Below are 57,671 nucleotides of genomic sequence, written 5' to 3'. Positions count from 1 at the left end.
GGGTTAAGCCGGAAACTTGATACTGAATAGATCGAAGGAGCATCCACAAATTCACGAAGTTTGATTTGAACTCCAACGAACAGCGGGGAGACAATAAGCGTCCCATACCCTGATAAGCTCAGGATGCTGCTGAATTTACGCCTCAAGCACCGAAGAATCATTCGATTTTATTCTGAACGACGGGAACAATTCATGGGCAATAGCCCAGAAGCAGTTTTAGGTATCGCCTTGCTTACCTCACTTGTCCGGCAAGACAGAGAAGCCTTTCTCCTCGTGGCATCAGAGCTAAATGGAGGTAACGCGCAAGCCGTTGCGATCCTGGCTCGGCTAGGTGAAACCATGATCGAAATGATCGCGGGTTTGCTCCAGGTCAGCAAAGAGGAAGCATTGACCCGCGTGGCTACGTCGATCGCGCTCAGCGACTACTAACCACCGGCTTCAAGCTGACGCAGTTGAAGAGCAACTGAACAGCTTACAGGCGGACAGCATTGTCGCCAGATCCAATTTTGAAGAGAATGATCGCTGGGAGAATCAGATGCCAAGCACCTGATGCCGGCCAGGGGTGATTCAAGACTTGGGCTGGGATCTGCTTACCGTGACATTGCGAGTCCCTGCCCTCCAGGAAGGTCCTTGCCAAGGCTTCTCGCTGATCACGTTCTAGGACTTGAACCTGCGCAGATGCTCGCTCCAGAACCTATGGAGCCCCAGCCGGGGAAACGACACGCTCTCCCACGCCTACGAAGAATTGAGCTGCCGGATGGAGCGCCAACTCTTCGCCTTCCGGAAGATTTGCGACATCCCTTCCCGTAGTTGGCCTGCGTTCAGTAGCCAAGCGCCCAGGGCCCGCTCTCTGCATCAATGTGCCGAAAGAAGCCGGATTCCTGCTTCGCAAAACCACAAAGGTCAATAATCATGATATGGTTATTGATAGATGCAATAGGGCTAAGCAGAATTTGGTTATATTACATCTTCCCTTGGATTTTTAATAAACGCCTCCTCGGAATTAACTTCCACGAGAGCGAATCGCGTCATTTGAAATATCGTCCCTGCGTCTCATGCCGGGCATTCGGTTAGAAGCTACGTTTCTATAGAACTTGTTCAACCGGAACTACATGCATCTTTGCTGATAATTCTTGCCACCCGAACTCAGAATTCGATGTTCTGGTATCACAGCCTCAACGGGCTCCAGAAAAATCTCTAGATGCGCAAAATAAATACTCCGTACCGATAAAACGGTACATGCATAAACCGTGGTCCATCCACGAATTTAGATTTAGGAATACACATGGCTACTGGCACTGTAAAATGGTTCAACGCTGAAAAGGGCTTCGGCTTCATCGAACCTTCTGACGGATCCGCTGATGTCTTCGCGCATTACAGCGCAATTCAGAGCTTCGGATTCAAGAGCCTTGAAGAGGGCCAATCAGTGGAATACAAGCTTGAGTCGGGTCCCAAGGGCCCTCAGGCAGCGGAAATCCAGGCCCGCTAAGCGCGCTAGATAAACCCCTAAAAGGGCGGAACGAGTATCCCTCATTCCGCCCTTTTTTCGCGTAGAAAGCGATATTTCGAATCCTGGCAACGAACATTTACGCAATGGATAGAAGTTGCAGGGCAGTTCACGACGAGTGAAGCCGATTACCGAATGCAGGCACCTAAGCCCTGCGGCAAGAGCCTCCTTCCGATGCACATCTCGTTTTACCAATTATTAGCCGTTTTCTGCCGAACATCTCAACGGGAGCCATGCTTGGTCCGCGGGCGGAGGTGGGCGATGAGGACTCCACTGCTCGCAAATTCAGGCTACTTGGAGATCAACTGGAACTGTCCTGGGTACTGGCGCAATTTCCGCGTGCATCATTCAAGCCGTCAGCTCGGATTCGCTTTCCCATAGCCGGCTTCCCAATTAGGCCGGGAACCTGGTCAAAAGAAATCTGCAATGGCAGACAAGCAAAATCGACAACCGCAGAGACGCCGACGAACAAGCCTGCATAGGCAGTGCGGCCAGCACCGGAAGTTTCAGCCAGCACGCAAGAGCGCCAACCCGGCAGAGACCGGACAGGCCAATACCGAAGCCCCGACTCGATCATGGCTGCACCTCCCCCTTTGAAGCTACGCCGCTGAACATGTAGGTCCGCCAGCACAGTATTCAATGGGTACGAGCAAGCTCCCTGGAACTCTGGCAATTCATACATCTCATCACTTAGAATGAAAACAAATTATCACTATACGAAAGTAGTTGCTCATGACCGCCCATTCATCACCCCTAGCCGCTGGCCAGCTCGCTCCGTCATTCTCACTGGAGGATTCCACGGGAGCCACCGTCTCGCTATCGGACTACTCCGGACAGAATGTCATCGTGTATTTCTACCCCAAGGCCGCGACTCCCGGTTGCACCACCGAGGCCTGCGATTTCCGCGACAACCTCAATTCGCTGCAGGCCTCAGGCTACTCAGTGCTGGGCATCTCCCCAGATTCCCCGGAAGAAATCGCAAAGTTCGCCTCCAATGAATCATTGAACTTCCCGTTGCTCTCGGATCCCGGCAATGAGGTGGCTATCGCCTACGGCTCCTACGGTGAAAAGACCATCGGCGAGAAGACCATCGTGGGAACCCTGCGCTCAACTGCAGTCATCAATGCCGACGGCACCGTGCGGCAGATCGAATACGGCGTGGATGCCCAGGGACACGTGGCACGCCTTCGCGACTCACTCGGAGTCTAGTAGTTCTTTCCCATGGTCCTTGCCGGACCTAATCCGGCAAGGACCAATGTCGGCCACCGTGGCAATGCCCGGGCCCTTGCAGTCGCTCCTCCGTAGTTCTCTGGCGCGGAGTCGGCAGTCGTTTCGAAGAAGATCCCGGACTCACGATGCAGCAATGGATTTCAGCAGATTCCCCCGGAGAAATCACCGCGAACCCGCACTCGCCATAAGACCTCACTGCCTCTACGACGAGCCGAAGCATCTTGCCGGCCACCCGAGAGCCGTTGCTGAGCACCCAGTTTCCCTGTCCGCCTGCATGCTATAGATGACACATGTGATTGGCGGCCGCAATAACAAACCGCCTTCTCCGGCAAGTGCTCGACGGGATCCAGTTTCCCCCACCGCCGCGGCGCGCACCCCGCGATGCATCATCAGCGCGAGCACTATTACCGAGCCATGCGCCCTCAACTGCTCAGCGATACCACCGATCTCGATCCTCAGGTACCTCCCCGAAAGCCGGGTTGCTAATCTTATGTGGACAGAATCCGGCCCGGCTGGTGCTCCAGTGATCCGCTGAATCCTACTGGCATGCTTCTCACAGCCCTCGAAATATGGTGGAATTCCCTGCCCAGGCACCCGCCTCCGGATCCGTCAAAGGACACCTGCGCGGGCGAACGGCGCAGGCAACCGGGGCCTTTGCCGAAAGGGATTTCCTGGCCCCGAGGTACTCCTCATTGCCGAAAAGATCCGCCAGGACGATGGGCGATCATCGGCAAACTCCCACTCCGGCGAATAGCATCAATTGCGAAACCGATGAGCGCACTAATCGGTCGAAGTAATCTGACTTGGCAGAAATAAAGTCACCAGCTAGTACAGCACGGACATCCCATGCAATGGATGCGAAAACTGGGAAATTCCTGAAAGCCGATTGCCGCCCCTCGCGATGGCTGCCCGGATGATTTAGATTGGAGCGACACTCTGCTTCTACTTCAGGGCGTGCTATGCCACTACGGCGGGTATCCCGCGAGGTGAGGCGGCGTGACTTATGGGGAGGCACTCGAAAGTTACGAGCAAAGTGGAGGTAGTAATAATGCCAGGGCGTATCGTCAGGTCGAAAACTGCTGAACGCGTCGCGGAACTTCTAGGATCACGAGATGGTCGCCGCCATCTCAGCCGGTACGGATGGCTCCAAGGAATGCCCGTGATCATTGCACAACCCCATGAGCCTGCGGAAGATGTCATGGCTCTGGTTTCCGTCCATGATTGCCCGGTCCTCGTGGCAATGCTGGACACGCCTAGCGAGACTTTGCGCTTCATCCATGTCTCGCCTCCCAATGCCGCCTTGGAAATTGTCGACGAGATGCCCAGGGACACCCGGACACGCACATTGTTCGATCAATCGGAATCGCGGGGAATGCTGGCATTCAGGGTGCGGTATTGGAAGCACAGCGCCATTGCCAACGCCGTTCCAGTCTTCACGCCGGAAACACAGCAGTCCATGGAAATGCCCCTTGGATAGGTCCCGGTTCCACGGCATCGCTTTCTATCCAATGCTTGAAGGCACCATCGACTAGTTCCACTGGATAGTCTCTGTGCTCTTGATTCATCAGCAATCAGCCGGGCAGTTTTCGGACTCCGCGTCCAGAGGATCAGTCCGCGGTGATGTTCTTGCCGTGTGAATCCATGGTGTACGAGGTGGAGGAATACGGCTCGTTGATGCTGAAGCGAAGGATCACCGCGCCAGTTCGCAGCATGAAGCCCTCGCTTTCGGTGTCGTAGTTCTTGCCTTGCTCTGCGAAGATTCCGATATTGTCGGTGATCTCCTTGCCGAGACCTCGGCTTTTCGATTGCACAGCGGGCCAGAGCTCGTTCCAGCTGACCTCGGAGGTCCGGAAGAAGTCGCCTTCGGATTCAGGCTGGGTTGAGGCGGGGCCGCCATTGCTGAGCTCGCCGCCCTTGGGCCGCAACTGCCCGGGAGCGGCACTGCGTGGCTCCCCTGCCGCCGCGGCCGAAGGCACCCGGGAGCCTGAGCAGGCTCGGGTCGCTGAGATCTCCGGGCTTGAGGATACCCACCTCCGGTTCGCCCTCAATCAAGATGGCCACTGGATGCAGGGAGCCTGGCACCAGGGATGCGCGCTTCTCAAAGCTCAGGATCTTCCAGAATTTCGTCCGGTAAGGTTCCCCTGTTCGAGGCTGCACGGTGATGTCCAGTTCGCACAAGGGCAAGTCATTGATCCGGGTCCCGGTGTCCTTGATGCCATCGACGCGGACCATGCCCACGCGTCCGGCTGCCACCGCGGCCGTGGCAAGCAGCGGATTCTCGGATTGCGTTCCACGCATGATGAGGGTAACGAGCCAGAAGACCATTGACAGGGATGCCACTGGAATGCCCGTGCCTATGGCCCAAGCGTCGGCGCCCGGCGCGCCGATGTAGCCTTCAGCAATACCGCCGAGGATTAAGACCATGCCAAGGAAAAAGATTTACCTGATCATGATGTGATCTTATCGCAGAATCACATACGTCTAGCTCGGATCACAGTCGGCCGCACCATAGGCCACCGCGCGCGGCCCTCCCACCGCTACTTTCCGGCGCCGGGAGCCCCAGCGGCGTTGCCGGGCAGGCCGAAGAACATCTCCCGTCGAAGCGCATCCACATGTTCCCGCGTCACGTTAATGGCCGCCAGCGGATCCCTCGCGCGGAACGCGTCTACCAGGCGCTGATGGTGCGCCCGACCCTCCTCAAGCTGCTCTTGGGGATAGGGAACAAAATACTTGAGCAGGGATTCATAGCAGAAAAGATAGGCCGGCACTTCGGGCAATCCGCTGATCTTGGCTACGAGGCGGTGGAAACTGGTATCCGGGATGTGGTGCTCATGCCAGTTCGCGGCTTTTGCGGACTGGCTGATCAGCTCCTCGAGCTCCAGGCATTGCCCCTCGCTGGCCTGGAGCGCGGCTTGCGCGGCGATGGCGCTTTCCATGAGGCTTCGCTGGTCGATAAGCCGCAGCACTGCCGGCACATCGTCGAGGTAGGCCCGCACGGCGTCATCTTTGATCTTGGGTGGATGCAGCGCAACGAAGGTCCCTCCCCCGCGCCCCCGGCGCCGTTCCAGTACTCCGTCGTCGACCAGGCTTTCCAGTCCGCGCCGCGCGGTGATGACGCTGACTTCCAGCCCGGCGGCAATCAATTCGGTGCCAGGAAGTTTTCCGCCGGGCAGAAGCAACCCATGCTCCACTGAGAGCAGGATGCGCGCCCGGACGGTTTCCACGGCTGACAAGCGGGTTACCGCTGAGGCCCCGGGTGCCGAGTGAAGCAGCCGGTCAATGTCCCGTTGCTCGGCGCGAGTGCGTCCCGGAATATTTTTCGCCGTCATGTATTGAGTCTATCGACTGTGTCACATACATTTGTATAACTGATCATATTGAACAGTTATAGATTCCCCGAAGGTAGTTCACGTTGTCCCCTTTGTTCACCGCCGGCTTAGCCCAGCGCCTCCCGCTCCCCATCGAAGATCCGCTGCCGCGCTTTGCCGCAGACGTCGCCAAGACCCTGCAGTCCCACGGCCCCCTGGAAATGCTGATCTACCCTGAAATGCATCTGCACGGCACAGAGCATCTTCCTGCCGAAGAACGCAACGCGGCACTGGAGAACGCAGCCGTTCCCCTGGACGGCGACTTTGTCGCCGCCCTTGGCGGCATCGCCGCGGAGCACCAGATTTGGCTATGCCCAGGCAGCATCGGCGAGCGCGATGCTGATGGCGGATTCCGCAATACCCAGCTGCTCTTTGCCCCCGATGGCACGCTCGTTGCCCGCTATCGCAAGATGTTCCCCTGGCGGCCCTTCGAACCGCATCAGCCGGGAACAGAATTCGTTGTGGCCAACGCGGCCGAGGCCGGCGCTGTCGGACTCTCGATTTGCTACGACGCATGGTTCCCTGAACATTCGCGCCACCTCGCATGGATGGGGGCCAATGCCATCCTGAACGTCGTGAAAACCACCAGCGAGGACCGCGAACAGGAGCTGGTCCTGGCGCGGGCCAATGCCATTGTGAACCAGGTCTACATGCTCAGCGTGAACTGCGCTGCACCGGTCGGACGCGGCCGGAGCATTGCCGTGGACCCCGAGGGCATGGTGCTGGGCGAAGCAGGCCTGGGCGAAGACACACTGGTCATCCGGGTCGACCCGGATGTGGTGCAGCGAGTCCGCACCCACGGCACCGCCGGCACCAACCGCGTCTGGTCGCAATTGCGCCCGGGCGACGCTCCAGTTGATCTTCCCCTGTACCGCGGCTCGCTGGACCCAGCGCGCTGGTCGCCGCAGCAACCCGATTCCCGCTCTTAGAAAACGACGGAGTTTTCCATGCCTTCCACCGCTACGCTCTCCCGCACCCTGAAATTGCCGTCCCTGGTGATCTTCGGGCTGGCTTACCTCACTCCACTGATCGTTCTGGGCATCTTTGGCGTCATAGCTTCTGAAACCGGCGGCGCCAGCGCCAGCGCTTATTTGCTTGCCCTGCTTGCGATGCTCTTCACCGCCAACAGCTACGGCCGGATGGCCGCGGCCTATCCGGTGGCAGGTTCCGCGTACACCTACGTGCGCAAGACCATCGATGGCAGGGTGGGTTTCCTGGTCGGCTGGGCCACCATGCTCGACTATTTGTTCCTGCCCATGGTGATCTGGCTGATTGGCGGATCCTACCTGCAAGCGCAATTCCCTGCCGTGCCGATGCCGGTGTGGATCCTGGGTTTCATCGTGCTGACGACCATTTTGAATATCATCGGCATCAAGGTGGCCGACCGGGTGAATCTGGTGTTGATGTCCTTCCAGATCCTGGTCATCGTATTCTTCGTTGCCCTTTCCATAGCCAGTGTTTCCAGCGAGCATGGAGCCGAAGCTTTGGTGAGCGCTTCTCCGTTCACTGGGATCGGAGCGAACCCTGCAGGGATCGCGGCCGGTGCTGCGATCGCCGCCTACTCCTTCCTCGGTTTTGATGCGGTCACCACCCTGACCGAAGAAACGGTGGAACCTCGCCGCACGGTGCCCAAGGCCATCATGCTGATCGCACTGATTGGCGGCGGCATCTTCGTAGTCGTGGCCTACACCGTTCAGCTGGTGCACCCGGGCGGAGTCTTTGAAAACTCCGACGCAGCCGGTTTCGAGATCGCACAGCACATCGGCGGCAGCCTCTTCGGCGCGATTTTCCTTGCCGCCCTGGTCATTGCCCAATTCACCTCGGGCATCGCGGCCCAGGCTGCCGGCAGCCGCCTGCTCTTTGCGATGGGACGCGACGGAGTGCTGCCCCGCAGCTTCTTCGGAAAACTGAACCAACGCTGGAGCACGCCGGTCTTCTCCATCCTCGCCATTGCCGCCGTAGGCCTGATCGCGATGTTCATGGATGTGGCCACCTCGACATCATTCATCAACTTCGGGGCCTTCATCGCGTTCATCATGGTCAACGTGTCGGTCATCGTGTACTGGGCCCGCCAACGCCGTGAGGGCAAGAAGCTCAATGCGCTGCTCTATGCCTTCTGCCCCGCCATCGGCGTGCTGGTCATCGCATTCCTCCTGACCCAGCTTGATGCCCGTGCCGTGGCCATCGGCTCTATCTGGCTGGTTATCGGGGCAGTCATCCTGGGATTCACCACCAGGGGATTCAAGAGCCAGCCGTCGCAGATGGCGTTGGAAGGGATTGACGGAGCCAGCTAAGCCTCACGGGGTTTGGCGATAACGCCAGTGGGCGGACCTCTCTTGGTCCGCCCATGATCCGTCCCCGAGACGCCATCGAGGTCCCGCGGGCCTGAGTGCTTCGGGGAAGGGCGCAGAGGTCCAGCAGCGAGCCGATCAGGATTCGGAGAGCCGGCGTAGCCATGCCGAGAGCATGGCGGTTTCTTCCTGCCCAAGCGCCTCGGGGTGGGCATTGGCATACTCCAGGGCCTGGTGCATCACTGAGCGCGGCGCGTTGGAGGATGCCGTGCCCGTAATGGCCGCGATGGCGCCTTCCCGCACTGCCCGCGATAATTCCCAGTCCTCATGCGCCAAGACGATCATCCGCAAGGTCACCCCGATATTCGTCACGAGAATATGCGCGGCCGCTTGCTCGGCTGGCACTACCAGGCGGCCTTGGGCCGCGGCTTTCACGGTGATACCCCGCAGAATCTGGCTGGGGCGCGATTGGGCGGCCGGCGAATACCCCGGAACCACCTTGCCGTACATCAATGTGTAGAAACCGGGATTCGCGATGCCAAACGCCACGTGGGCGTCCCACCCATCCCGAAGGTCCTGGATCGGATCCCCGCTGCTCTCATGGGCCTCTTTTTCCGCCAGATAGAGATCGAATCCGCGGTCCATGACCGCTTCAAGCAAGCCCTGCTTATTGCCGAAGAAGTGGTACAGGGTGGGCATCTTCACGCCAACCGCCGCGCAGACTGCACGCAACGAGATCTCTTCCCCCGGCCCGTCCGCGATCATCTGCGCCGCGGCGTCCAAAATGCGGGCCCGCGTATCCCCTCGACCATCCGCTGTCATACTGTTATAGTAACTCATATCATCGATACACAGCCGTGTATTGGTGCCATAGCGAGGAGGAGAATACCTTGGGCAACCACACCCTCAAAGGCAAGAATGTACTCGTGGCGGCAGGGGCCAAGAATCTCGGTGGGCTGATCAGCAGGCAAGCTGCCGAAGCCGGGGCAAATGTCGCCATCCACTACAACTCGGAATCCACCCGCGCCCAGGCCGAAGAAACCCTGGCCGCGATCCAGGCGGCAGGCTCCCAAGGTGTCATCCTCTCCGGAGACCTCACCAGCCCTGCAGCCATCGAGCGCCTGTTCGCTGACGCCAAAGAGGCACTGGGAACCATCGACGTGGCCGTCAACACGGTCGGCAAGGTACTGCGCAAGCCCATCGTGGAGACTTCGGAAGAAGAGTACGACTCGATGTTCGACGTGAACAGCAAAGCCGCCTACTTCTTTATCAAGTCCGCAGGGCTGCACCTTGCCGATGGCGGCAAGATCATCACCATCGTGACCTCCTTGCTGGCGGCATTCACCGATGGCTATTCCACCTATGCCGGAGGCAAGAGCCCGGTGGAGCACTTCACCCGGGCCGCGGCCAAGGAATTCGCGCCACGTGGCATCTCGGTGACCGCAATTGCACCTGGCCCGATGGACACCCCGTTCTTCTACGGCCAGGAAACCCCCGAGCGCGTGGAGTTCCACAAGTCGCAGGCGATGGGCGGGCAATTAACCCAGATCGAGGACATTGCTCCGATCGTGTCATTCCTCGCCACGGACGGCTGGTGGATCACCGGCCAGACGATTTTCGCCAACGGCGGCTACACCACCCGCTGAAAACAAGGAGAGCAGAATCATGGCAACACCTATGGTCCCTGAGCCAGTGGCATCGTTCTGGAAAGCTGTCAACGCTCATGATGAACAAGGATTCCTCGACGCGTTCACCCCGGAAGGATCCGTGGACGACTGGGGGCGGATTTTCACCGGTCGCGAAGAAATCAAAGCCTGGAGCGACAGGGAATTCATCGGAGCCCGCGGCAGGCTGGACATCGAGAGCGCCAATGAGCAAGATGGACAGGTCACCGTGATTGGGGACTGGAAGTCGAACTACGCCAATGGCCGCTCGAACTTCATTTTCGAGATCCAGGGAAGCAAGCTGTCCAGGATGGCTATCCGGGAAGGCTAGCTGGCCCAGGGCGAGTTCCCATTGTTCCCCGATACCTGGCCATGCGCCGCCAAACATCACCCGCCGCCCGATTTGGAAAGACGACAATCGTGAACCAAAGATCCCTGCGCCTGCTGCCGCCCATGCTGCCCCGCGACCCGAAGGAAGCCCACCGCGCCGCCAGCCCGCTGGAGCTGTTCTTCGACCTGGTCTTCGTGGTGGCCGTGTCCTTCGCCTCGGTGCAGCTGCACCACATGGCGGCGGAAAACCACCTGGGCGCCGGAGTCCTCGGCTACCTGATGGTCTTCTTCGCCATCTGGTGGTGCTGGATGAACTTCAGCTGGTTCGGCACCTCCTTCGACACCGACGACTGGCTCTACCGGATCCTCGCCTTCATCCAGATGGCCGGGGTCCTGGTGCTGGCCTCCGGGGCGGCCGCGGCCATGGAAGAGCACGACTTCACCGCGATCACCATCGGCTACGCGATCATGCGCCTGGCGCTGGTGACCCAGTGGATCCGCGTGGCGCTGGGCAACCCCCAGCTGCGGGCCACCGCCCTGCGCTATGCGGTGGGCATCACGGTGGTGCAGCTGGCCTGGTTCGCCAGGCTCCTGCTTCCGGAAACCGCGGCCTTCATCGGCTTCTTCGTGCTGGTGGCCGCGGAGATCTCGGTGCCCATCTGGGCCGAGTCCCGCCGCCGCACCCCGTCGAATCCGCACCACATCACCGAGCGCTACGGCCTGTTCACCCTGATCCTGCTGGGCGAATCGATCCTGGCCTCGGCCAATGCCGTGGTGGAAAGCCTGCACACCATCGAGAACCTCGGCGCACTGATGACCATCGCGGCCTGCGCGCTGATCACCGCCGCTGGCATGTGGTGGATCTACTTCTCCCGCGGGCACCACCACATGATCACCTCGCTGCGCTCCTCGCTGGCCTACGGATATTCGCATTACGTGATCTTCGCGGCCGCCGGCGCCTTCTCCGCGGGCGTCGAAGTGGCCATCGACCAGGCTGGCGGGCATTCCGAGCTGCCGGCCATCGCCACCGCCGGCACCCTCTCCGTGCCGGTCTCCCTCTTCGCCCTGGGCATCTGGCTGCTCATCCTCCGCCGCGACCTTTCGCCGGCCCGCAACGCGGTATTCCTGGCCGGGGTCGCGATCATCCTGGCCGGCACCTTCCTGCCATCGGTGCTGCCCGTCGCCGCCGTGGCCGCCGGCATCATCCTGTGCGTGGTATCCACCGAGCACCGCCCCGCCGACGGTGGAGTCCTGGCGGTCGGCGCGGCCCGATAGCAGTAAGGCGGCCCCGGCTGCCGGCTTGAATCCCTTGGCGCAACAGCGGCACCATGGAGCATGGACATCATCTCGGCACAGCAGCGTTCGGCGCTCATGTCGCGGATCCGGAGCAAGGACACCGCACCGGAGCTGCTGTTGCGGCGCCTGCTGCATGCGGCCGGCTACCGCTACCGGCTGCATGGCGCGCTGCCCGCAGGACTTCGCGAAACGCTGCGCCGGGAGCATCCGCAGATCCGCCTGCGCTCAGGAAAGCTGCCCGGATCGCCGGATCTGGTCTTCAGCGCAAGGCGCAAGGCCGTGTTTGTGGACGGCTGCTTCTGGCACGGGCATGATTGCCCGGTGGGACGACGACGGCCATCCTCCAATACCGGGTACTGGAATCCCAAGCTGGATCAGAATCTGGCACGCGATGCGCGCACCCGCCGCGAGCTGGCCGAGTTGGGCTGGGAAACCCTGACAGTGTGGGAATGCGAGCTGAAGTCCACCGAACAGGTGCTTGGAGTAGCCGTCCGATTCCTCGGGCCGCCCGGGGAGGCGAAGGGCGGCTGAGCAGCGCCCTCCAGTTGGCTAAACTGGCAGTCATGCCCCTTCCCGCGCCCGCCACGCCATCACGCTCCAGCATCGCGGTGCTGCTGGGGACCCAGACGCTGTTCAATATCGGCTTCTACGCCGTCGTGCCCTTCCTCGCGGTGGTCCTCGTCCAGGATTTCCTGCTGGCCTCCACGGCGGTGGGCCTGATCCTGGCCGGCGGCGCGCTGGCCGACCGCTTCGGCGCCCGCGCCATGATCCTGATCGGCTGCGCCGTGCGGGCGGCAGGTTTCCTCACCCTGGCCGCCTCGCTGTGGGGCAGCACCCCGGTGCTGTGGCTGTTCATCCTTGGCACGCTGCTCACCGGATTCGGCGGAGCGCTGTTCTCCCCGGGACTGAACATCCTGGTGGCGGCGGCGCAAAGCGCGAGGGACCGCAAAGAGGCGCGGCAGGTGCGCCGGGCCACGCTCTTTGCCTGGCTGAGCATCACCGGTGAAATCGGGGCCGTGACCGGGCCCCTGGTGGGCTCGGCCTTGTGGGGCTGGGGGTTTCCCACCGTGGCTGGCTTCGGCGCCGCGTTCTTTGCAGCCATCGGCCTGTTCCTGGCCGCCACCCTGCGCCGGCCGGCACCGGCCGGCGCCCAGGCCGGCGCCCAGACCGCTGAAGGCAAACCCCGGGGCAGCCTGCGCCAGTGCCTGGGAGATCGGCAATTCCTGGCATTCTGCGTGCTGCATGCCGCGGACCTGCTGGCCTACAACCAGCTGTATTTGGCCATCCCCCTGGAGCTTGAGCGCCAGGACCTGGCCACGCAGTGGCTGGGGCCCATTTTCGCCTGGATCTCCATCGTGACCCTGTGCCTGCAGCTTCCCGTGTCCTGGCTCGCCGCGCGCATCGGCGCGGCAGCCACGCTGCGCCTGGGCTATATCCTCAGCGCCTCGGGATTTGCGGTGCTTGCCTTCATGCCGCCCACAGCCTTCGGCGATGGCAGCTCCCCTGTGCGGATCCTCTGCGCAGTGACCCTGATGACCCTGGGACATTTGAGCGTGCATCCCACGGCGCTGGGCCTGGTGCCGAAATTTGCCGGGCAGCATCCCACCGGTTCCTACTTCGGCTTGCTCTCCAGCTGCGGCGGCCTGGCGGTGCTGCTGGGCAATCTGCTCTTCGGCTGGCTGCTGGTGCAGACCCGGGACTCGGCCACGGCCTCCTTCGCGCCGTGGCTGGTGCTGATCATCCCGCTGCTGCTGGCCTCATGGCTCGGGGCCCGGGTGGTCAAGCTGCGCCAGCACCGTGGCGCCGGGGCATGAGCTAGGACACAAAACGCAAGAAACCAGCAGAACTTCCATGGGAGGCACCAACTATCCGCTACTCAGCCGGACCTGCCGGAGCATCGGGAAGTCGCGCGGAAAATCCGGTCCTTCCAGGCCGGTTCACGGCGTCATGGATTCCAAGTCGATTAGGGTACGCTTACCAAGGCGCTATTGCATTAGATGCCAATTCATCACGTATTGCCGAAGGATTTCCATGAACCTTGGACGATTGAGCGCAACCGCAGGATTCGCGGCCATTGCCCTCGCGCTGACCGCCTGCAGCTCCAGCACCAGCACTGCCCCCCAAGCGGCGGCGGATCCAGAGGCCCGGGTTGTCGTAGCGAACTTCCGTGCCCCGATCTCCAATTGGGCCCTGGAAAGCGATGACGCCTATGTGCTCTCCATCGCCGGCTGCCTGGAAACCTTGACGAAGTATGACCAGACCGAGAAGAAGGTCGAGCCGATGCTCGCCACTTCCTGGAAGCAGACCTCGGACACCGTGTGGGAATTCGAGCTGCGCAAGGACGTCAAGTTCCAGGATGGCACCGCCTTTGATGCCAAGGCCGTGGCCGGCTCGCTGAACCACGTCCTTGAAGCCACCGCGCCAGCGCGTGCGGTGAACCCCAAAACCATCAAGAAGGTCCAGGCCCTTGACGCGGATACCGTGCGCGTGACCACCCCCGCCGCGGATCCGCTGCTGCCCTACCGCATGGCCAGCGTGAACGCCGGGGTGCTCTCGCCTGCCGCGTACACGGAGACGGGCATCGATCCGATGAACCATTGCACCGGGCCTTTCGCCCCGGTCTCGGAAAAAGCCGGGCAGTCGCTGACCCTGGACCGCAATGAGAACTACTGGGACGGCGAGGTGAAGCTGGCCGGCGGAGAAATCCGCTACATCACCGACGGCGCCACCCGTTCCACTCAGGTGCAGACCGGCGAGGCGGACATCTCCATGTCCATCCCGGCCACCAGCCTGGCAACCCTTGAAGCCGATGACAAGATCAGCGTGCTCAAGGCCGACTCCCCGCGCACCTCCACGCTGTACCTGAACAATTCGCGCGCGCCTTTCGACAACGTGGATTTGCGCAAGGCCGCCACCCTGGCCCTGGATCTTCCGGCCATGGCCGCCAGCGTCTATGAAGGCGCCGCGCAGCCGGCCACCGGGCCCTTCGCCCCCAGCGAGCCCTGGGCCAACCCGGATCTCGCCGTGCCGCAGGTGAACATCGAAGAAGCCAAGAAGCTGGTGGAGGCCTCCGGCTACAAGCAGGACAAGCCCCTGGACATCATCGCGATCACCGAGCGTGCCGAATTTGCCGGTGTCGGGGCCATCATCCAGGAGCAGTTCAAGCAGATCGGCCTGAAGGCCAACGTGGTCACCAAGTCCTACGGCGCGGTGGAGCCCGATGTGCTGGCCGGCAAGTACGACATGATCCTCAGCCAGCGCAACCGCATGATCGATATCGCAGATCCCATCGGCTTCCTGCAGGCCGACTACAGCTGCGAGGGCGGCTACAACCTGAGCGGCTACTGCAACAAGGACTATGACCAGCTGATCAGCCAGGCCCTGGTGGAAAAGGACGAAGCCAAGCGCCACGACCTCTACCGCCAGGCCGGCGACATCCTCGCCAAGGACGCGGTGAACGTCTGGCTGGTCAACGAGCAGGCCATCGACGGCGTGGGCTCGCAGATCCAGGGCTATGTCCAGGATCCGCTGACCCGCTACGTGCTGACCAAGGATCTGGCGAAGACCAAGTAACGTGTCCCCTCTAGCCACCGTGCTGCGCCGAGTCGCTGGACTCGGCGCAGCCGTTCTGCTTTCCTCCTTCGCGGTATTCCTCGTCCCCTTTGTCTCCCCCGGGGATCCGGTCCGTGCCCTGCTGCGCGCGCGGATGGACATCGGCGAGGCAGATGAGGCCACCGTGCAGGCCTACGCCGAGCAGTTCGGCCTGCACGACCCGATGCTGGTGCAGTTCGGACGGTGGCTGGGACGGTTCTTCACCGGCGACATGGGCCTGTCCCATATCAGCGGCACCCCGGTGGCAGACCAGGTGCTGCCGGCCATTGGCGTGACCCTGTCCCTGGCCGGCGGCACCCTGCTGGTGGCCATCCTCGTTTCCATCGTGCTGGGTGTCGTTTCGGCCACCCGCGCCGGCCAGTGGCCGGACAGGCTGATCACCTCGATGACCCACGCATTCATCGCCATTCCCGAATACGCCCTGGCCCCGCTGCTGGTGCTGCTCTTCGCTGTGCGCCTCTCCCTGCTGCCCTCTGCCGGCTATGATTCCCCGGCCTCCCTGGTGCTCCCGGTGTTCATCCTGTCCTTGCGCCCCATCAGCTTTTTCACCGTCGCCGTGCGCTCGGGCGTGCGCCAGGCACTGGGTTCCGAGCATGTGCTGGCGGCCCGTGCCCGCGGCCTGGGCCGCACCCAAGCGCTGATGCGCCACGTGGTGCCGCACGGTCTGCTGCCGTTGTGGACCATGGTGGGCGTCTGGTTTGCAGGGCTGCTGGGCGGCTCGGTCATCGTGGAGGTCATCTTTGCCATCCCCGGCATGGGACGGCTGATCTTCGATGCCATCATCAATGGCGATATCCCGGTGGCCCAGGGCGGCGTGGTGGTTGTGGTGACCTGTGCCGTGCTGGTCACCGGCATCATCGACCTGGTCCACAAGCTCAGTGATCCGAACGTGAGGATTGGAGTCCGTCATGGCTAGAAGCGCTACTTCAAGGATCCTGCTCTCTGCTCCAGCGTTCATTTTGCTGGCGATAGTCATCGTGACCATCGCGGCCCCATGGATTTCCCCCTATGACCCGGATGCCCAGTCCCTGGCGGACCGGCTGCAGGGGCCCAGCGCCCTGCACCTGCTGGGCACCGACGCGCTGGGCCGCGATACCCTCAGCAGGGTGCTGCACGGCGGCCAGTTCTCGCTGTCCGTCGCCTTGATCACCACGCTGTTCTCCCTGCTGGTAGGCACGGTGCTGGGCCTGATCAGCGCTTTGCGCGGCGGATGGCTGGACGAGATCTTCTTGCGCGTCAACGACTTGCTGCTGGCCTTGCCGGAAATTGTCATCGCGTTGCTGATCATTGCGGTCATGGGCCCCGGGTTCCTCACCATGGTGCTTTCGGTCGGCGTCGTCGCCTGGACTCCCACCGCCCGCCTGGTGCGCTCCATGGCCGCCCAGGCACTGTCCACCCACCATGTGGAGGCTTCCAAGCATGTCGGGGCCTCGCGCTGGTTCATCCTGCGCCACCATGTCCTGCCCTTCGTGGCCGGCCCGGTGCTGGCCCAGGCCGCGTTGCGCTTCGGCCTGCTGCTGGTGCTGCTCGGTTCCCTGTCCTACCTGGGCATCGGCGTCCAGCCGCCGCAGTCCGACTGGGGATCCATGCTCTCCGACGCCCAGCCGCACGCGATCCGCTCCCCCTGGGGATTGATCGCTCCGGGCGCCGCCATCTTCCTGGTCAGCTTCTGCGTGACCTTGCTGGGCAACCGCATCACCCACGTGCTGGGCGGCGAGGACGTGCTGGACACCGAAACCAAGGCGGAATCCCATGGCTGAAGAACTTGAATTCATCGACCTGTCCGTCGTTTCCGGGCAGAAGCCGCTGCTCTCCAAGGCCCGTGGCGCGCTGCGATCAGGGGAACTGGTGGCGGTGGTCGGGCGCTCCGGCTCCGGCAAGACCCTGCTGACCAAGGCGATCATGGGCCTGCTGCCTGAACAACTGCGCGCCGAAGGGCAGATCCTGCTCGATGGCCAGCGGCTGGACCAGCTGGACGACAAGGCCATGGACCAGGTCCGCGGCCGGCGGGTCAGCATGCTCTTCCAGCAGCCCAAGCGAGTGATGAATCCGCGGATGACCATCCGCGCGCATCTGCTCGAGGCCCTGGGCGCCCACGGCTGGGGCAAGGCCCGCCAGCACGAGGGCCAGGTGCTCTCGCTGCTGGAGGAAGTGGGGCTCTCCCCTGCCAAACCGATCGCCGGCAAGCGGCCGGACCAGCTCTCCGGCGGCATGGCCCAGCGCGCCATGCTGGCCATCGCCCTGGCCGCCGACCCGGAATTCATCCTGGCCGATGAGCCGACCTCCTCACTGGACTCGATCCTCAAGGCCGAGGTGCTGCAGCTGCTGCGCCGCAAGCAGCAAGAACGCGGGGTGGGTGTTTTGTTCATTACCCATGACATCGCCAGCATCCAGCACATCGCGGACCGAGTCGTGGTGGTCAGCGATGGGCAGATTGTGGACCAGTGCCCCACCGCGCAGATCTTCTCCCGGGACCGCCATGCCAAGACGAGGGAACTGGTTGAAGCCACCCTTCCGGCAGTGCGCGCACCACGCCCGGAGAATTCCGAATGCCTGCTTCAGGCAGTGGGGGCAAGCAAGAACTACACGCGGCGGGCCAAGGGCCCGGCGGCGCTGGAACCCACCAGCTTATCCCTGCATGCCAGCCAGGTTCTGGGCGTTGTGGGCCGTTCCGGCTCCGGCAAGAGCACCTTCGCCAGGCTCCTGGCCGGGTTGGAGCAGCCCACCTCCGGCCAGATCATCAGCAACCACGGCGATGCGCCAACCCGAGTGCAGATCATTGCCCAGGAGCCCTACTCCTCCTTTGATGCCCGGCTGGATGTGCGCACCTCCATGAGCGCCGCGGTGCACCGGCTGCCAGAAGACCAGGCTGCTGAACGCATGGCGCGGGCCATGGCCCAGGTCGGGCTGCCCGGGGAATTGCTGGACCGCCGTCCGGGCCAATGCTCCGGCGGGCAGCTTCAGCGCCTGGCCATCGCGCGGGCGCTGCTGACCGATCCGCAGGTCTTGATCTGCGATGAATCGACCTCGGCACTGGACTCGGTGGCCCAGCGCCACATCCTTGATCTGCTGCTTGAATTGCGCGACACCATCGGGTTGAGCCTTGTCGTCATTTCCCATGACATGGACGTGATCCGCTACGTCAGTGATGACGTCGCAGTGTTCTATGAAGGTGAGCTGGTGGAACACCGTCCGCTCAATGATTTCCTGGCCAATGCTGAACACCAGCACAGCAAGGACCTCATCGCTGCCCTGGATGCCACGGCGGCGACAGAGGCTATATAGCTTCTCGCAGAGTATTGATAGCCAAACCCAAGTCCTTTCAACGAGCGACTTTCCATCTACGTGGCATTTCGTGCTGGCCTCGTCGATAAGAAGGATTTCCTCGCCAAATATACCCTCTTCGGTTTGCCCGGACAGCACCACAAGCCGAATCGTCAAAGTTTTTCGCGAGCGATATAGTTTACCATCGGCACATGTTAATTTATCTGAATTGACATGCGAGTGATGTTTCATTGGCGAGTTAAACAGCATCACAATTAGCACCCGTGATTCACTTATATATCATTCAACTAGCCAAATACCCACCAGGTCAAATCAATATTGATGCAGAATGACTAGTCGCAGACTGGCATTGCAATGGTCACCCCTTCCGACATTACCCCAGAAGAAAAGTCATTAGTCAGCGTTCAATGGAAGGGTCCCTCCATAGAGAGTCTTAAATCGCACCCTATCTTACAGAATTATTTGAAAATTATTTGAAAATCACCTCCTTCTAGCTTTAAACTGATTTTCATAAACCTCAACCATGTATCACGACTAATTGATGAGAAACTAGAAAAAACTGCCAAGTAATCCAGATTTAGACGAAGCGCTATTTTCACTTCGTCGAGGATAGACCGTATCAGGAGGTCGCAGATGCTTAGAGAGCCTTCAGGGAGACAGAACCATATAATCTCAGGATGCAGAACTACCAGAGATTGTATATCTCACGAATTCCGTAGTGCACACACATGGATAGAAAAACCGCAAGTAATCCCATGAACGCTTCACATGCGAACACTGTTACCATAAAGGTTTTTCTAAATGGATCGGCAGTTCCAATCGATGGCTCGGTATTCAGAACTCTCCTAGACAATTCTGTAGCCGGAACGTACGTGGCCTACACCAAAGCTCTAGAGTCGCGCCGCATTCTTTTCTACGATCTGGTTTCCCTCGCAGAGAAAGGCGACATTCCTCTCCCTCTATTCTTTGCACCAATCGCACTCGTCGAGCATCAGGTCAAAGCTAAAACCAACAAGCTCTTGGCGGGGATCAATAGAGATACATTTTCGATTGGATCACGAGCAAAAGTCGACCTGCGAGACATCGAATTAATCGTTAAGGATTTGATCCGAAAACAACAACTAGTGCGTAAACATGATATTTCGCTAAAACGGAACGCAATCATTGGGGTGTTGCGTGACGTGGGCCCTGACGCGGAGAAAGACGCGTCGAGGCTCATGTCCGCCATCGGACTAACGCATGAGGATTTCCAAGCATGCAAAAACAGAGCTAAAGCGCTGGACCTATTGATTGATCGGCTTGAATCGAATCAAATCCTAGTTTCTCGCAGTGTGCCAAACTATATGCCTCAGAGACTAAATCACGTGAGGTTCAGCGGGCTGACCATTAGAGACAATAAAGTCCCATATATTTTTTTGGCTGGAGGCGATCATAAGGATGATCAAGAACCCACCGGACGGACAATATTCACGCTCACACTTATGACAGTGTTAATAGCACGACGAATATTCGCCCCAATGACATGGGACAGCGGCACAATAAAAACGAATCCAGGTCGTGAGTACGACATTGCAGGTGCAATGCTCATGCCCAAAAACGAAGTGAAGGCGCTTGGTCCTTTCACTCTACCTGGGTTAAAGACCGCAGCAGACCAGTTTAATGTAACACCAAGCGCTATGACAATTCGCGCCATGCGCTTAGGAATGATCACCCATGAAACGGCGAGCAATCATCTTGACGTGCTCAGGCAAGAGTTTCAGAACGAACCCAAAGGTGGCCCACGGAATAAAATACTACCCGAGAACGCAGTTCGGAAGTACAACGGACGAGAACTCACACGTCGAATGTTGCGAGCTCTGGACAACGACAGCATTTCACCAGGTGAATTCTGCCGGGCGATCTGCTTAAACAGAATCAAGCCCACGCAAATCGAAGACCTGAGGAGGGCAATCGGATGAATGACTTTGGACGGAGATACGTAGTTGATACAAATATTTTGAGCCAGATTGGAAAACGTCGCCGGTCAAGTCAGTTCTTTTTAGAGTTTTCTGTCCTGCCAGAAGCAGTCCTTCACGAGGCATCGGGGTTCCCTGACATCGATGTACTGCACAATAACATTCATCCGACAACGCCACGTTTACTCGAATTACTGATCGAAGTCATGAAAACAGTGCCGGATACTGATACAAGTCTCGTTAATCTGTATGCGAATCTTGGCAATGCCGATCCATTAGTTATTGCAACTGCTTTGGACGGCCGAGAATTCGATAGCCAGTTCCTTTTCCGTCCGGAGTGGGTAATTGTATCCGGAGATGAAGCCGTACGCAGGAAGGCATCAGAGTTCAACTTAACAGTCCTGAGTAAAAATGAATTTACAGCACTCATTGATGAAGCTGACGATGCTCGCCGAGTCCCGCTACCGGGCAATTAGCTACCCTGCGGGAAAGGCCAGTGCTGCTCGATTGAGTAGCCCTGATTTTCGTTGTCAGACCACGTTCAAGCACCAGTTCATGATGAATGCTGGCGCTTTCCAAGTCTGGTGAATTCGCAATAAGCACACAAGAATCCTCGACGTGAATTCGTTAATTCTTACCGTCTCCCCAGAAGTCGGCCCCGTTGTCACTACATGATTGCAAGATCAAAAAATACGTAACCCAAAGGCCCCTAATCGATGCTTCTCGTAGCTCGTATAAGCTGTCATAATTTTGTGCGGCCGCTCACGGAACTTATAGGTTCATGGCTATGACCGACCGTTCAAAGAAGATCCCGTCATTCATCCGCACCTCTTGCGTATTTGCCCTTGGCTCAGTCCTGTTTGTCTCGGGGTGTTCTGCTCCGTCTGAAACGACAGATGGCGGCGGGGCAACCGCCGAGAACGCTGGATCGCGCCTGTCCAGTGTCAGCGAGGCAGGAAAACTCAAGGTGTGCACCACCGGCGACTACCGCCCATTTACCTATCTGGATCCTGACTCCGGCGAATGGTCCGGCATCGATATCGACATGGCCAAGAACTTGGCGGAGTCCCTTGAAGTAGAGCCTGAGTTCATCCAGACCACATGGAAGGATTTGATGCCGGACTTCACCTCCAAGTGCGACATCGCGGTGGGCGGCGTTTCGATTTCCCTTGAGCGCTCGCAACAGGCCTACTACAGCGAAGCGACCCTGGACGAGGGTAAGACTCCCATCACCTTGTGCGAAAACGTGGAGAAGTACGACACCGTCAAGGAGATCAACCAGCCGGGGGTCCGCTCCATCACCCCCATCGGCGGAACAAACGAGAAGTTTGCTGACGCGAACTACCCCAAGGGAGAGATCATCCGTTTTGAAGACAACAACAAGATCTTTGACGAGATCATCGCGGGACGGGCCGATGTCATGACCACCGATGCCTCGGAAACCCGCTGGGTTGCCAATGAGCATCCCGAATTGTGCGCGGTGCACCCGGATAAGCCGTTCAATTTCTCGCAGAAGGCCTACCTGCTGCCGCTGGGTGATGATGAGTTCCAAGAGTACGTCAATCAGTGGCTGAACATGGCGAAGAACGATGGGACGCTCGCGGCTGCCGAGAAGCCCTGGTTCGGATAAGTTCGAAACCGCAAGAAGCTTGCCGCTTTCCCAGCAGGCAGCAGGCAGCAGGACCGAGTCCAATTTCTTGATTGGCCGTATTGGAGGCGGACCGATCCGCAACGGATCGGTCCGCCCAAGGACTCAGGCAACGGCTGGATCAGGCTATTAGCCGGATCATGATGCTTGATTGTGCTAGAGCCATGTTCGATGTTAGAGCCCCCGACTGATTTTTCACGCCTCACGGGCTACCGAATTAAAAGTGATAGCAGCAAAATTTCTTACTATCACTTTCTGAGAAAGTGATAGTAAGAAAATTCGTACTATCACTTTGGAGGAACCCGTGGCCGATTCCCCTAGTGGCTATGGAATCGAGAAGCGGATCGAAGCGGATCTCGAGTTCCACCGCACCTTTTGCCGGTGTCCGAGAATGACACCTCGCTGCATGCCTGGGAACAGTTTGAGGGCTCTATCCGCATGTCCATCATGTTCGGCGGCTACGAACGCGGGATTCGCAATATGGATGTCGCACGGCATTTCAAGCTGGTGGACACCATCGAAGCTGGCGACAGCGCCGCGGTCAGCGCAGAAATCTCCGAGCATATGCGCATTGCCACCGAGGCCCCGATGGGCTCGTAGGACTACCGCAAAATACTGCAAAGGCCAGCGGCCCCGCCCAATGCACATTGGACGAGGCCGCTGGCATCGCTATTCAGCTGGCGCTATTAGTTCTCCCAGAACGGGTAGTCAATGTAGCCCTTCGGGCCTTCGGTGTAGAAGGTGGCGAAGTCTGGTTCGTTCAGCGGCAGCTGTTCCTTCCAGCGGCGCACCAGATCCGGGTTGGCAATCGCGGGACGCCCAACAACTACGGCGTCTCCCCAGCCTTCGCCGGCCACGCGCGCGGCTTCTTCGTAGGTGGTGATTTCTGCGAAGCCGGTGTTCAGCAGCACCGGTCCGCCGAAGGTCTTGCGCAGCGACTGAACCAGCTCACCGCTTGGTTCATGGTGCAGAATGCTCAAGTTGGCCAGCCCCAGTGGGGCGATGCCTTCCAGCAGCGCGGTGTAGGTAGCCAAGACATCCGCGCGGTCGTTTTCCACGGCGCCCTGGACATTGTGCTCCGGCGAAATGCGCAGTGCGGTCTTGCCGGCGCCGATGGCGTTGGCCACCGCAGTGGCTACCTCGATGACAAAGCGCGCACGGTTTTCAGGGGAACCACCGTAATTGTCGGTGCGGGTGTTGGCCGATGGTGCCAAGAATTCATGCAGCAGGTAGCCGTTGGCGCCGTGCAATTCCACGCCGTCAAAGCCTGCGGCGATGGCGTTGTGCGAAGCGGCCACGAACTCTTCAATGATCCTCGGAAGTTCTTCGGAACCCAGGGCATGGGGAACCGGGTAGGCATGCTTGCCGGTGTAGGTGCGGGACTCGCCTTCAACGGCGATGGCGCTTGGCGCCTCCACGTACTCAGCCCCGGTGGTCTCCGGGTGGGTGACACGTCCTGCGTGCATGACCTGGGCGACGATGAGGCCGCCTTCGGCGTGCACAGCGTCGGTGACCTTCTTCCATCCGGCAACCTGCTCTTCGGTGACCAGACCCGGCTGGCGGACGAATCCCTGGCCGGCAAAGCTCGGGTAGGTTCCTTCGCTGACAATCAGGCCGAGGGATGCGCGCTGGCGGTAGTACTCGACAACGTCAGCATTGGGCACGCCGTCCTTGCCGGAGCGGGAGCGGGTCAGCGGCGCCATGACCAGGCGGTTGGACAGCTTGAGGTCGCCAAGTTCTAGTGGGGAAAACAGATCCATGGGTCGGGCTCCTAAGAATTGTAGATATCCCGTAGAACCGATTCGAGCGGAAGGGTATTCCTCAACCGACTCCCAAGTGAGCGGGATTACGCTTCCGCTTTGCCACCAACTTGAGGTTTGCCTCGTCGATGGGCGCAGCGCGGCGGCGAGTCGAGGGCAAGGCGTTTCACGTCCGCTTGGGGTGGCCGCTGGGAGTCTTCCACGGGAATCGGATCTGGCGGGTGCTCAACGTAATTCGGACATAGAATAACTAACCAAGTCAGGGTCTAGTTCTATTGCCATATTCACTGATAGTCTCTGCTCATGGATGAAGAATTACACGGGTTCATGAAATCTTTTGCCCAATTAGCGAAGCTCGCCGACCAGTTCCAGGAGCATCCCAAGGGACAGCTCTTAGCCCCGGTGCTGGCCGAGCACCTTGGCGTCCATCCCAGCGAAGTGCCGCTGGTCGTTGAGTATTTCGGTTCCCATCGCTTGGCTGACGCGAATATTGTCATGGATCAGTTGACCGGCGTTGACCCGCACTCCAGGGTCATCGGCCTGGCAGGACGTGCGCGCCACCATTTTGATCTCGGCGACCTGGTTGGTATCCAAAGCGAATTCGGAGTCCTTGGCGAACCTTCCTACACGACGTTGGCTGTCGGTCCGGGGAAGCAGCAACGTTTCCTGTCTTTCGGCATCCACTTGTTCACTACAGGGCAAACTCCCATGGCAGTCTTGCTGCGCCAGGCCAATCCGGAATACGGCAAGTCGGAAGCATCGTTGGAAGTCCTGTGCGCCGACGAGTCTCTCGCCGATTCTTTCCTCGCCGCTTTCCGCGAAAAATTGAACAGCACGAGCATCTACCGTGGCCAGGTCATTTCATTCAAGCCAAGCGAATACTCCGAGTCCAATGCCGGCATCAGTTTTCACCAGCGCGAAGAGATCGGTGATGACCAGCTGATCCTGCCTGCGGGTTTGCGTGAGCGGATTGAGGAGCAGGTGCTGGGCATCGGGACGCACCGCGAGGTTCTCATGGCCCATGGATCACACCTCAAGCGCGGAGTACTGTTGTATGGCCCGCCGGGCACTGGCAAGACCCATACAGTTCGCTACCTGGCCTCGGCCGCCAAGGAACACACGGTGATCCTGCTCAACGGCAACACCCTTTCCCTGGTTTCACAGGCCGCGTCCATGGCCCGCGCACTGCAGCCATCCATTGTGGTGCTGGAGGATTGCGATTTGATTGCCGAGGATCGCAGTTTCAGCCATGGGCCGCAGCCGCTGCTCTTCGAAGTCCTAGATTCAATGGACGGACTGGATCCCGACGCCGATGTCTCCTTTGTGCTCACGACAAACCGTGTGGAGTCCTTGGAACGGGCACTAGTACAGCGTCCGGGGCGCATCGACTTGGCGGTGCACATTCCCCGCCCGGATTTCGAAGGCCGCAAGGCGTTGCTTCGGCTGTATGGTTCGAAGCTGAAGCTGACTGGGGAAACCCTGGACACAGTAGCCCAGCTAACCGAGGGCACTACCGCTTCATTCACCCGGGAGGTGATCCGGCGTGCAATTTTGGGTGCAGCGGTTGCGGGAGTCGCCGTCACCGAACGGCACGTGCGCGTCGTGGCAGCAGAGCTCATGGATGATTCGGCGACGCTGACTCGGAACTTCCTCGGCGGAACCGAAGATCCCGGCCTGCCTGAAGAGCAGCAGGACGGGGAAAGCTATGGAACCTTCGGCTGGGCGCCGCAAACCGGCAGCCAGAGTTTCGGATTCATCACGGATGACGCATCGAATTCAGCGGGGACGCCACCGTCATCCGACGACGATTAACACCATTGCCCCTCTGATTCTGTTTCAGAAATCGCGTCCAAGAGACATAGCCGACAAATATTATGGACCTCGAAGGATCGAGGCGCGCAAAGAGCAGATGACGGCACAGGAATGCACCATCACCTGCTCCAGGATATTCACTAGATAGCGGTGTATCCGCCGTCAACCAGGTGGTAGCTGCCGGTGATGAAGGACGCGGCGTCGCCGGCCAGGAAGGCCACCAGCGCGGCGACTTCTTCCGGCTGGCCCAGGCGGTCGATGGGGTGCTTGGATACCAGGGCATCATAGGCGTCCTTCGGCATCTGCTTCAGCAGCGGGGTCTCGATGAATCCGGGAGCCACGCTGTTCACGCGCACCCCTGAGGTGGCATATTCCACGGCGGCGGTCTTGCTCAGACCAACTACCGCGTGCTTGGTGGAGACATAGGCAGAACTGCCGGCAAAGCCGACCGATCCGAGGATCGAGGCCATGTTCACGATAGAACCGCCGCCATTCTCGATCATCGCATTGGCCTGGGCGCGGGTTCCGCGGAAGACGGCGTTCAGGTTCACGGAGATGACCTTGTCCCAATCCTCATCAGTGAGCTCGCCTACCTTGGCGGCACGGCCTCCGATGCCCGCGTTGTTGACGCCGATCTTCAACGGTGCCATGGCGTTGGCTGCCTTGATGGTTTCGTCGATGACAGCCGATGAGCTGGCATCACCGGAAACGGCTACTGCTTCGCCGCCGGCGGCCTTGATGGTTTCCACCGTCGCGGCAGCGGCCTCGGCATTGAGGTCCTGGACGACGACTTTGGTTCCGTTGGCTGCCAGGAGAATGGCAATAGCCTCTCCGATTCCTGATCCTGCGCCGGTCACTACTGCCGAACGATCTGCCACATCATACTGAGCCATGATGCACTCGCTTTCTGTTTCTGGATGGTCACGGGATCTCCGTCGGCCTCATGTCTTTGACGCTACTCCGATCCATTCCATAAGTCGATGACGTGTCAATCAAACCCCTGTCTGCTTCGTCACCATTGGTCCATGCGGTGCACCCGATGGGCAACACTGTCCATGAATTTCCCATCATGGGTAGAAAGAATGACAGCTCCCCCTCGGGACAGCACGGCAGCAATGGCTTCCTTGAGCGTTGCCTCGCCTGCCTCATCCAGGGCCTCGGTCGGCTCGTCCAGCAGCAGAATCTCGGGCTCGCGGACCAGCACGGTGGCCAATGCGGTGAGCCTGCGCGCCGAGGCCGGCAACTCGTAGGGATGGGTGTGGGCGTAGGAGTCCAGTCCCAATTGCGCCAGGACTTCCGGAATACGTTGATGCAGGGAGCTCTTCTTGGGAATCCCGAAAGATACTTCCCGAAGGACCGTGCGTTCGAAAAGCTGATCCGCGGAATTCTGCAGCAGCAGCCCGGTGATCCCTGTGAGGCTCACGGTTCCAGCAACAGGCTGCAGCAAGCCGGCGATGGCTTTGAGCACCGTGGTCTTTCCCGAGCCATTCGGCCCAGCCAGTCCAAGGCATTCCCCGGAGCGGATCTGCAGGTCCAAGTCCTGGACTGCAGGACCGGAGGCTCCCGGATAGGAAAGGCCAACCGATTCCATGCTCAGCATCAAGGGCGCGCCTTCGGCCGGGTGCTGGTGCTGGGTTTCGGTTCTAATCTGATGCTGAGCTGCGTCGGGAATGCTTTGCAGGGTCCCTTGATCCAGGAGCCAGAGCGCGTCCGCCTCCTGCGCCCAGAAACGATGCGTTCGGGCGAGAATCACCAGTGCTGTTCCCTGCGCTCGCAGCAGGCTGATCAGCTCGGAAACCAGCGCGGTGGCCTGCTGGTCCAGTCCCGCTAACGGCTCATCGAGGACCAGGACTTCCGGTTCGGTGATGGCCAGGGCGGCTAGTGCGACAAGGCGCTCCTGTCCACCGGAAAGCTGATCCGGGTGGCGCTGGAGCAGATGATCCAGCCGGAGCCGTTGGGCCAGCGCGGTGACTTTCTGATGCATCTGTTCACGCGGCATCCCTGCATTTTCCAGCGAGAATGCCAGCTCTTCGGCAACGGTTCCACGGATCCCCGATAGGTAGTGTCCAGCATCCTGCGGCAGGAGTCCTACATGCTGTGACCACCGGGCTATGTCGATTCGTGGGGACGAAGAATCGGAGAACTCGACCAGCGAGCCATTCACGCTCAGGGTGCCGGCAAGCTGGTCCATCGAGTGGCGCGGAAGCAGGCCAGCGAGAATCGCACCGAGTGTCGATTTCCCGGATCCCGAGTGCCCGGAAATGACGGTCAAGGAACCGGGCTGCACCTCCAAGTGGATGTCTCGCAGAACAGGCTCTGGCGCATCAAGGTAGGAGAAGGTGTGCAAGTCCAGGCCCAGCGCCGCAGTGCCCTGAGGAATAAGTTTCCGGTCCATGGCTAATTGCCTCCCAACGCTGCAAGAAGCAGGATCAGCATGGGGCCAAGTACCGCGCAGATGGCCGCCGTCCATCGAATGACTCGCTGTACAGGCGAGTCGGGAACGGTGCGCAGTCGGGTATGGGCCCCGTAGGCCGGGAATCCGCGAGCCGAGAGATGAACTGCGCGGTCTTGGGCGTCTTGCATCGAGGCCAAGACGAGAGGGACAGCGCGAAGCCGCACACGCTGGAACCAGCCAGCCACTCCGTTGCCTGTTCCCGCTCCGCGCAAGGCCTGCGCTTCCCCGATCCGTCGTTGCTTCTCGGCCATTTGCGGCAACAAGAACAATGATGCCGCCAGCAGGTATCCCAATTGGGGCGGAACCGGTGACAAGTCAATGGCAGCCACCAGCTGATGTCTATCAATCAGCAGTCCGCAGAGCAGGCCAACCACCACGAGCACTGCTGTACGCAGGCCCAGCGACAACGCCACTTCCAGACCGTGGATGGTCACGCGCAGCGGACCCCACTGCGCAATGGCAGGAGACTGGTCCCGGGAAATCAACCCATGAATCAACAGCAAGGAAAGGAACGTTGGCAGCAGCATGGCACCACTGAGAATTGCCAACTTTTTCAGGTGCCCCGACCATCCAGCGATGAGCAGGCACAGTGCCATGACGGCGCAGCTCAACCACCATAGGCTGGCAGCAGTTGTCATGGTGATAACTGCTACCGCAATAGCCAGAATGGTGAATGGGTGAAGTTTGATGGTGCGGGGCATGGTTGTCGCTTACTCGCTGACGCGCTTTCCCAAGACCCGGTAGCGGCGGACAAAGGCGAAGCTGCCGCTCAAGCGCTTTGGCAACGCGTAGACCAGAAGGGCTGCGACCAGGAAGACCACTGCCTTATCCCCTGGATCCGAAATCAATGCCTGCTTGGTGACGGCAGAGAGCAGCGAGTCACCCATGGAGCTAAAGGCGGCAACCAATGCGCCGGTACCCACGCCCGAGGTGCCACCGTAAACAAAGGTCGCTACTGGCGAGGAAACCACGCCAACGAGAACACCGGCAACTAGACCAGCAACTGGCGCCAGGTAGATGCGACGCAGTGCACCGAAACGTGCAGCGGTTCCCGCAAGGAAACCGACAAGTGCTGCACCGGCTGCGAACGGCAATACAGTTGGTGCGAACAACGACCAAACCAAGGTGCTCAGTACACCGGTGGCAGCACCTGCACGACGTCCTGCCAGGAAGCCGACAATAACCGTTCCGATGGAGTCGATGTAGAGAGGGATCATTACCGAGCCGACAAACTGTCCAAGGATGATGTTCAGTGCCAGTGCTACTGGAATCAAGGTCAAGGTGGAGACAGGAAGATCAGGCAATACAGCCAGCAACAGAAGAACAGCGGCGGCAAGGTAGGCGGCGAAGGTACCGAGGGCAACGCCCTGTCCCAGTCCCTCGACGATTCCCATGGGCTGGGTGATGATCAAGGTCAGGTACGTTGCCACGAGGATAACGGTTCCTGCGATGGCCAAGAGCCGGCGGCGTAGAGTTTGCGACGAAGATTCGTCGGGCAAAAGAAGATTTGATGACATGATGAATCAGTCCTGGAGTACGAGATTGACTGCGCACCAAGGAGCTGGCTGGCACGCGCGAGTTACGGGTCTATGTCACCTCGACCCGATAGACGATTCTAGCCCAACCGTCTTGGCCTTCAGGAATCCTTGGATAGCTTCCGGGCCAAGACTCCCAGGCTCCTCACCAGTTCCTCAAAGCCTGCTTCTGGGTCATTGTTAGTGACCACGTGGGCATTCGCCGGTTTGCCCCACAGGCCACGGAAGTCGGCAACAGTGGTTCCGAACAACAATTGTGATTCTGTCTCGACGTCAATGGTGGCAGGACGAGTTTCGTATTCAAGGGTTCCGGCGGCAACGCCGGCGGCAAAGTAGTCATGGACGTGGGCAATATAGCCCTGGTCGTAGTGCCGGTGGAACTCGAAGTAGAACCGCAAAGCATCGGAAAGGTAGCGGACAAGCGGATTGGATGCCTTGCTCAAGGTACCTTCCGGATCGCTGGCTTGTACCAATTCGGGTGCATCGCATCCCGCTTCCTCAGCCAACTTGGTCAGGAACTCGGGCTGCATCTCGAAACGCTCGGTGGTGTCCAGCGAGCAGACGATGGGAAGCTTCTCGGATTCGAGACCCTGTTCAGCAGCTGCAGTGTAGGCGGCAAAAACTTCCTTGGTTGCATGCGGATCCACGTGGGTGTTCCACTCAGCTGTAGGCGTGGTGTTGCCTTGGTAGTAGAAGGCACCGCCCATAATGACTACTTTGCGCAGTAACCATGGAAGCTTTGGTTCGCGGCGCAACGCCAGCGCGAAGTTGGTCAGCGGTGCGGTCAAAAGGACAGTAAGTTCACCGGGGTTGGCGCGGGCCGCTTCAATCCAACAGTCCACGGCGCCAGTGTCAGCAATGGAACTGGGGCCAAGATCAGGCAAGGTCGCATAACCAACGCCTTGAGGGCCATGGGTTTCCGGTGTTGTCACTAACGGAATTTCCAGGGGCTCACAGGCGCCGTTGAGGACCGGAACATCAGACTTACCGCAAAGTTTAAGAAGTGCACGATTGTTCGCGGCGACTTGCTCGACATCAACATTGCCTGGGGTACTGGTGACTCCCTCGATCTGCACATGATCGAGGGAGCAGAGGTAGGCCAAGGCCAAGGCATCGTCGATGCCGGTGTCGCAGTCAATTAGGAGACGCACCTGACTCATCTATTTAGGCAGTCCTTGCAATTAGGCAATGGTTTTTGAACACGAAGTAGCCTTTGCTCTCTTTCAAATATGCTCCGCAACGCCGGGCCAATACATCCGAATTTGCAACGCAATTTATCGGCTGATACAGACGCTCCGAATCTAATCCGAGGTCATGCTATTCACGCTAAACTTAATGCCGATCGACTTTACTTCAAGTCAAGCACCCGACTCATCCGACAGATACACGTGCAAGTGCAGTCAGCGGTTTCAATAACAAACACAAGCTACAAGTCAGACTAATACTGGTACCATCGAAAATTGCCGGAATCGAATGCAACTCGGTGACCATCCAAGGCAATTTCAAGTTTGAACGAGTCAAGGCGCCTCAGACTATGTTGCGACCGAGTGCTTTGGCACAAACTACGCAACTCTGAACCGGAAAGATAACCTTCCAGTTGCAGCCACCCGCGCGCATAAGACGCTCGATACTCAGTAACTGGGACGTTTCGGTTGGTATCAGGTTCGCCAAACTCTCTTTTGCAAGCTCCGCATCTGTACAGGGGAATCTTCCGTTTCCGCTTTTTAATATTCGAAGCTTTGCAAAAGAAACAGCGATGAAGAGTTTTAGTCCCAGGACCAACGTCTATTGATTGAATAGTTGAGAGGCCGATGCTCTCCTTCTTGTTCCAGAGCAGGATGGTATCTCCGATTTCGAGCTGCGAGTGGTTCGGCACAGTACTGTCCCACAAGTAGTGAGTGCTGAGCTCATCCTCGTATCCATCGTTTCCGCCAAATGCTCGGTCATCCCCGACGGCCAGCAATAGCCACGCAGAGCGTTGCCCCTCTAATTCTCGAGAATTCATAAGTTTATCTTCGCGGATTTCATACCCGAAAGTCCACATCAAATAAAAATGACAGTATGCCAGTCCGTTGCATCAAAAGTAGGGCCCTCCACATGAAGACCGCAGTTTCCCTCCTGTTCACCATGCGAGGAGCATCTTCATGGTGAAACCCGTCCCAGGTGCGAGGCAAGCGCTCAATTTATCACTCTTTGTCTAAAGCTCGCCACATGTTCTCATGAGGACTCAATTATCGAGGAACGTCAGCATCTCACGAAACATGCACCTATGTGAGGAACAATGTCGCAACGTGATTTAGAGATAAAGCCACAGGCAACTTGATTTAGCGAAGCTCGAAACGTTCACCTGGCAAAACCGCAAATCAAGGTCATGAACTTCTTAAACGAGGGAATTTCAGCCACCAAAACGTGCACTACAAGCAACTCAGGACAGTGCAGGTCAATATTCAACGGTGGGTTTCAAAGAATTTCTTTGTTCTTCATGTCGGTTTCGCTGACTAAGTCGCCTATATTTTGAATCAGTGAAATCTTGATCAGCAATGAAACATGAAAAATTTCTTGAAGAAGTGTTATTGGGTGCAAGATATATCCAAAATGTCCACTCGCTCAGATAGTGTTTGTTTCAACCAATCAAACCGGTGTAACTGGTCTCTACGCACAGGGGAATGATAGTGACGAATTCAGCGACTGAAGTTAATATTGAGCTTGCCGATTACATCGAGGCTCAGCTTGAACGAGCCATCGGCGTATACCTTGAGGATGCCGACCTCCTTGAAGAGCACGCAAATCTCGAAAATTCACTTATGACAAGTGGGTATGCTTCACGTCAAGTTATTGAGCTTGTACAAAATGCGGCAGATGCCTTACTCCGGGATGGCAAAAACGGAAAGGTCGCACTGCGACTCACTAGTGACGCGCTTTACGTGGCGAATGAGGGTGCCCCGATCGATCAAAAAGGGACGCGCGCACTTACTCACGCATATTTAAGCAGCAAAACGGGCGATGAAATTGGGCGGTTCGGCCAAGGATTCAAATCAGTACTCGCAATCACTTCAAATCCACAGATTTTCAGTTCATCTGTATCCTTCGAATTCAACGCAGAACGAACGAGACAATTCCTCAGAAGGAGGCTCAGTGGCGCTACTGGGCTCCCAATCCTCCGCGCTCCTTGGCTAATGGACAGCGCGAAAGAGATATCCGGTGATCCAAACCTCAAAGAGCTCTTGTCATGGGCTACGACAGTGATAAAGCTTCCCCTACGCGAAGGCTCTGAAAACGTCGAGAAACAACTTCAAGAATTCCCGACACGCTTCCTTCTTTTTGCGAAGCACGTCGAGGTCCTAGAGATTGAGATCTACAAAGAGAACGAAGAAAATGTCCGTTATTCTCACACCTGCAAAGCGGACGTAGACCGACCCGACATTTACTCGGTTACTCAACCCGACGGAACGGCTGAAGAATGGAGACTCGCTGAAGCAACACATCGTCCATCTGAAAAAGCTAAACAGCAAATCGGCCTCGCTACAGTACGCGATGAAATACGAATAGCGTACGCTGCACCGCTTAAGATTTCTCAGTCTGGAAGATTAGGGTCCTTTTGGGCCTACTATCCGTTACAAGAAGCTACTTCGGCATCTGGAATTTTCAACGCACCATGGGCTTTGAGCGAGGATCGCACGACCTTACTCCGGACAACTTACAACGACGAAATTCTAGACGCCCTAGCTAAGATTTTTTTGGAAACAATAGTTTCGTTAAGCACTCCGGACAGCCCATCGAATCACCTGTTGTATCTCCCATCGCGCGACCTCGAGATTAAGGGATACAGCGACAGTCGACTTACAACGCTTATCCCGGCACTCGCCGCAAGTACCGCTCTGATCCCAGACCAAAACGGCATTCTTAGGAAGCCAACCGAGCTTCGTCATTTGTCCTTTTCAACTGAGTTCTTCAGCTGGCAGTCCGCAAAAAACGCTCCGGCATGGCATCAAAAGTGGCAGGAGAACCTAAAGCAGGATGTACTTGTACCGCATTACAGTACATACGGCGACTTACAGAAATTCCCTCGAGTTAGGCAGTTATTTCTGGAAAGCTATTTTTCTGAAGCGTTTGAATCTAATGGACAAATCATCCAGAGGAAATCACGCCCGGACTTTTCAATTATTCCGTCTACCCCGCTCAACCATTGGTTGGAGATGCTGGTCAACGATGAAAAAGATTATGAGGGAATGTCAGTCGCCCTTCGACTCTTGGAGCTGATTCCAGACGCTGCCTCTCAGAAAAGTGGTGGTTCAGCAAAAATCATCCCGACTAATTTGGGGCTCGCGTCACCCGCTCAAGGTAGTTCCGTATTTGTTCCAATATCAGATGACGACGAAATGGATTTGCCTGGAGTCCAGCTCGTTTTGCCGAGTTTCTTAGACTTCGAACGCGTTCCTTTGGCGCTTAGGCATTTCGGGTTTGAAACCGTTAACCCTGGGGACTTCACCAAGCATCTGTTTAATTCTCTGAGCTCCACCTCTCTTGACTCTGAGTGGTTACGCGCTTGGGATTCGTTACTAAACGTAGCTTCAACGCATTGGGTACCGCTCCTTAAAAGAGTCTTTGATGATCGACAAATCAAGGTGCTAACTCTTGCAGGGACTTGGCGTTATGCTTCTGAATGTTTCGTTTCGACAACCAACTCCCCAAATGTAAATTTTGCAGACCCTACCTCCGTCGTGGATTCGAAAATTTGCCCTCCGGACCTTGCCCGAATGGCTGGCGCGCTGTCAAACGCAGTCGCTCTATACGATGTTCAGAGTGAGCCCCTCTTTACTGCGTACCTCGATTGGGCACGCGCGGAGCTTCGACGTGCACACCCGGATCTGCCCGTAGGAGAACTTATAGAAGCAGAATTTGCTGATTCGCGGGGACCTGGTCCGATTTCGTTCTTCCAGAAATTTGCCAAAGACGGCTACGAACTGAGTGCATCCGAGTGGAGTGCCTCACTGCTCAAATTGACCAACCCTACGACTCGTCATTGGGAAATACTTGCAGGCGACAAATGTGCCCTCAAAGTACTAGCACCGCACCTTTGGGCAATAAAGCAATACGGCTACCTTCAAACATCGCTCGGGTTGTTCAAGACCAATGAGGTGCTGGGACCCAGCGCAATGTCATACGGAGCGCACTTTCCCGTTGCGATTAGCCCCTCGGCTCGCGACCTGCAATTACCTGATACACCTGAAGACTTCTCTATTGCGCATTGGATCAATTTCTTTGGATCAGTCCGTACGCAAAAGATTTCCAATACAAAGGAGCAAGGCGAATTTTCGAAGCTCGTACTTTCTGGAATGCGTTTTCTAACGGAATCTTCGGGCTCTCCGAAGAACGTACCAGCAATCTCCAGAGGAGAAGTTTCAAGCTATCGCGTAGACGAAGTTCAGCTTGTTGTCGGTGAGACGGAATTTGAACAGATCCAAGACCTCGGCGTCCCCTACTTACTCGCGGATTCGGACTCCTCTCGCGATGAGCTTTGTTCACTCACTCCTTTCAAGAATGCTTCGTCTTCAATTTCGATCAGCGTTGAACGTATCCCATCAACTGACCAAGAACTGGTAACGGATAGATTCCCTGCTCTAGCCAAATATCTTGATGATTCACAGCAACAAGTTTCTTTACAGTATTGCTCCGTTCTATCTCGCCGAATAAATTCTTTTGGAGGAGTAAAACCAGAAAACCTCAAATCAGACTACTTCGGTGGAACCGTATACCTCATTGATGGGCTCGATGAGCAAGAAACGCTCGCGCGTGTGATCGGTCAGCTCGGTATCAGTCTTTCGATAATTGAACAAGACAACATACTACGAGAAGTCGAAGACCAAAGAAATTCCCTGCTACGAGAGCAGTGTCGTATTGCTCCGAATGATGCGGCTCGTTTATCCCTACTGGCAAACAACGAGAAATTGGAAGAGCTGCTTCCGCAGGGTTTGAAGAATTCACTGCTGGAGTTTGATGTGACGATTAACGATTCAAACGTCGCGCAAGTCTACTTAGATACTTACGGTTACGGCGCGTTAAGTACATTGAGGAAACACCTTGAGTTTCGGGGGCTGAATCCGCCTACGTCTTGGGCTGGGTCTTCATCTGCAGTTCGATTTGTGCAGTCGCTTGGATTCGATCTTGCGTATGCAGGAGAGTCAACTCGCACACCCCCCGCGACAGAAATGGTGCTGGGACGGCCTGGCCTCCATAAGCTGCATGATTATCAAGAAGCTGCATTCTTGGAAATACGCGAAGTGCTAACATCTCCTCATGATTTTGCGGACAAGGGTATGGTCGAGCTTCCCACGGGTGCCGGCAAAACGCGTGTAGCTGTAGAATCTGTTGTTCGCCTCTTTTTGTCCAATGAACTCACAGGGCCAGTTTTGTGGATTGCAGAATCTGACGAGCTCTGCAGCCAAGCTGCTGAAACTTGGTCCGAAGTCTGGCGTGAATTTGCAGATTCCAGATCTCTGACCATTGCCAGATTCTGGGGTCCTCGACAAGTCGAGCGACCTTCGACAGAACTATCAGTAGTTATTGCAACTGACGCAAAATTGAGGCAAAATCTTCCGCTGAGATCATCAGATAGATCAGACACTTTTGAATACAGTTGGTTAGAAGAGGCCACAGCACTTATCGTCGACGAAGGCCACCGCGCTACATCACCGACGTACACCGAAATCTTCAAGTTCTTTGGTACGAATAGGCCACAGGGAAAAGCTAAACGTCCTCTACTGGGCTTGTCAGCTACTCCGTTCAAAGGACGATCCGCCGACTTGACTAAGAACCTCGCATCTAGATTCGGAAAAAACCTAATTACCACCTTGGGTGACGATCCAATCAAGGAGCTGCAGCAGCGCGGAGTTCTCGCGCATGTCGAACACGAATTTTTGGAAGGCACAACCATCGACCTTTCTGGAATTGACATTCACAGACCGGACAGCAACCTAATGAACAGCTCCGCCATGGATCTAGTCCGAGAAAAAGTCAGCTCAGACAGCGCGCGAACCAAACGTCTGATAGAGCATATTTTGTCTCGTCCTCGTGACGAATCTATTTTGGTGTTCACGTCTTCAGTGCTTAACGCGCAAGTCGTTGCTGCGTTGCTAAAGAACCAAGGAACTAGTGCAGCCGCTATTAGCGGCGAGACCAAGACGAACCTAAGACGTGCGCTCGTCCAACAGTTCAAGGCTGGAGAAATTCAAGTCCTAGTTAACTGCGATGTTCTGCTTCAGGGATTCGATGCTCCAAAAGTCAGAACACTTTATGTAGCTAGGCCTACGTTCAATCCGAATCGTTATGTCCAGATGGTCGGGCGAGGGCTCCGTGGCCCGGAAAATGGCGGAACAGAAAGATGCTTGATCGTTGATCTACAAGATGAGCTTCTAGGAACAACTTATGAATTGGCCTATAGAGGTTTTACCACGCATTGGAAAGGTGAATAATGAAAGTGTTTCCCGACGTTCGCTATCTAGAAAGCACCAGCAACGCTGAAGTGCGAATTGGGCACCTGCTCAATGCCATACAATCCGAAGAAGAGGATTTCGCTTATCATTCTTTTGCGTTGAACAAACATGAATACAAAAAAATGGGGGAAATTGACTTCGTTATCGCATTCAAAGGTTCTGTAATAATTCTTGAAGTTAAAGGCGGAAGACTGCGGCGAGAAAATGGTATGTGGGCATTCACTAATCGTCACGAAGAAACGAACTACAAGAGCGAAGGTCCATGGGAGCAGGCGCGCAGTGCCATGTTCTCGTTCAAGAGTAAGTTTGACAAACTTATCCCTTCTAACCACATCAGCTACACCTACATGGTAGCTACCCCGGATGCGGATCTCTCCGCGGACCTTGAGCATGAAACTTGGCAGTGGCTCGGCCCTCAAGACATGAGCCCTTCAGCGATTCAAAAGAAACTCGAAGTCGCCTCGAAGCAGGCCCGTCGAAAGCCCCAGTCCAGCAAATTCGATGTGGCGCCTTATTGGAAGCCAGATCATGCCTCGATTTCAAAACTACGTAATTTGTTGACAAAGAAGATCGACGGAAGAGTTCCGTTGAACAACTACATTGTTGGGCTGGAACACGAGCGGCTAGTGCTGACAGAAAAACAGACGCGTACAATCCAAAAGCTAACAGTCGCGCCCCGGGTCAGCATCTCAGGTGGAGCCGGGACCGGGAAAACCGTTATAGCAGCCGAATGTGCGCGAAGAGAAGCGTCTAAAGGTGCTGAGGTCGCTTTCGTTTGCCAATCATTAGGTGTTCGCGAAAAAATTAGCGAAATACTTCAAGACACTAGCGTCAAGGTACTCGACCTAGACTCGCTCAATGAAATAAACACGAAATTCGATGTGCTGATTATTGATGAAGGTCAAGACTTAATTAACGATAGCGCGCTGGGGATCCTCGACAACGCGCTTCGCCAAGGCTTCATAGATGGAAAGTGGCTCCTTTTCCTTGATGAGAACAACCAGATACTAAACGAAAGAGATTTCGATCCTGAGATTTACCAGGATTACGTTAAGGCAAATTCGATTCCATGGCCCCTGGACGAGAACCTAAGAAATACAAAGTCAACCGTTACTTTTGTGCACAGCCACCTCGCAGCTGACATAGGTGATCCTTCCGTTATAATTCACGGCCCATCATCTCGAATTCGAGTTGTAAAGAATAATCTTTTGGACGTCATAAAATCTGAATTAAATGAAGAGATTCATCGTTTAGTAACTACTGAAAATATCTCTTTAGAGGACATTTGGGTTATTACCTGCAAGGATACGTCAACCCAGTCTGTGCTTAGAGATGCCCTATCCGCATCCAAGGACTCATTTAATAGCCAAAGTGGGCGGGTCCGTTTCACAACGGCCCATGAAGTTAAGGGGCTAGAAACTCCGGTCGCTCTCATAATTGATGTTGAAAATCTTGGCGTCGAAGAGATGCCCAAAGTTTATGTGGGATTTACACGCGCGAGTTTGTATATGTGCGCCTACGTTAGTCCGGCGGCGAAAGCTGAAATGGAAACGAATCTAAGAAATACCTACGCTATTAACAAAGGTGTAAATTGAAAATGACAACTACAGAAGTCGTTGATTTTCTTCGCCGTTCATATATGGGCCCACTTAACGGCGAGTCAGAGTGCAGTACCCGTCGCCCCGACAAAACCTATCTAGTTGGGACCTTATACCCAACGAGTTCTGCCGAGGAGACTGAAAACCACGACGGAGAAGATACCGCGGTCGAAGTTGCGATTGACGAGTGGGAGGACCCAATTGTAGAACTTTCGAATGCTTGGTCCCCTTCAACTGCTGCTATGTCCTTCATACATACTGGTACTTCAATCGCATGCTCAGTCAAATTCGGAACTTATTCCGAAAACAAAATCAAAGGCGAAACGACAACTTGGCAGCGCTCCCAGTGGGTTTTTAGGGATATATATCTTTCTCCATCAGCGCCCACATGGAATGACCAGCTAAGTTCTATATACGATGTGCAGCTAACCTCGAAGTGGCGAAAAGTAGGAAGCGATTCGTGGCTGGTTACTGTTGCTTTCAGAAACATGAAAGCAATTGAAAATGCTCCACAAGTGACGGTTTCAGCCGAAGATTGTATCTATCAAGTAGGTGTCAACGCCGCAAGCTTCGATGGCGCAGTCCTTCCATACCGGTCAACCAGCGATTTGAATCAAAACGACGAAGAGATTGAGCTAGCTCTTCGTTTCAAGGACGCTCGAACTTACGCCGTTGGACACGGAATTTCTGTGGCCTGGACAATCGAGAACGAATCAGTCCAGGTCTGCTTGGACCCACTGCCTGACCATGTTGTACCTTCAATTAGCGCTAGAGAGGGAACAGGCGAACAAGCATTTTTCCTATCTTTTTTGTCGGAGATTGATAAAAACTCTAGTGAAGTTTGTGATTCGCTAACAACCTTCGTGAATGACTACAGCCGCTGGTCGAAAGATGAGCGTACGAAGTATCAATCTGAAGATGTCGAGTGGGTCGCTGCTGGAGACCGAATAGTCGCTCGTCAGGAGCACGTGATCCGGCGGATGCATGAATCTATCGCTGCTTTACAAACACCTGAAAATGAACAACTTCGGCGATCCTTCGCTTTAGGAATGACGGCAATGCGTGAACAGATGCTTCAAAGCACGTTCAACGCCAATGGCACTCCGGAGAGAGTCCGCACGGAAGAATTCGATCTTGCGAATGAACCTAAGTGGCGTCCTTTCCAGCTTGGCTTCATTCTTACTTCACTGCTCAGTTCTCTTGACGCACGCCATTCCGATCGGTCTACAGTCGACCTGATATGGTTCCCAACCGGCGGAGGCAAAACAGAGGCATATCTAGGTTTGGCAGCGATTGTGATGTGGTGGCGAAGGTTCGAGCACGGCGCCAGAGGGGCAGGAACTGCTGTGCTCACTCGCTACACGCTACGATTATTGGCAGCGCAGCAATTTCAGCGCACTGCCGCGTTAATCTGCGCGATGGAAAAAATTCGACTCGAGGACTCACGCTCCGGAAATGTTTCAGCATTTAGCATTGGACTGTGGGTCGGAAATTCTACAACCACGTCGACGTCAAAATTGGCCCTGGAACAGCTCGATGAATTGTACAAGGTAAGTATTCCTGAGAACCCTTTTCAGATAACACAATGTCCTTGGTGCGCCACTCGTCTTCTCCCCGAGCAAAAGTCATCAGATCATAGCAAATACGGGGCCAAAGCCGTGGCCGGCAAGCTCGTGCTTCACTGCATTTCTTCAGATTGCCCTTTCAGCAATCGTCTCCCTGTCGAAGTTGTGGATGAACAAATCTATGAGAATCCGCCAACTATTGTCCTTGGCACTGTCGACAAATTTGCGCGTATCACGTTCGTAGCCGAGAGCGGCCGCCTATTCGGTGGCAGTTCAGGTTATATTCCACCTTCACTCGTTATCCAGGACGAGCTTCATCTTTTGTCTGGCCCTCTCGGCACCACCGTAGGAATTTTCGAAACTGCGGTTTTGCAGATATTGAGGTTAAACGGCGGTGTGCCCAAGATCGTTGCCTCAACCGCGACTATCAAAGAAGCTGAACACCAAGTCAAGGCTCTCTACGGATCGAAAGTCGAGATTTTCCCCCCTAGCGGAGTATCTCAAGATGATAGCTATTTCGCTTCAATCGATAGATCCAAACCAGGACGACGCTACATTGGCTTAATGCCGCAGTCGTTCACGCAAAGTACGTCAATGGTGCAAACCATGAGCGCGTTGCTGGAAGTTCCTGAGAGAGTAGAAGGCATCAACCAAGATGATTATTGGACGGTTGTTGCCTATCACAACAGCCTTCGTGAGCTAGGCCGAACAGTAACAATTGTTCAGGATGACATCAAGTCTCGTATGGCCGTGAGAAGTTCGACCATCAATCCTACGCGTCAACTAAGGGACACCGTTGAGCTGACCGGACAGGTCCCTGCTTTCGAACTTACGCAAGCGCTTGACCGATTGAGCATTCCCGCCCCAAATGCACACGCGGTAGATGTCGTGGTGAGCACGAGCATGCTCTCCGTGGGAATCGATGTACCCCGTCTGGCCCTGATGCTCATGAATGGGCAGCCAAAATCGACGTCTGAATATATTCAAGCTACAAGCCGAGTCGGTCGTGGCTCGGTACCCGGAGTTATCGTCACGCTCTATCGCCAATCTCGCCCTAGAGACCGCTCGTATTACGAACAGTTCCATGCCTATCATGGCGCGCTCTACAAATATGTAGAACCAACCAGCGTAACACCATGGTCAATTTCTTCCCGTCGTAGAACCTTAGCAAGCGTGCTCATAGCGATGTATCGGCACTTATCAGGATTTGCATCCAACTCTGGAGCCGCATCGTTCGCGCCTGAACAGGCCATCGTGTCAAGGATTACCTCAGTAATTTCTGAACAAGTGCAGAAGTCCGATCCCCGGGAACGAGAGAGCGTAGAGGCAGAATTGCGTTTATTACTCAATCAATGGGAACAACGGCTCGCCGATAATCCTGACCTCAAATACGAAGGACACGGTAAAGAAGCTTCGCTCACGAAGCACCCATTAGCCTTCGGCGAAGGTTGGTCCGTAATCAATTCGATGCGAAACGTCGATAGCGGGACTGCCGTTATCGTGGCTGGCGAAAGGTCAGAAAAAAATGTCTAGTAACAAAAACACACGCCAAATTCGCCACAGTGAAACCGTCTATCCATATGGCCCTGGAGCAATTGTGGATATCCTCGGCGAGTCATTCGTTGCGCCCGACATTACTCATTGGGAAAAGAAATATCTAAAGCAAATGACATGCCCGCGTTTGGAGCGAGAGCTCAGCGTACCAACATTGAAGACTGCCCCTTCTGGCGCTTCATTTGACGATGCGGTCAAGACACCATTGACTTTTAGCCGCTTTCCGAAGTGGCGCTTTTGCCAAAATTGCGGGCTGATGTCTAACAAAATGCAGGTCAAGAACGGCATCACTTACAACCGGTGCCGGACCTGTGACGGAAAAATGGTTCCCATGCGCTACGTCGCTGCCTGCAGCAAAGGAAGCCACCTTCAAGATGTACCTTGGCGTGCTTGGGTCCACAAGAAGGGAAATTCAAATGAGCAGAGACTATGTCAGGACTCTGATAACTTGATTTTTTCCACTAAGGAAGGCGTCGATGAATCGTTGGGAGCGGTGTTTGTTACCTGTCGTTCTTGCAAAGCAAACCGTAGCCTGATGGAGCTTAACGCTGAGAAATCTCTACATAGAGATGGCTTCAAATGCTACGGTTCGCAGCCCTGGGAAGGATTCAGAAAGAGCTCAGCCTGCCCCGAGGAATTACATGCTGTGCAGCGCGGCTCCACAAGCCTTTACCGCCCCGAGATCGTTTCGGCCATTGATATCCCCGAAGTAAGTTCCCCCACGTTAGATCTGCTTGACAAAGTACGTGAACATCCAACATTCACACCATTGAAAGCGCTCATTGAATCTGAAACGGCTGAAGTGCTAGCAAGAATGATCGCGGATGAGCTTTCGAGCAATGGGTACCCGATTGATGTTGCCCGCGTGCTCTCGATCGCCAGGGATCCATCCGGTGCAGCGGAAACTCTTCAAGTAATGACTAACCTGCTCAGCGGAGAATGGTCTGCATTTGAAAAATCGCTTAGCTCGAATCCGGGGGAACAAATAGCCGATTTTAACGTCGAGAACGTTCCTTTTTCTCAAGGTCAAGCAATTCCATTAGCACTCTCTCAAAGGGTAAGCGCTGTCGGTGCGGCTCGTCGGCTTCGAGAAGTGCGAGTCGTTCGGGGTTTCACTCGGTTCAAACCGGAAGCAAAAATGCTACGCGTCGATTTGAATAAGGAAAGCCAGTTGAACTGGTATCCCGCTGTCGAGCAATTTGGAGAAGGTGTCTTCATTCGTTTTGATGAAGAGTCTGTTCGGGCATGGGAACAACAGCAAGGCGTTGCGGTCCGCGTCAAGATGATTGCGAACCGACTTCTAGACACTTATCGAGCTCAAGATGCTTCTAAGATTTCTGCCCGATGGATAATGCTGCATTCCTTGGCCCATCTCTTGATCCGTAGTTTTGAATCACAAAGTGGATATCCGGCAGCTTCAATCAGGGAGAGAATCTACGCAATTCCAGAAGGGATCGATCCACAGTGTGGAATTCTTATCTACACGAGTGCAGGTGATCGCGAAGGAACTCTAGGCGGATTGGTGCGGCTTGCCGAGCCGGAATATCTGTCAAAGATTTTGCTTAAGGCCATCGAGTCTTCCGATACCTGCTCCAACGATCCCGTTTGTGGTGAGTCGGTCGGACAGGGTCTCTTCGGCCTAAACCTGTGTGGCTGCCACGGTTGTCTTTTGACAGCCGAAACATCCTGCGAAAATGGTAATGTCTATCTTGATCGACGTTTACTAACGAATCTTGATACTCCTGATGCCTCGTTCACCGGATTCTTTGACGATGTTCTCTCTGAAGCACGTAGTTTATTCTAGCTTTAAAAACTTTGACCATAACAGCGTCGCTGTTCCTGCCCCCTATGGTGCGAGCAGCGACGCGCTGTCAAAAAACTTGATTATTGCCGCCATGGACGATTCTTCAACTGATTGACGGCATCACGAGTTGAGTTCAAAATGCCCAGCTCCTGAATAGCGCTTAAGGTTACATCTACTTGTGCAATCATGTATCGCAGTTCTGCCAACGCTGCTTGAAATCGCGGACAAATGTAGTCCCGAAATCGCATCATTCTCAGTCAATAGGTTTCTATTCTTTGATTTGCCAGAACACGAGGACCAAACCGTCCTATCCAACACGTGTTGTACCCTAGTTGTCATGGTCAGTTGGAGCATATCGAGGCACCCGGAATGGGACCAAATGTACCTTGCAGGTCTAACGGTTAGTGAAATCTCAACTCTGTACTGTCGTTCTGCAGCAACGGTCCATTATCATGTCAGGCGTCGTGAATATTACGAGCCAGGTTTTCAAACCAAGCACGAAGCGGCATTGGATGAGCGACGAAGGAACGAACTTTCGGCCACTTGGATCCAACGATTGGAAGCTCTCACTGACTTTCATACTGCGAACGGCCGTTTCCCAAGGACAACGGGTACCCGCGCTGAGCGGTCATTACACATTTGGTTAACTGAGCAACGTTCGCTATTTAAATCGGGGCTCTTATCCCCCAGCAAGATTTTTTTATTAGAAACAATCTCTGGTTGGGAAAAAGTTCCACGTCAGATTGAACTGGACGATCAATGGAAATCTAGACTGGCAGCTGTTAGCAAGTACGTTTCCGAGAACGGTTGTATCCCACGATATCGCACCTCTACTACGTTCTATGAAAAGTCTTTAGGGGTTTGGCTCCATAACCAGCACCAGCGTCGTGCGGAGGGGAAGCTCGAAGAATGGCGGCTCAACGCATTAGACCAAGAACTACCCAATTGGCACAGCCGCTCATAATATACGCTTAAATCGCCAAAGCATACTTCCTCTTAGACTTGCTTTCTACGTCACTGTTGCATCTGAAACCACTCGAAAATTATTGCGTATTTCGTAAAGAAAAACACCAGAATGTAGCAAATATGAGGCCTTGCGTGATTTTTCATTTTCATTGGCACAGGAGGAGATTTGTGGCTAACATTTATCGCATCAATGTAAAAGCGATAATACGACATCAATCTTTCCAGTTCTCTACCATTAGAAGACTTGCTTGCAAAAGACACTTGCTCGATAGTGACGTCTACTATAGGTCGACTTTCTCGAACTTCTTATACAAATCACCCGCGTTTACAAGAGATGACCTAAATTGGTATCGAGTGTGAGGCTTCCACTTTTTTCCCTCGGTCAGTTTAGTATTCAAACCTGGGTCTAAGACGACCGAGCCGTTAGCGATAGCGCCGAGGAAATAAAGGAACGATGTTCCTTCACCGACATGGACTTTAGTTCCATAGCTGTATTCACGCGGCCTACCGTTGGAGGCAATGCACGGAACAAAGACAGCCTTAGCATGTTTGGTTTGCCAGTGGGTAAGTAGCTTGGCAAACGACCAGCGGCCAAGGACGAGGTCCTGCTGTGGGTCACGGAAATAGAGGTAGCCATCCTCAACGATTGTTTTGGAGGGAGCGTCGAACCCCACTAAACCGAATTCTAGTCCCGTCTTCGGATGAATTTGTCCGGCTTTGTGGATCCCGGAGAGATCCCAACGCGTACCAGTTGGATCCAGCTTCCCATACGTTTGCGTCAACCAGCTCGTGCCCTTGTCCTTAGCCTCCCCGCCATCCGGGTTAGGGGTAAGCAAGGTAATCCTCGAACTCAAATGAGCGTTGAGATGGCTAACGCGATGCGCTTTGATCTCCCAGTCTAGGTAGTCAGGCTGAGCCAACCCGTTGGCTGTTATCCCAAGCTCACTTTCTAAGGTCACGCCATGACAGTTAGGTGCGTCGCAGGCTAGGCGAGATCCATCCCGTTGCAGCCTATAAGCTTCGATCCACTGCTTGTCATGGATTTTACGTAGCTCTCGGAAGAGGACCTCGCGAGTGCTCGCTTCGTCCTCCCGCAAACTCAATGGTACGAGTCGACCCCTACCATTGTTGAACTTCTCGAGATATAGAGCGGCAGGGGAATACCTCGAAACAACGACAGCATAGACCTTTCGATCTTTGCCTGGACCGAAAATCAGACATCTACCTGCTTCCTGCCCCCTCGATGCCGGATCCTTTGTGAGGGCCAAAAGTTCTTTGGGACTATGAGGAGAATTCTCGAGGAACCCGGAAAGCCGTACCTCAGGATACTGAGGGTAGTAGATAAGCTTGGTTTCTGGCGCTGGAGCGACCCCGTGCTCGTGGAACCACACCCATGGCAGGCTCGTGTGGAAGATCGGTTTGCCGGCCTTCGGTTTGCTGGAGTTTGCTTGGTGGCGTGTCACCGGCCCCGGAAACAGGTGACCCAATCCGGAAAGGTCCCTACCGAGACCTGTGATTTGGTTCTTGTTATTATGATTCCGCGTAAGGAACTTCACTTCGACGTGTCTGACACCATGGTCCTTAAAACGCTGTTCGATCCTTTGCCATGTCACAATGTCATTCCACAAGTTTTCCATACTGCCATTCAACCCCAAGCCGGTGAAATTTTAGCGAAAGCTACATCCAGATGCTTCTTGTGAGTCGTCTTATTCGAAGCATCTAGCAATATTAGTACTCTCCCGCTGCGCGGAGTCGGCGTCGAAGCGAACAGAAATCGCTAAGTTGGATGAGGTGCCAGGTGATTGACATTTCTGGCGGGAAAGAAGCAATTCGAGGACTGCGGATTTGTGGTGCTCTCGCTGTGCAAGCATTCAAAACAATATGGAGCTCTTCTGCGACTGGAAATCTATTTGGTGCTACCTTGAACGGCCGACAGTCCCGATCATCCCCCTTGTTTGGGACTGTCAAAGAGATAATCAGAAATAAACTTCACAGGAAAGAACCACTCGATAAATCCATTGACCCCACGCCAGTGCTAGAAGTTCTCCCAGCCTAGCTCTCTAATTGAGCAAAGACGAGAGCAGTTCGCGGTGAATCAGGTTGCTACTGGCCCGTTTACGGAGCTCTTGTGGTTCAATCGAGAGGTGACCCTGGCGATTAGGAGCGGTCATTACCTATTAAAGACTGTCCACCGCCTAGGAGCCCCGGGGCGATTGAACGTCGGTGACCGGCAACACTGGCGGGAAGACAAAGGGCCAGTTCAAGGAGTCCCTCGCCATTCGCGGCCAGTTTTCCTTCGTGGAGATTCAACATTAACCTCGTAGCTGGTGTCGCAAACCTGCCCTTCCACGAAAACTCTCCCGCTAAGCCGCTCAGAAATGACTCACTTTGTACCGCTCGCTGTGGCTAAGAAAGAGCGCCTGTCCCAACAAGGGAACTATCAAGTAGTCCAAAATGTCCGTGTCGCACCGTAAATTTTAACGGGATCAGATATTCCGAATTGCATCTAGCCTTCCCGTGCCTTAAACATCTAGGCGAGGGCTACGTACAAAATCCGGAAAGGCGATCCATCTTTCAGATTGTCTGCGGCGCGGCGATTTGCACCCCCGTCAATTGTGGGGAATATTTATAGACAGTTTGACCCTACTTTTTCCCCATGAATGGAGTGCTTCGTGACGCTGGCACCGGCCGAACAGGCCACTACACCCCGCACCCTGCTGCAGGACCTACGCAAGAGCCACAGCCAGGCGAAACTCGCGTCCCTATTACAGGTATCATCCAAGACTGTGGCCCGCTGGGAAGCCGGCGAAACCGAATGCCCGCCTTACCTGAGGGCCGCGCTCGAGGACATCAAGAAGCATCAGTCTGAAGCTACTGTCCCGGCCCGGACTGATAAGACGTCCTTCCGATTCGTCGATCTCTTCGCCGGCATCGGAGGAATCCGGCTGGCGTTCGAATCAATAGGCGGCGAATGCGTATTCACTTCCGAATGGAACAAGTTCGCTCAGCAAACCTACGCACGGAACTTCGGCCACGACTTACCAGGCTTCGTGGACGGACTCCACGAAGAAGAGAACGGACATACCTTCGCAGGAGATATCACTAAAGTCGAGGCCAAGACCATCCCCGACCATGACGTGCTGTTGGCAGGGTTCCCCTGCCAACCTTTCTCCATCGCCGGGGTCTCCAAAAAGAACTCACTTGGCCGGGAACACGGCTTCGCTGATGCCACCCAAGGAACGCTCTTTTTCGACGTTGCCCGCATTATCGAAGAAAAACAGCCCCAGGCGTTCATGCTTGAAAATGTGAAGAACCTGCTTTCTCACGACAAAGGGCGCACCTTCAAGGTTATTAAGGAAACTCTCGAGGATGAGCTCGGGTACAGCATCGCGTTCAAAATCATCAACGGCGCATCATACGTGCCCCAAGGTCGCCAACGCATCATTATTGTCGGATTCAGGGACCCCTCGGTGTTCGAAGGAAACGATGGGTTCTCATTCGACAACCTCACCACCCAGTGCAACCCCGACGGCACAACGAAAATCGTCAACCCTACAATGGTTTCGATCTTGCACCCAGAAGACGGGTCAGAGTTAGCCGAGGCGCCCTTCACAGAAGGCGCTATGGCAACAGTGAATGAAAAGTACATATTGACCCCGAACCTCTGGGCCTACCTGAAAAACTATGCCGCGAAGCACCGGGCCGCAGGGAACGGTTTCGGCTATGGACTCGTTGGACCTGAATCGGTGGCACGTACCCTCTCCGCTCGATATCACAAGGACGGTTCGGAGATTTTAGTCTCTCGTGGCGTTGGTGAACGCCCTCGCCGTTTGACTCCCCGGGAATGTGCGCGTCTCATGGGATTCCCTGATTCCTACGAAATCCCGGTTTCCGACACCCAGGCTTACCGCCAATTCGGAAACAGTGTCGTTGTCCCTGCCGTGACCGCCGTCGCCGAAGAGATGAGGCGCTTCATTAGATAGACCCAAGCAGCTTTTGCAGTTAGCGGCCTCAATCATTTGGCCGCTAACTGTGCTTTACTCCGTCCAAAGTTTCCTGAGCGTCATCCTGTCTCGTTCCCCATCCAGTGCTTTCTATGCAAGTATTTTGATCTGACTGCTCAAATTGCCTTGGCTGCTATGCTCGACCTCGATTCACGATTAGCCGACACCTTCCGAGATAAATACAGCCAATTAAATGCTCTGAAATATCGCCAAATTGCGCACAACCAAAAGCGCTATTGCCGTTCCTTCCATCGACTCAAATCTGGAAGGGACGGCAATAATCGTGATGACTCAACAGACTCCGCCACGCGTGGAGACCTATCTGCCAAAAACACTTAAGCACGGTGTCCGTCTGTGCCAACGTTCACGAAGAAAACTGATCGTGCTTGGATGTTACCCCATTGGGCAGACCTGCAACTCAGGCCCCGGTCATCGTCCGGGCGGGATCGGCGGCGTAGGCCGTTTCCTTGGCCACCACGGTACGCACCACCAGAGCGGTGAGCAGCACGTCATTACCCTCCGCGAAGGGATCAGGGATCGAGCACCGTATAGTCAGCGGCATACCCAGCTTCCAGCCGCTCGTGGGTGGCACCTTCCCCTACAGATGCGGCGGAATCACGAGTTGCGTGGGAGATGGTATTGACCAGCGGCAATGCCAGTTGAGGCTGGACCGGCTCAAAGGTGTTGTCCAGCGCGGAACAACGGGTCGTGGCCACGAACATATTGGGCAGTGCTGCGTGCGGTGCGGTCGGGGCATCGGTGGAGAAGCCCAGCAATGCGCCGGCTTGCTCGTATTCTGTCCAAGCGAACCCGCGCTCCGTTCGGTCATCCCCTAGCATGGCGTCCCAGTAGGGATGCGAGGCAGCGTCGGTGTGAAAAGGCTGCACCGACTCGGTACCCCCCTAGGTGGGCCATGCGCTCGGCTGTCCCCGGAACGGCGTATTCCAAGGGCTCAATGCGGTGGCGGCGCTCAATTGAGCCGTTGGCCTCCAAGGCCTGCCCGATGGCGTCAAGAGCGATGGCGCTCGCGGCGTCGCTCTTGACGCGCACGGCGACCTGCAACCCTTCCGCGGCGAGAGCCGGGGCCAGGCGCTCCAGCGGCCAGATCGGGCTCGCGCCGCTGCCGTCCGACTACGGCTCGCGCAGCGCGACGGTGCAGGCATCGTGTACCTCGTCGGCAATGAACTTCATCCCCGCCAACATACGGAAGCTGCGCCCATGCTCTCTCGAGGCCCAGCTCGGCTGCCCGACGCTCTTGCACGACATTGTCTTGGGCATCTCCGGCATTGGTGATGAACCAATGCGCCGATACCTGCAAGGGCCGCTCTCTCGAATCCTGCTCCAGAGTGTCTTCCATGGCCGTCAGGCAGATCTCGTCGAAGGCCATGTCCACAACTCCAGTGATGCTGGCGGTCAGATATGCAACGTAGTCATATTCTAGGGGCGATATCGCGGTCAGCGTCGCTGGATTGCTTCTCCAAGAAAGGCCAGACCAGCTGCTGGGCCGCGGTTTCCAGTAGCAGCCCGGTCGCATACCAGCTGACCTCACGCACGATCTGCCCTCCGATCGGCACCAGGGTCTGCACGATAATACCTAGCTCGGCCAACACGGCGCTATTGACCCAGCAGGAGTGAAGTTCATTGTTGTCCAGGTACTGGGGTGCGACTCCGAGTATCTCGTCGAGCATGGCAGCCGTTGGCTGTCCGCCGGGCCTGGACTCGAAGTGCCAGCCGTATCCGTGGATCCGGGCTGCCACGGAGCCGCAGCCACGGCATTGGCGAGTCGCACCCGATTCTGATTCAGGCTCGATGCCTCAGCGAGTTCGACCTTGCCCAATGCCTCGCCCATCATCAGCAGAGGCGAATGGGAACAATAGATCTCGTAAACACCATGCAGTTGCCAAGGCCAATGGCTCCTGCCCAAGTCCCCGCTAGCTCGCACTCAGCAGCGGCAGGTGAGCCGGAAAAATGACGGTGCCGAACCGGACCGCCGTTGCCTCGGCCCAGTTGGAGCGTGGATCGGCGTCTGCAGTGAAAACGCGGGCATTGTGGCACAGGATCGTGGATACCACTGACTCTACCTCTGCCGAAGACTTGGCTCCTGCGACACGGACCTTCCAAGAAACCTCGTATTCCCACGCCCCATCCATGCGAAGTTCACCCAATTTCAACCCGCATGAGCAACGCTGGAACTATCGAGGGAATACAAACGCCTATAGATGCGTTTGCATCTATATCAGACATTGAATCCGCTGATGCCAAGGAAAGGGAATGAATCATGGAACGTTTTGAAGGCAAGGCAGTCATCATCACCGGCGCAGGCTCCGGCCTGGGACGCGCAGCTGCCATCCAGATTGCAAAGGAAAAGGGCAAGCTGGCACTCGTTGACCTCAACGAGGCAGGCCTGAAGGACACCGAAACTGAAATCCGCACCTTCGCTCCCGATGCGGAGATCATTCTTGTCACCGCAAACGTCGCCAATGAAGCCGAAGTGGAAAACTACGTCAAGGCCACTCTCGACGCCTTCGGACGCATCGACGGATTCTTCAACAACGCTGGCATCGAAGGAAAACAGAACCTCACCGAGGACTTCGGCTCCGAGGAATTCAACAAGGTCGTCTCGATCAACCTCAACGGCGTCTTCTTCGGCATGGAGCACGTGCTCAAGGCCATGCGCGCCCAGGGATCCGGCGCCATCGTCAACACCGCTTCGGTTGGCGGCATCCGCGGCGTCGGCAACCAGTCCGGCTACGCTGCCTCCAAGCACGGTGTCGTGGGCTTGACCCGCAACTCGGCCATCGAATACGGCCAGTACGGCATCCAGATCAATGCCATCGCGCCGGGAGCCATCATGACTCCGATGGTCGAGGGCTCCCTGAAGCAAATCGATCCCGAGAACTGGGAAGAAGTCGGCAAGGAATTCGTTGAGCCCAACCCGATGAAGCGCTTTGGAAAGCCGGAAGAAGTCGGCCAGCTCGTCGCCTTCCTGCTCTCCGGTGATGCAGGCTTCATCAATGCAGCGGTCATCCCCATCGACGGCGGACAGTCCTACAAATACTAGGAACCCCGCTCCCGGCTTGCCGGAATAGCTGACGGCGCCTGCGCCATCTATTCGATGGCACAGGCGCCTATTTATTGCCCCGGTACTACGCGACCATGCCCCGCCACACTGTTTCAAAAGCAGCTTCCAGCCTGGCACGGGTCTGCGGCAAGCGGAAGCTGTCGCCACGCACCACCAGCTGGTAGTACGCGGAACCGGCCAAGGCATCGAAAGAGGCCTCGACATCCAGATCCTGGCGCAGGATCCCCTGTTCCATTCCCGCGCGCAGGGCCTGCTCGATCGGCACCCGGCGCAGCTTCACATGCGATTGCCAATAGGCCAGCTGAAGCTCCTTGTCGGCCATCACCAGGCGGATGCGCTGGCGGAAGCGGGATTCAGAATACATCTCCACGGTTTGCTCCGCCCCGTGGCCAAGGAGCGCCTCGAAGAGGTTCTGCCGCAGGCCTCCTTCCAGGGATATGGCCGGCGGCACCACGCGTCCGGTATTCAGCGCGGAAGCAATGAGCAAGGTCATCGATGGCCATCGCCGGTAGATGGCAGCACGGCTGACACCGCTGCGATCCACCAGCTTGGATACCGTGATCTCCTGATCCGCATCGATCATCTCCAGCGCGGCATCGAGCACCAGCTGTTCCAGATCTTCATCGCGTGGACGTCCTGGACGCCGCCGGACCTCCGGCTGGGCCATTGCTGCCAAGCCTAGGCCTCCACAGCGCGCTGGCGCAGCCGCTGTACGGTGGCATCGCTTAGTCCTGCCTCGCGCAGCGGAGCCAGCGGATCACCGTGGCGCGCCCGCAGCTCTCGGAGCATCATCTCCATTGCCACATCCATCTCGCCGTTGAGCAGCTGCGAGGAATCGAACTGGGAGACATCCACGCCCATGGCCTGCCACATGGCTCCCATCACCGGCTGGTTGCGTTCCATGATGGCGCGCATGTTCGGGCCGGTCAGCGCGTAGTCCGCCACGATATCCTCATCGCTGGCGCCCAAGGCCAGCAGCAGCATGGCAGCCAGCACGCCGGTGCGGTCTCGTCCCGCGGCGCAGTGGAAGGCCGTGGCCCCCGGAGCATGGGCAATGATGTTCAGCGCCGTGACCAGCGCGGCGGCAGAGTGTTCTACCATCTGCAGGTACATCTTTCCCATGGCCTCATGGGTGAACCCCGCGGCGCCCTGCGGCGTTGCGCGGGACACATCGCTGATCAGCGGCAAGTTGTGATAGGCCACCGGGAATTCCGCCAGCGGCCCGCGCCCGGTCAGGGCCACTTCCGCCGGCGAGCGCAGGTCGATGACCGCGGTGAGCCCCTCGCCCACCCATTGCGCGGCCGCTTCCCTGGTCGCGTAGGCGATGTCATCGGTGCGGATCACCAGGTTCTTGCGCAGCGTGCCCCCGGCGATGCTGATTCCTCCGAGGTCCCGCAGGTTCACCGGGAGGCTGAGTTCAAGTTCCAGGATGGTGGTGCTCATGTGATTCTCCTTCGTATCAGGGCGCTGCCCTGGTCAATGATCGTGACAAGCACGATGATGCAGATGATGATGGCCGACAGGTGGCCGTAGTCGTACATGCGCATGGCGGTGGTCAGCTCCAGGCCGATGCCTCCGGCGCCGACCAGCCCCAGGATGGTTGCGCCGCGCACATTGCCTTCGAAGAGCAGCAGCGTATAGGAGACCAGCAGCGGGGCGGCCTGCGGCAGGATCCCGTAGTGGATGATCTGCCGCTTGGAAGCGCCGACGGCCTGCATGGCGGTCACCGGTCCCTTGTCCACCGATTCCATGGCCTCGGCGAAGATCTTGCCAATAGAGCCCAGCGAGCCGAGCGTCATGGCCAGGATGCCGGCGAAGGGCCCCAGTCCCACGGCGGAGACGAACATCAAGGCGAATACCAGGTCCGGCACGGCGCGGATCACGTTCATGATCCAGCGCGAGGGGTAGTACAGCCACGGCGGGGCGATGGTGGAGGCCGCGCCGAAGGCGCCCAGCAACGAGAGCACAACGCCCAGCACGGTGCCGACGATGGCCATTTGCAGGGTCTCGAGCAGCAGTTCCAGGATGGTGGAGATCTTCGAGAAGTCCGGAGGGAAGAGCCGGGCGAGGAATTCGCCCATGTTCAGTGTTCCCTGGCCGAGCTTGATGAAATCGAAACCGACTCCGCCGGCGGACCACAACAGGATGAGCGCCGCGATGGGCAGGCCCAGCAGGAAGCGACCGCTCGGGAGGGAAAAGGCCCGCTCCAGGCGGATCCGCTCGGCGGCCGGCAGCTCTTGGCTTGCCGGGGAAGCGGTGGTGGTGTCAGTGGACATCGTTGCCATCCTCTTCGTAGATCCCCTTCAGCGACTGCTCGTCGAGCTCGCCGCTCTTGGCGGAAAACAGCATCTTGCCCTGCCGCAGCCCCACGATGCGGTCGCTGTGGGCCAGTGCCAGCGGAAGCACGTGCAGGCTGACCAGTACCGGGATGCCGTCCTGCACGGCGATGTCCCGCAGCAGGTGGAGGACCGAGTCGGCCAGCTTCGGATCCAGCGAGGCCACCGGCTCATCGGCCAGGATCAACCGGGGACGTTGCATCAGCGCCCGGGCGATGGCCACGCGCTGCTGCTGCCCGCCGCTGAGCGATCGTGCCGGATCCTTGGCCTTGTGCGCAATGCCCACCCGGTCCAGCAATTCCATGGCGTATTTGCGGTGGGCGCTGGAGAAGCCGCCCACGAGGTTGATGGCCCCGGCCTGGTGCAGGGCGCCGGTGAGCACATTGGAGAGCACGCTCAAGCGCGGGATCAGGTTGAACTGCTGGAAAACCTGCCCCACCTCGGACCGCAGCTGGCGCAGCTCGCCGCGCTGGAGATTGCGCAGGTCATGGCCGGCCACCCGGACCGTGCCGGCGGTCGCCGGGGCAAACCCCGTCAGGGTTTTCATCAGGGTAGATTTGCCGGAGCCCGAGGCACCCAGCAAGGAGACCATCTCGCCCGGGAACAAGTCCAGGTCCACACCGTCCAGCACGGGCACCGGCTTCTTCGGGTCATAGCAGACTTCCAGACCGCGCACGGTGGCCAACGGCAGCGCCTGGCGCAGTTCGGCGGTGCTCATCAGCTGCGCCGGCTGGGCGGGGGCTGCCGCTTTGGCGGACGGACTCATTTCAGGTCCTCCAGTTCAACGCCTGCCACCTCGGCGATGTCGGCAAAGGAGGCATAGGCGCTGGGATCCGGGGCTACCTCCACCTCAAGTCCGATGAAGGACGAGTATCCGGCCAAAGCTTCCTTGTTCTTTTCGGAGAAGATCTTCGGCAGGGCTTCTTGCAGCGTGGCCCGGGTTTCCTCATCCAGGGATTGGCGGGCCAGCACGCTGCCCATGATCTCCATCGAGGGGCTCTGGCCGATGCCGCGCCATTCGCCCTCGGCGAAGGGGAACATCGGTGCTCCCATTTCGGTGAGCACGTTGGCGGTGCAGGCCGCGTCCACCTGTCCCTGCTCCAGGGCGGCGAAGCTTCCCTCGTGGCCGCCGGCGAAGATGGCTTCATAGTCCTTGCCCTGCTCCAGCCCGGCCTGGTGCAGCATGTAGACAGGCATGAAGTAGCCCGAGCTCGAGGCCTGGTCCGCGAAGGCGATGGTCTTGCCGCGGAAGTCCTCCAGCGTCTTGGCTGGCGAGCCGTCGAGCACCACGCAGGTGGAGACCGGCTCATCGGTGCCCTTCCAGGCCAGCAGGGAGTCGACTTCACCGGTATTCAAGGCCAGCGCCGAGGGGAACCCGCTCATGATCCCCATGTCCACATGGTCTGCGCGGATGGCTTCCACCACGCTGAGGTAGTCGGGAACGTCGGTGACCTCGACCTCGCGGCCGGTCTCGGCTTCGAGCAATTCCACGAGGGCTTCATTGGGATTCACTGCCGTGGGATCATCCGAGACGGGCAGGGTGGCGATCTTGATCGGCGCATCGGCCGCGGTGGCCGATGCTTGGCAGCCTGTGAGAGCCAAGGCGGCGAGGCCGAGCAAGCCCACGGGGACGAGTGCAGGGTGGCGCATGAGGCGGACCTTTCCTAGCGTTGCGAGTGTCTAGTGCCCTCAAATTCGAGAACACCATTACTCAAACACCGGAAAGTGACCACTAATTACGAGACTGCCGTACTCGTTAGGAAACGTGGAATGAATGGTTGGTAACGCGGCCGCCGGCCGGATCTACCCGTGCGATTCGATGACCTCCGCCAGCTCTTCGAAGCCGAGGCGCCTCGCATTCTCCAACGCGGTGCGGCCCTGCGGGTCCGTGATGTTCGGCTCCGCTCCGGCCTCCAGCAGCAGCCGGACGACTTCTTGCTGGTCCTTTCCCCCGTCGTTGAGCAGCACCGCTTCCTGCATCGCGGTCCAGCCCGGATCATTGACGTGGTCCACCGGAACGCCAGCCTCGATGAGCTTCTTCACCGTTTCAACATGGCCGTGCTCGCTGGCCGGAATGAGCGCCGTCCCGCCATAGCGATTCAGGCTTTTAACGTCCGCTCCGTTCTCCAGCGTTAGCTCCAGGATCTCGTTGAATCCCTCGGCCCCGGCATAGAGAAAGGCCGAATCCTCAAGATCATCCTTGGCATTGACGTCCCCTCCCGCGGAAATCAGCTCCCGCACCAATTCCACGTCATTGCCCTTGGCCGCGCGGATCAGCCGCTGGTCCAGATCTTCCTGTTCCTCGGCGGAGAGACTCGTTTCCGGTGCGGTGGTTTCTGGCGCTGCGGATCCGGCGCTGGACGGTGCCGGAGTAGCCACGGGTTCCGCTTCGGGCGCTGCCATGGAGCACCCGGCGAGAACAGCCAAGCCCGCAAGCGACAGCGCGCCGATGCCCAAGGCCCTTCTTCCAAGCCCCGTTGTCTTGGTCTCCGCGGCAGTTGACGGATCCTGGTTCTTGCTCATGAACACTCCTTGCTGGGGATCTCCAGTAGTCCGGAAAATTTGCTTCCTCCCATCATCCGGCACCACCACTGTCATGGACATCGTCCGATAGGCGATGAAAACCATCCAGAAGGCGGAGCACAAAACCTGTCCCAGGTTCTACCATGGGGAAAGCATCAACATCACGACAAAGGTCTTGCCATTTCTACCGCTATTGCTCCCCCTAAATTCATGCTTGCGCCACGGGCCAACATCGACACCCTGGTGCATGTCGGCTTTGCCGTGCTCATGCTCACCGCGCTCATCCGCTATGTCCTGCGCCATGACCCGGTGGAGAATCTCTGGATCATGGTGCTCGCTGGCGTGGTCTGCGCGCTCTACCTGGTCACCGCATTCCTCGTTAATAGGAAGCACAGGCAGGCTCCCTGGGTCATCGTGCTGGTGGCGGCCGCTTCGGTCCTGGTGCTCCTCGCTCCGAGTTTCGCCTGGTGCTCCTTTGGCTTGTTTTTCCTGTGCCGCCGGACGCTGCACGGATTGGCCGGGTATCTGGCCGGCGGGGTGACCATCCTGGCCGCGGCGTTCAGCTGGTACATGTTCAGCGATGACAGGGACATCGTGATGCTTCTCGGGCCCATCGCCATCGGCGCGATGCTGACCCTGATCTTCGACAGGATGGAACAGGACGCGGCAGAGCAGCGCCGGCTGAACGAAGAGATCTCCAGTGCGCAGCTGCAGCTAGCGGCCAGCGAGCGCCGCGCCGGCATCATCACCGAGCGTGAACGCGTTGCCCGGGAAATCCATGACACCGTGACCCAGGGCCTGGCCAGCAGCCTGCTGCTGCTTGAAGCCGCCAACCGGAACTGGCCAACAACCTCCTCGCAGGATGAGGTCCGCCAGGCCAGCGAATTGCTCCGGCACAATCTCATGGAAACCCGGCGGCTGGTCCATGACCTGGCCTCGCCGGCCTCGGACACCGGTCCGCTGCCCGAGGTGCTCCGCGAAGCCGCGTCCGCCTACGT

The 57,671-nt window shown here is 57.0% G+C and carries 49 protein-coding genes (1 of these 49 running past the window's edge); 28 read left to right on the top strand and 21 right to left on the bottom strand.

Features of this window, described 5'->3' with window-relative positions; all coding sequences use genetic code 11:
• Positions 1–273: 273 nt before the first annotated feature.
• The 4 genes from AC6CHO_RS13540 (at position 274) to AC6CHO_RS13525 (ending at position 4,214) form a co-directional block, all read left to right on the top strand.
• Positions 274–429, top strand: a complete 156-nt coding sequence (locus AC6CHO_RS13540; RefSeq protein ID WP_498215652.1) for a hypothetical protein — start codon at positions 274–276, stop codon at positions 427–429.
• A gap of 856 nt (positions 430–1,285) precedes the next feature.
• A complete protein-coding gene (locus AC6CHO_RS13535; RefSeq protein ID WP_171919941.1) occupies positions 1,286–1,489 on the top strand; it encodes a cold-shock protein in 204 nt (67 codons plus the stop codon).
• A gap of 750 nt (positions 1,490–2,239) precedes the next feature.
• Positions 2,240–2,716, top strand: coding sequence for a thioredoxin-dependent thiol peroxidase (gene bcp / locus AC6CHO_RS13530; protein ID WP_498215650.1), 477 nt, complete (start codon positions 2,240–2,242; stop codon positions 2,714–2,716).
• A gap of 1,180 nt (positions 2,717–3,896) precedes the next feature.
• Positions 3,897–4,214 carry a hypothetical protein gene (locus AC6CHO_RS13525; protein WP_498215648.1) on the top strand — a complete coding sequence of 106 codons (318 nt, stop codon included), beginning with the start codon at positions 3,897–3,899 and terminating at the stop codon, positions 4,212–4,214.
• Positions 4,215–4,344: 130 nt separating this feature from the next.
• Here AC6CHO_RS13525 and AC6CHO_RS13520 read toward each other — a convergent pair whose 3' ends face one another.
• From AC6CHO_RS13520 to AC6CHO_RS13510, 3 genes are all read right to left on the bottom strand, one after another.
• Positions 4,345–4,548, bottom strand: coding sequence for a hypothetical protein (locus AC6CHO_RS13520; RefSeq protein ID WP_498215647.1), 204 nt, complete (start codon positions 4,546–4,548; stop codon positions 4,345–4,347).
• Between the two features lie 58 nt (positions 4,549–4,606).
• The gene (locus tag AC6CHO_RS13515; protein WP_498215645.1) at positions 4,607–5,161 is read right to left on the bottom strand and encodes a hypothetical protein; all 555 of its coding nucleotides are present in this window, start codon (positions 5,159–5,161) and stop codon (positions 4,607–4,609) included.
• A 113-nt stretch (positions 5,162–5,274) separates the two neighbouring features.
• Positions 5,275–6,066 carry a FadR/GntR family transcriptional regulator gene (locus AC6CHO_RS13510; RefSeq protein ID WP_498215643.1) on the bottom strand — a complete coding sequence of 264 codons (792 nt, stop codon included), beginning with the start codon at positions 6,064–6,066 and terminating at the stop codon, positions 5,275–5,277.
• A gap of 83 nt (positions 6,067–6,149) precedes the next feature.
• Here AC6CHO_RS13510 and AC6CHO_RS13505 point away from each other — a divergent pair, with 83 nt between their 5' ends.
• Positions 6,150–7,034: a carbon-nitrogen hydrolase family protein gene (locus AC6CHO_RS13505; protein ID WP_498215642.1), complete on the top strand. Its 885-nt coding sequence runs from the start codon at positions 6,150–6,152 to the stop codon at positions 7,032–7,034.
• An 18-nt stretch (positions 7,035–7,052) separates the two neighbouring features.
• Positions 7,053–8,399 carry an APC family permease gene (locus AC6CHO_RS13500; protein WP_498215641.1) on the top strand — a complete coding sequence of 449 codons (1,347 nt, stop codon included), beginning with the start codon at positions 7,053–7,055 and terminating at the stop codon, positions 8,397–8,399.
• Positions 8,400–8,534: 135 nt separating this feature from the next.
• Here the strand turns inward: AC6CHO_RS13500 and AC6CHO_RS13495 are convergent, their stop codons facing one another.
• The gene (locus tag AC6CHO_RS13495; protein ID WP_498215640.1) at positions 8,535–9,218 is read right to left on the bottom strand and encodes a TetR/AcrR family transcriptional regulator; all 684 of its coding nucleotides are present in this window, start codon (positions 9,216–9,218) and stop codon (positions 8,535–8,537) included.
• A gap of 68 nt (positions 9,219–9,286) precedes the next feature.
• On the opposite strand from AC6CHO_RS13495, the gene AC6CHO_RS13490 reads away from it, so the two are divergent.
• The 13 genes from AC6CHO_RS13490 (at position 9,287) to AC6CHO_RS13430 (ending at position 22,786) form a co-directional block, all read left to right on the top strand.
• On the top strand, positions 9,287–10,042 hold the full coding sequence (locus AC6CHO_RS13490) for an SDR family oxidoreductase (RefSeq protein ID WP_061956164.1): 756 nt from the start codon (positions 9,287–9,289) through the stop codon (positions 10,040–10,042).
• Positions 10,043–10,061: 19 nt separating this feature from the next.
• Positions 10,062–10,391 (top strand): nuclear transport factor 2-like protein, encoded by a 330-nt coding sequence (locus AC6CHO_RS13485; protein WP_498215639.1) that lies wholly within the window; start codon positions 10,062–10,064, stop codon positions 10,389–10,391.
• A gap of 89 nt (positions 10,392–10,480) precedes the next feature.
• On the top strand, positions 10,481–11,665 hold the full coding sequence (locus AC6CHO_RS13480) for a low temperature requirement protein A (protein WP_498215637.1): 1,185 nt from the start codon (positions 10,481–10,483) through the stop codon (positions 11,663–11,665).
• A gap of 60 nt (positions 11,666–11,725) precedes the next feature.
• Complete coding sequence (locus AC6CHO_RS13475) at positions 11,726–12,217, top strand: very short patch repair endonuclease (protein ID WP_171919091.1); 492 nt, start codon at positions 11,726–11,728, stop codon at positions 12,215–12,217.
• Between the two features lie 32 nt (positions 12,218–12,249).
• Positions 12,250–13,500 (top strand): MFS transporter, encoded by a 1,251-nt coding sequence (locus AC6CHO_RS13470; protein WP_498215635.1) that lies wholly within the window; start codon positions 12,250–12,252, stop codon positions 13,498–13,500.
• Between the two features lie 217 nt (positions 13,501–13,717).
• Entirely contained in the window at positions 13,718–15,259 is a 1,542-nt protein-coding gene (locus AC6CHO_RS13465) for an ABC transporter substrate-binding protein (RefSeq protein WP_498215633.1), read from the top strand.
• 1 nt (position 15,260) lies between these two features.
• On the top strand, positions 15,261–16,214 hold the full coding sequence (locus AC6CHO_RS13460) for an ABC transporter permease (RefSeq protein ID WP_171919094.1): 954 nt from the start codon (positions 15,261–15,263) through the stop codon (positions 16,212–16,214).
• Entirely contained in the window at positions 16,207–17,058 is an 852-nt protein-coding gene (locus tag AC6CHO_RS13455; RefSeq protein WP_498215631.1) for an ABC transporter permease, read from the top strand. The genes AC6CHO_RS13460 and AC6CHO_RS13455 overlap by 8 nt, the downstream gene beginning before the upstream one ends.
• The gene (locus AC6CHO_RS13450; protein WP_498215629.1) at positions 17,051–18,583 is read left to right on the top strand and encodes an ABC transporter ATP-binding protein; all 1,533 of its coding nucleotides are present in this window, start codon (positions 17,051–17,053) and stop codon (positions 18,581–18,583) included. Before AC6CHO_RS13455 ends, AC6CHO_RS13450 begins: the two co-directional genes overlap by 8 nt.
• A gap of 872 nt (positions 18,584–19,455) precedes the next feature.
• Positions 19,456–20,541, top strand: a complete 1,086-nt coding sequence (locus tag AC6CHO_RS13445; protein ID WP_498215627.1) for a hypothetical protein — start codon at positions 19,456–19,458, stop codon at positions 20,539–20,541.
• Positions 20,538–21,014 carry a hypothetical protein gene (locus AC6CHO_RS13440; protein WP_498215625.1) on the top strand — a complete coding sequence of 159 codons (477 nt, stop codon included), beginning with the start codon at positions 20,538–20,540 and terminating at the stop codon, positions 21,012–21,014. Before AC6CHO_RS13445 ends, AC6CHO_RS13440 begins: the two co-directional genes overlap by 4 nt.
• 311 nt (positions 21,015–21,325) lie before the next feature.
• Positions 21,326–22,168, top strand: coding sequence for a transporter substrate-binding domain-containing protein (locus AC6CHO_RS13435; RefSeq protein ID WP_498215623.1), 843 nt, complete (start codon positions 21,326–21,328; stop codon positions 22,166–22,168).
• A gap of 399 nt (positions 22,169–22,567) precedes the next feature.
• Positions 22,568–22,786 carry a hypothetical protein gene (locus AC6CHO_RS13430; RefSeq protein ID WP_498215621.1) on the top strand — a complete coding sequence of 73 codons (219 nt, stop codon included), beginning with the start codon at positions 22,568–22,570 and terminating at the stop codon, positions 22,784–22,786.
• A gap of 86 nt (positions 22,787–22,872) precedes the next feature.
• On the opposite strand, the gene AC6CHO_RS13425 is transcribed toward AC6CHO_RS13430, so the two are convergent.
• Complete coding sequence (locus AC6CHO_RS13425; RefSeq protein ID WP_498215620.1) at positions 22,873–23,946, bottom strand: alkene reductase; 1,074 nt, start codon at positions 23,944–23,946, stop codon at positions 22,873–22,875.
• 303 nt (positions 23,947–24,249) lie between these two features.
• Between AC6CHO_RS13425 and AC6CHO_RS13420 the strand changes: the two genes are divergently transcribed.
• Positions 24,250–25,758, top strand: a complete 1,509-nt coding sequence (locus AC6CHO_RS13420) for an AAA family ATPase (RefSeq protein ID WP_498215618.1) — start codon at positions 24,250–24,252, stop codon at positions 25,756–25,758.
• Positions 25,759–25,898: 140 nt separating this feature from the next.
• On the opposite strand, the gene AC6CHO_RS13415 is transcribed toward AC6CHO_RS13420, so the two are convergent.
• The 5 genes from AC6CHO_RS13415 to AC6CHO_RS13395 all read right to left on the bottom strand — a co-directional run bounded on the left by AC6CHO_RS13415 (position 25,899) and on the right by AC6CHO_RS13395 (position 30,908).
• Entirely contained in the window at positions 25,899–26,651 is a 753-nt protein-coding gene (locus AC6CHO_RS13415) for an SDR family NAD(P)-dependent oxidoreductase (protein WP_498215616.1), read from the bottom strand.
• Between the two features lie 119 nt (positions 26,652–26,770).
• Entirely contained in the window at positions 26,771–28,153 is a 1,383-nt protein-coding gene (locus AC6CHO_RS13410) for an ABC transporter ATP-binding protein (RefSeq protein ID WP_498215614.1), read from the bottom strand.
• Between the two features lie 2 nt (positions 28,154–28,155).
• Positions 28,156–28,914 (bottom strand): energy-coupling factor transporter transmembrane component T family protein, encoded by a 759-nt coding sequence (locus AC6CHO_RS13405; protein ID WP_498215612.1) that lies wholly within the window; start codon positions 28,912–28,914, stop codon positions 28,156–28,158.
• A gap of 9 nt (positions 28,915–28,923) precedes the next feature.
• Entirely contained in the window at positions 28,924–29,730 is an 807-nt protein-coding gene (locus tag AC6CHO_RS13400; protein ID WP_498215610.1) for an ECF transporter S component, read from the bottom strand.
• Between the two features lie 119 nt (positions 29,731–29,849).
• Positions 29,850–30,908: a nucleoside hydrolase gene (locus tag AC6CHO_RS13395; RefSeq protein WP_498215608.1), complete on the bottom strand. Its 1,059-nt coding sequence runs from the start codon at positions 30,906–30,908 to the stop codon at positions 29,850–29,852.
• A gap of 1,512 nt (positions 30,909–32,420) precedes the next feature.
• Between AC6CHO_RS13395 and AC6CHO_RS13390 the strand changes: the two genes are divergently transcribed.
• The 5 genes from AC6CHO_RS13390 to AC6CHO_RS13370 all read left to right on the top strand — a co-directional run bounded on the left by AC6CHO_RS13390 (position 32,421) and on the right by AC6CHO_RS13370 (position 44,726).
• A complete protein-coding gene (locus AC6CHO_RS13390; RefSeq protein ID WP_498215606.1) occupies positions 32,421–37,220 on the top strand; it encodes a DEAD/DEAH box helicase in 4,800 nt (1,599 codons plus the stop codon).
• Positions 37,220–38,836, top strand: a complete 1,617-nt coding sequence (locus AC6CHO_RS13385; protein ID WP_498215604.1) for a nuclease-related domain-containing DEAD/DEAH box helicase — start codon at positions 37,220–37,222, stop codon at positions 38,834–38,836. Before AC6CHO_RS13390 ends, AC6CHO_RS13385 begins: the two co-directional genes overlap by 1 nt.
• Positions 38,837–38,838: 2 nt before the next feature.
• Entirely contained in the window at positions 38,839–41,937 is a 3,099-nt protein-coding gene (locus AC6CHO_RS13380) for a helicase-related protein (RefSeq protein ID WP_498215602.1), read from the top strand.
• Positions 41,930–43,762 carry a DrmB family protein gene (drmB, locus tag AC6CHO_RS13375; RefSeq protein ID WP_498215600.1) on the top strand — a complete coding sequence of 611 codons (1,833 nt, stop codon included), beginning with the start codon at positions 41,930–41,932 and terminating at the stop codon, positions 43,760–43,762. The genes AC6CHO_RS13380 and drmB overlap by 8 nt, the downstream gene beginning before the upstream one ends.
• Before the next feature lie 337 nt (positions 43,763–44,099).
• Positions 44,100–44,726, top strand: coding sequence for a helicase associated domain-containing protein (locus AC6CHO_RS13370; RefSeq protein ID WP_498215598.1), 627 nt, complete (start codon positions 44,100–44,102; stop codon positions 44,724–44,726).
• A 283-nt stretch (positions 44,727–45,009) separates the two neighbouring features.
• Here the strand turns inward: AC6CHO_RS13370 and AC6CHO_RS13365 are convergent, their stop codons facing one another.
• A complete protein-coding gene (locus AC6CHO_RS13365; protein ID WP_498215596.1) occupies positions 45,010–46,365 on the bottom strand; it encodes an MvaI/BcnI family restriction endonuclease in 1,356 nt (451 codons plus the stop codon).
• 1,035 nt (positions 46,366–47,400) lie between these two features.
• Between AC6CHO_RS13365 and dcm the strand changes: the two genes are divergently transcribed.
• Complete coding sequence (gene dcm, locus AC6CHO_RS13360) at positions 47,401–48,711, top strand: DNA (cytosine-5-)-methyltransferase (RefSeq protein ID WP_498215594.1); 1,311 nt, start codon at positions 47,401–47,403, stop codon at positions 48,709–48,711.
• 551 nt (positions 48,712–49,262) lie between these two features.
• Here dcm and AC6CHO_RS13355 read toward each other — a convergent pair.
• The 4 genes from AC6CHO_RS13355 to AC6CHO_RS13340 all read right to left on the bottom strand — a co-directional run bounded on the left by AC6CHO_RS13355 (position 49,263) and on the right by AC6CHO_RS13340 (position 50,882).
• The gene (locus AC6CHO_RS13355; RefSeq protein WP_498215592.1) at positions 49,263–49,619 is read right to left on the bottom strand and encodes an amidohydrolase family protein; all 357 of its coding nucleotides are present in this window, start codon (positions 49,617–49,619) and stop codon (positions 49,263–49,265) included.
• 122 nt (positions 49,620–49,741) lie between these two features.
• The gene (locus AC6CHO_RS13350) at positions 49,742–50,119 is read right to left on the bottom strand and encodes a hypothetical protein (protein ID WP_498215590.1); all 378 of its coding nucleotides are present in this window, start codon (positions 50,117–50,119) and stop codon (positions 49,742–49,744) included.
• A 43-nt stretch (positions 50,120–50,162) separates the two neighbouring features.
• A complete protein-coding gene (locus AC6CHO_RS13345; protein ID WP_498215588.1) occupies positions 50,163–50,489 on the bottom strand; it encodes an amidohydrolase family protein in 327 nt (108 codons plus the stop codon).
• A gap of 174 nt (positions 50,490–50,663) precedes the next feature.
• Positions 50,664–50,882, bottom strand: a complete 219-nt coding sequence (locus AC6CHO_RS13340) for a hypothetical protein (protein WP_498215586.1) — start codon at positions 50,880–50,882, stop codon at positions 50,664–50,666.
• A 128-nt stretch (positions 50,883–51,010) separates the two neighbouring features.
• Here AC6CHO_RS13340 and AC6CHO_RS13335 point away from each other — a divergent pair, with 128 nt between their 5' ends.
• Complete coding sequence (locus AC6CHO_RS13335; RefSeq protein ID WP_498215584.1) at positions 51,011–51,793, top strand: SDR family oxidoreductase; 783 nt, start codon at positions 51,011–51,013, stop codon at positions 51,791–51,793.
• A gap of 85 nt (positions 51,794–51,878) precedes the next feature.
• Here the strand turns inward: AC6CHO_RS13335 and AC6CHO_RS13330 are convergent, their stop codons facing one another.
• The 6 genes from AC6CHO_RS13330 to AC6CHO_RS13305 all read right to left on the bottom strand — a co-directional run bounded on the left by AC6CHO_RS13330 (position 51,879) and on the right by AC6CHO_RS13305 (position 56,673).
• Positions 51,879–52,481 carry a TetR/AcrR family transcriptional regulator gene (locus AC6CHO_RS13330; RefSeq protein ID WP_498215582.1) on the bottom strand — a complete coding sequence of 201 codons (603 nt, stop codon included), beginning with the start codon at positions 52,479–52,481 and terminating at the stop codon, positions 51,879–51,881.
• Positions 52,482–52,492: 11 nt separating this feature from the next.
• Complete coding sequence (locus AC6CHO_RS13325) at positions 52,493–53,257, bottom strand: tyrosine-protein phosphatase (protein WP_498215580.1); 765 nt, start codon at positions 53,255–53,257, stop codon at positions 52,493–52,495.
• Positions 53,254–54,090 (bottom strand): phosphonate ABC transporter, permease protein PhnE, encoded by an 837-nt coding sequence (gene phnE, locus AC6CHO_RS13320; protein ID WP_498215578.1) that lies wholly within the window; start codon positions 54,088–54,090, stop codon positions 53,254–53,256. The genes AC6CHO_RS13325 and phnE overlap by 4 nt, the downstream gene beginning before the upstream one ends.
• Positions 54,080–54,916 carry a phosphonate ABC transporter ATP-binding protein gene (locus AC6CHO_RS13315; protein WP_498215577.1) on the bottom strand — a complete coding sequence of 279 codons (837 nt, stop codon included), beginning with the start codon at positions 54,914–54,916 and terminating at the stop codon, positions 54,080–54,082. Before AC6CHO_RS13315 ends, phnE begins: the two co-directional genes overlap by 11 nt.
• Positions 54,913–55,800 carry a phosphate/phosphite/phosphonate ABC transporter substrate-binding protein gene (gene phnD, locus AC6CHO_RS13310; protein ID WP_498215575.1) on the bottom strand — a complete coding sequence of 296 codons (888 nt, stop codon included), beginning with the start codon at positions 55,798–55,800 and terminating at the stop codon, positions 54,913–54,915. The genes AC6CHO_RS13315 and phnD overlap by 4 nt, the downstream gene beginning before the upstream one ends.
• Before the next feature lie 153 nt (positions 55,801–55,953).
• Positions 55,954–56,673, bottom strand: coding sequence for an ankyrin repeat domain-containing protein (locus tag AC6CHO_RS13305; protein WP_498215573.1), 720 nt, complete (start codon positions 56,671–56,673; stop codon positions 55,954–55,956).
• Between the two features lie 210 nt (positions 56,674–56,883).
• Between AC6CHO_RS13305 and AC6CHO_RS13300 the strand changes: the two genes are divergently transcribed.
• Positions 56,884–57,671, top strand: the 5' portion of a protein-coding gene (locus tag AC6CHO_RS13300) for a sensor histidine kinase (protein ID WP_498215571.1). Its footprint extends 355 nt past the window's final position; only the first 788 of its 1,143 coding nucleotides appear in the window; the start codon lies at positions 56,884–56,886; its stop codon lies beyond the right edge, outside the window.

It is taken from the genome of Glutamicibacter sp. GQ173, from assembly GCF_059759215.1.
Note: the sequence above shows the minus strand (reverse complement) of the source record. Positions and strands in the feature narration are given on the sequence as shown.

Bases quoted from the DNA above. Each gene is read 5' to 3' on its own strand.
- AC6CHO_RS13535 (WP_171919941.1), top strand. From the start codon at position 1,286: ATGGCTACTGGCACTGTAAAATGGTTCAACGCTGAAAAGGGCTTCGGC.
- bcp (WP_498215650.1), top strand. From the start codon at position 2,240: ATGACCGCCCATTCATCACCCCTAGCCGCTGGCCAGCTCGCTCCGTCA.
- AC6CHO_RS13515 (WP_498215645.1), bottom strand. From the start codon at position 5,161: ATGGTCTTAATCCTCGGCGGTATTGCTGAAGGCTACATCGGCGCGCCG.
- AC6CHO_RS13510 (WP_498215643.1), bottom strand. From the start codon at position 6,066: ATGACGGCGAAAAATATTCCGGGACGCACTCGCGCCGAGCAACGGGAC.
- AC6CHO_RS13500 (WP_498215641.1), top strand. From the start codon at position 7,053: ATGCCTTCCACCGCTACGCTCTCCCGCACCCTGAAATTGCCGTCCCTG.
- AC6CHO_RS13495 (WP_498215640.1), bottom strand. From the start codon at position 9,218: ATGACAGCGGATGGTCGAGGGGATACGCGGGCCCGCATTTTGGACGCC.
- AC6CHO_RS13485 (WP_498215639.1), top strand. From the start codon at position 10,062: ATGGCAACACCTATGGTCCCTGAGCCAGTGGCATCGTTCTGGAAAGCT.
- AC6CHO_RS13475 (WP_171919091.1), top strand. From the start codon at position 11,726: ATGGACATCATCTCGGCACAGCAGCGTTCGGCGCTCATGTCGCGGATC.
- AC6CHO_RS13470 (WP_498215635.1), top strand. From the start codon at position 12,250: ATGCCCCTTCCCGCGCCCGCCACGCCATCACGCTCCAGCATCGCGGTG.
- AC6CHO_RS13465 (WP_498215633.1), top strand. From the start codon at position 13,718: ATGAACCTTGGACGATTGAGCGCAACCGCAGGATTCGCGGCCATTGCC.
- AC6CHO_RS13455 (WP_498215631.1), top strand. From the start codon at position 16,207: ATGGCTAGAAGCGCTACTTCAAGGATCCTGCTCTCTGCTCCAGCGTTC.
- AC6CHO_RS13450 (WP_498215629.1), top strand. From the start codon at position 17,051: ATGGCTGAAGAACTTGAATTCATCGACCTGTCCGTCGTTTCCGGGCAG.
- AC6CHO_RS13440 (WP_498215625.1), top strand. From the start codon at position 20,538: ATGAATGACTTTGGACGGAGATACGTAGTTGATACAAATATTTTGAGC.
- AC6CHO_RS13435 (WP_498215623.1), top strand. From the start codon at position 21,326: ATGACCGACCGTTCAAAGAAGATCCCGTCATTCATCCGCACCTCTTGC.
- AC6CHO_RS13425 (WP_498215620.1), bottom strand. From the start codon at position 23,946: ATGGATCTGTTTTCCCCACTAGAACTTGGCGACCTCAAGCTGTCCAAC.
- AC6CHO_RS13420 (WP_498215618.1), top strand. From the start codon at position 24,250: ATGGATGAAGAATTACACGGGTTCATGAAATCTTTTGCCCAATTAGCG.
- AC6CHO_RS13415 (WP_498215616.1), bottom strand. From the start codon at position 26,651: ATGGCTCAGTATGATGTGGCAGATCGTTCGGCAGTAGTGACCGGCGCA.
- AC6CHO_RS13410 (WP_498215614.1), bottom strand. From the start codon at position 28,153: ATGGACCGGAAACTTATTCCTCAGGGCACTGCGGCGCTGGGCCTGGAC.
- AC6CHO_RS13405 (WP_498215612.1), bottom strand. From the start codon at position 28,914: ATGCCCCGCACCATCAAACTTCACCCATTCACCATTCTGGCTATTGCG.
- AC6CHO_RS13400 (WP_498215610.1), bottom strand. From the start codon at position 29,730: ATGTCATCAAATCTTCTTTTGCCCGACGAATCTTCGTCGCAAACTCTA.
- AC6CHO_RS13395 (WP_498215608.1), bottom strand. From the start codon at position 30,908: ATGAGTCAGGTGCGTCTCCTAATTGACTGCGACACCGGCATCGACGAT.
- AC6CHO_RS13385 (WP_498215604.1), top strand. From the start codon at position 37,220: ATGAAAGTGTTTCCCGACGTTCGCTATCTAGAAAGCACCAGCAACGCT.
- AC6CHO_RS13380 (WP_498215602.1), top strand. From the start codon at position 38,839: ATGACAACTACAGAAGTCGTTGATTTTCTTCGCCGTTCATATATGGGC.
- drmB (WP_498215600.1), top strand. From the start codon at position 41,930: ATGTCTAGTAACAAAAACACACGCCAAATTCGCCACAGTGAAACCGTC.
- AC6CHO_RS13370 (WP_498215598.1), top strand. From the start codon at position 44,100: ATGGTCAGTTGGAGCATATCGAGGCACCCGGAATGGGACCAAATGTAC.
- AC6CHO_RS13365 (WP_498215596.1), bottom strand. From the start codon at position 46,365: ATGGAAAACTTGTGGAATGACATTGTGACATGGCAAAGGATCGAACAG.
- AC6CHO_RS13350 (WP_498215590.1), bottom strand. From the start codon at position 50,119: ATGGCCTTCGACGAGATCTGCCTGACGGCCATGGAAGACACTCTGGAG.
- AC6CHO_RS13340 (WP_498215586.1), bottom strand. From the start codon at position 50,882: ATGGATGGGGCGTGGGAATACGAGGTTTCTTGGAAGGTCCGTGTCGCA.
- AC6CHO_RS13335 (WP_498215584.1), top strand. From the start codon at position 51,011: ATGGAACGTTTTGAAGGCAAGGCAGTCATCATCACCGGCGCAGGCTCC.
- AC6CHO_RS13330 (WP_498215582.1), bottom strand. From the start codon at position 52,481: ATGGCCCAGCCGGAGGTCCGGCGGCGTCCAGGACGTCCACGCGATGAA.
- AC6CHO_RS13325 (WP_498215580.1), bottom strand. From the start codon at position 53,257: ATGAGCACCACCATCCTGGAACTTGAACTCAGCCTCCCGGTGAACCTG.
- phnE (WP_498215578.1), bottom strand. From the start codon at position 54,090: ATGTCCACTGACACCACCACCGCTTCCCCGGCAAGCCAAGAGCTGCCG.
- AC6CHO_RS13315 (WP_498215577.1), bottom strand. From the start codon at position 54,916: ATGAGTCCGTCCGCCAAAGCGGCAGCCCCCGCCCAGCCGGCGCAGCTG.
- phnD (WP_498215575.1), bottom strand. From the start codon at position 55,800: ATGCGCCACCCTGCACTCGTCCCCGTGGGCTTGCTCGGCCTCGCCGCC.
- AC6CHO_RS13305 (WP_498215573.1), bottom strand. From the start codon at position 56,673: ATGAGCAAGAACCAGGATCCGTCAACTGCCGCGGAGACCAAGACAACG.